We start from the raw sequence: 55081 nt of genomic DNA, 5'->3' as shown, positions 1-55081 counted from the left end.
ACCAGAAAGGCGGCCTGGGAAAACAGAAGCGCGGCCGAAAGCCGGTTGCTGCGGGCCAGCGCCAGGCTCAGAAGCGCAACGCAAACCACGGCGGCATCCAACGCCACCAGAGGCCAAGTGCCCATGACTGCAAAGGCGATGCCCCATCCGCAGGCCGTGACGCCCACGGCAAGCGATGCAAGGCCGTAGATCAGCCGGAACCGGTTCGAGTAGTTTTCCTTCGGTTTCACGGATGATCCGCCCAGTGAGATGAGCGGCCATGATCGCTGAAATTCGTTCAGAAATTGCAAAAGGCTTCCGGGTCGGCATTCTGCAACCCGCGGGTAGGATAAGGCGCCTTAAGCCAAAAGCCGGGAAAATCCTATTTGCCGTTTGGCCGCGGCCGCGTCTGGCCTTAATATACCGCGCTGAATCAGGAAACGGCGGCGACCATGCAGCAATATCTCGACCTTCTCGCGCATGTCATGGAAAACGGCAGCGACCGGGGTGACCGGACCGGCACCGGCACGCGCGGCGTGTTCGGCTACCAGATGCGGTTCGATCTCGAGGAAGGCTTCCCGGTGCTGACCACCAAGAAGCTGCATCTGCGGTCGATCATTCATGAACTCCTGTGGTTCCTGAAGGGCGAGACCAATATCGCCTACCTGCACGAGAACGGCGTCACGATCTGGGACGAGTGGGCGGACGAAAAGGGCGAACTCGGGCCGGTCTACGGCTATCAGTGGCGCTCGTGGCCGACCTATGACGGCCGTCATCTCGACCAGATCGCCGCCGTCGTCGAGAGCATCCGGCGCAATCCCAATTCGCGCCGCCACATCGTCTCCGCCTGGAACCCGGCGCTGGTCGACGAGATGGCGCTTCCGCCCTGCCATTGCCTGTTCCAGTTCTACGTGGCGAACGGCAGGTTGTCCTGCCAGCTCTACCAGCGTTCGGCGGATATCTTCCTCGGCGTGCCCTTCAACATCGCGTCCTACGCGCTGCTGACCATGATGGTCGCGCAGGTGACGGGGCTGCGGCCAGGCGATTTCGTGCACACGCTGGGTGACGCGCATATCTATTCGAACCATTTCGAGCAGGTGCGCACCCAGATGACGCGCCGCCCGAAGCCCTTGCCCTTCATGAAGATCAATCCCGAAGTGAAGGACATTTTCTCCTTCAAATTCGAGGACTTCGAGCTGGTCGGCTACGAAGCTGATTCAACCATCAAGGCGCCTATCGCCGTCTGATTTCTTTGAAAGCCTGTCCCGCATGAATGAACCTCGGATCGTGCTCGTCGTCGCCGTCGCCAGCAACGGTGTCATCGGCCGAGACGGCGACCTGCCGTGGCGGCTGCCGTCCGACCTCAAGCGCTTCAAGCAGCTGACCCTCGGAAAGCCTGTCGTCATGGGCCGCCGGACGTGGGATTCCATCGGCCGGCCGCTGCCGGGGCGCCCCAATATCGTCATCACCCGCGATCCGGCCTTTTCCGCGCCGGGCGCGCAGGTGGTCGCCTCGCTCGATGACGCGCTGGCCGCCGCGCGGCGGGAAGCGGAAACGCTCGGCGTGGACGAGATCTGCGTCATCGGCGGCGGGCAGATCTATGCGCAGGTCTTCGACCGTGCGGATATCCTGTATGTCACCCATGTCGAAGCGGATGTGGAAGGCGACACGCGCTTCCCGGATATCGACCCGGTTTCCTTCGAAAAGGTCGTGGAGGAGGAGATTCCCCGCGGCGAGAAGGACAGTCACGCCATGCGCTTCGTCACCTGGCGCCGGAAATCGGCCGTTTAAGCGGTAAAATCCATCGATCACGAACTATTTTGCCGCAAGGACACCCAAGCCGGGCGGGATTTGTTGAAAGGTGCCGGTGGGATACCTATAACGGGTTCACATCGCGTTGCGCGGCGAAACAATCCGCGACATGCGCCTATGGGGATTTATAGAAAGAGGTATTGATGCCCTGGAGCAATCAGAATGGCGGCGGCGGCCCTTGGGGCGGCGGCGGCGGTGGTGGAAACAATCAGGGGCCATGGGGGCAGGGACCGAACCGTCCTCGCGGCGGTGGCGGCAGTGGTAGCGGTGGTCCGCCCGATATCGAGGACATCATCCGGCGCGGTCAGGACAAGCTGAAGACCGTCATGCCCGGCGGTTTCAACGGCGGTGTCGTCGTGATCGCACTGCTTCTCGTCGGCGTCTTCTGGCTGATGAACTCCATCTATACCGTCCAGCCTGACGAGCGCGGCGTCGAACTGCGCTTCGGCAAGCCCAAGCAGGAAATTTCCATGCCGGGCCTGCACTTCCATCTCTGGCCCTTCGAGACGGTCGAGCTGGTCAAGATCACCGAACAGCAGCGCAATATCGGCCGCCGTTCGGCCGCGTCGAATTCCGACGCATCGGGCCTGATGCTCACCGGCGACCAGAACATCGTCAATGTGCAGTTCTCGGTGCTCTATACCGTCACGGATCCGCAGTCCTACCTCTTCAATCTTGAAAATCCGGCCGAAACGCTGCAGCAGGTCGCCGAAAGCGCCATGCGCGAAGTCGTCGGCCGCCGTCCGGCACAGGACATCTTCCGCGATAACCGCCAGGCGATCGCCGAAGGCGTAAAGACGACGATCCAGGCAACCATGGATGCCTATGGCGCCGGCATCTCGATCAACACGGTCGCCATCGAGGATGCGGCTCCGCCGCGCGAAGTGGCCGATGCCTTCGACGAAGTGCAGCGCGCCGAACAGGACGAGGACCGTTTCCTGGAAGAAGCCAACCAGTACGCCAACCAGAAGCTCGGTGCCGCACGCGGTCAGGCCGCGCAGATCCGCGAGGAGGCAGCCGCCTACAAGGATCGTGTCGTCAAGGAAGCCGAGGGTGAGGCGGCACGCTTCATCTCCATCTACGACCAGTACAAGATCGCGCCCGACGTGACGCGCAAGCGTCTCTTCCTTGAAACCATGGAAGGCGTGATGAAGAACTCCAAGAAGGTCATCATCGATGAAAAGCAGGGCGGACAGGGCGTCGTTCCCTTCCTTCCCCTTAACGAACTCGGTCGCACGACCGGTCAGCAGGCAGGAGGTTCGCAGTAATGGGTAACCGTTTGCCAGCCGTTTTGATCGCCCTCGGCGTTCTTCTCTTCATCGCCTATTCGTCGGTGTTCGTCGTCAACGAGCGCCAGCAGGCGATCGTCATCCGCTTCGGTCATATCCAGGACGTGAAGACCGAGCCGGGCCTCTACTTCAAGCTGCCCTTCGGCTTCATGGATGCCGACAGCGTCCAGTATATCCAGGATCAGGCCCTGCGCTTCGATCTCGACGATATCCGTGTCCAGGTCTCGGGCGGTAAGTTCTATGAGGTCGATGCCTTCGTGGTCTACAAGATCACGGATGCCCGTCGCTTCCGCGAAGCCGTCTCGGGTGACCGGGAATCGGCCGAGGCGCGTCTGAGCACCCGTCTCGATTCGGCTCTGCGCCGCGTCTACGGTCTGCGCGGCTTCGAATCGGCTCTTTCCGAAGAGCGTGCATCGATGATGCGCGAAGTTCGCGGAGAGCTGACTGCCGACGCCTCCAACCTCGGCCTCACCATCGAGGATGTCCGCATCCGCCGCACGGACCTTACGCAGGAAGTCTCCCAGCAGACCTACGAGCGCATGAAGGCCGAGCGTCTGGCGGAAGCCGAACTGATCCGCGCCCGCGGTAACGAAGCCGGCCAGCGTCGCCGCGCCATCGCCGATCGTCAGGTCGTCGAGTTCATTGCCGCCGCCCAGCGCGACTCGGAAATTCTCCGCGGTGAAGGCGACGGCGAACGTAACCGCGTCTTCGGCGAGGCCTTCTCCCAGGATCCGGCCTTCTTCGACTTCTACCGGTCGATGAGCGCCTACCGGGATTCGATGAGCTCGTCGGATACGACGCTCGTGCTGTCGCCGCAGTCGGAATTCTTCCGCTATTTCGAGGATGCGGCGGGCACGCGGCCGGCGGCCACGGGCACCGGTACGGGCACGACGAACGGCACGGCCACGACGCCGTCGACCGCAAACTGAGAACGCCATGTCCGATTTCCTGACGGGGATCGCGTTCTTCCTGATCATCGAGGGGCTGGTGTACGCACTGGCCCCTTCGGTTTTGAAACGCATGGCGGAACTGCTGCCGCAAATCCCGGAAAACCAGCTCAGGCTTTCAGGGCTGTTTGCCGTGGCGCTTGGCGTTTTGATGGTGTGGTTCCTCCGCAGCGCCTGAAAGCCGCCCTTGCGAGCGGCGGCGAAGACAGGCAAAAGTTCAGACAAATCATCGTGGCAGACTGATTTTTGCCGTATCCGCGGCGAACACTCGCCAGAGCCGACCAGACCCGAGAGGATGCCGAACATGGCCTTGAAGATGAAGTCCAGCGTTGCCAATGCGGCGCTCACGCTTGCGATGAGCTTTTCGCTGGCCGCCGGCCCGCTCGCAGCACCGGCAATGGCCCAGGCGCGCCAGGTCGGACCGGAATCGGTGGCCGACCTTGCGGAAGGCCTGCTGGACGCGGTGGTCAACATTTCGACCTCGCAGAACGTGAAGAACGAGGACAAGGCGCCGATGCCGCAGGTGCCGGAAGGCTCGCCCTTCCAGGACTTCTTCGATGAGTTCTTCAAGGGCGACGGCGGCGAGGGCTCCAACCAGGGACAGACTGTCAACTCGCTCGGCTCGGGTTTCGTCATCGATCCCGCAGGCTATATCGCCACCAACAATCACGTCATCGAAGGCGCCGACGATATCGAGGTGAATTTCGCCAACGGCTCCAAGCTGAAGGCCAAGCTCGTCGGAACCGATCCGAAGACCGATCTTGCGCTGCTGAAGGTCGAGCCGAAGGCTCCCTTGAAGGCCGTTCCGTTCGGTGATTCCCGCGTCATGCGCATCGGCGACTGGGTCATGGCCATCGGCAACCCCTTCGGGCTCGGTGGTTCGGTGACGGTCGGCATCATTTCCGCGCGCGGCCGCAACATCAATGCCGGCCCCTATGACAACTTCATCCAGACCGACGCGGCCATCAACCGCGGCAATTCGGGTGGCCCGCTGTTCAATATGAAGGGCGAGGTCATCGGCATCAACACGGCCATCATCTCGCCGTCGGGCGGCTCGATCGGTATCGGCTTCTCGGTTCCGACGGAGCTGGCGCAGAACATCTTCTCGCAGCTTCGCGAGTTCGGCGAGACCCGCCGCGGCTGGCTCGGCGTGCGTATCCAGCCCGTTACGGACGATATCGCCGAAAGCCTGGGCATGAGCGAGGCGAAGGGTGCGCTCGTTGCCGGCATCATCAAGGGCGGGCCCGTCGACAACGGCGTGATCCAGACCGGCGACGTCGTCGTCCGTTTCGACGGGAAGGACGTGCACGAAATGCGCGATCTGCCGCGCGTCGTCGCCGAAAGCCCCGTCGGCAAGGCCGTCGACGTGGTGCTCCTGCGCAACGGCAAGGAAATGACGGTGAAGGTCACGCTCGGCCGTCTCGAAGACGGCGAAAAGCAGGTGGATGCCGAGGACGATGCGGCAACGCCGGACGAGGGCACGACCGAAGAGGATACGACGACCGACGGCGAAGAGCTGGCCGAGCCGCAGAAGGCCGAGCTGGTGCTGGGCATGGGCATCGGCGATCTCGACGAAGCCGCCCGCAAGACCTTCAATATCGTGGAAAGCGTCAAGGGCGTTGTCATCACCGAGGTAGCCCCCGACACGGCGGCCGCCGAGCGTGGCATCGTGCCGGGCGACGTGATTGTCGAGATCGGTCAGGAGGCCGTGGCGACGGCCGAGGAGGTCAAGGCCCGCGTCGCCAAGCTCAAGTCGGAAGATCGCCGCAACGCGCTCCTGATGATCGCAGACCGCACCGGCGCGCTGCGCTACATCACAGTGCGCATCGACTGAAATGCGAGTCCCGCCAGGGACTTGGCGACGTCAATGCAAAGATTGATTCAGGCCGCTGGAGCATTGCTTCAGCGGCTTTTCTACGCCGTGACGAAGTCGCTCTTGCGGTAGCCCTGCAGGTAGAGCAGCGCGGTGAGGTCGCCGTGGTCGATGCGGATCTTCGCTTCGGCCGCCACGGCGGGCTTGGCGTGCAGCGCGACACCGGCACCGGAAAGGTGCAGCATGCCGAGGTCGTTTGCGCCATCTCCGACGGCCATCGCCTCTTCGGGGGAAATGCCGAGGCGGGCGGCGATCTCGTTGAGGGCGTCGACCTTGGCCTGCTTTCCGAGGATGGGTTCGGCGACCTCGCCGGTCAGCCTGCCATCGGCGTCGAGAAGAATATTGGCGCGGTTCTCGTGGAAGCCGAGCGTGGCCGCGATACGGCTGGTGAAGACGGTGAAACCGCCGGAGACGAGGGCGGTATAGTAGCCCTTCGCCTTCATGGTGGCGATCAGCTCGCGACCGCCCGGCGTCAGCGTGATGCGCTTTTCGATGACCTCGTCGACGACGGAGACCGGCAGGCCCTTGAGCAAGGCGACACGCTCGCGAAGCGCGGGTTCGAAGGCGATCTCGCCGTTCATGGCGCGAGCAGTGATGGTGGCGACCTTGTCTTTCAACCCGACCTCGGCGGCGAGCTCGTCGATGCATTCCTGGCCGATCATGGTGGAATCCATGTCGGCGATCAGTAGCTTCTTGCGCCGCGTTTCCGCCTCCTGCACGGCGAGGTCCACCGGCGCATCGCCGATGGTCGTGCGTAGCGCCGCGCTCGCGGCCTCGATGTCGCTGTCGTCGCGCAGGGCGATATCGCAGGCGATGCCGTCCGCCAGCCAGTAGAGACCGGAAGCCTTGACGGCATCCGCGGCCTTCTCGGCAAGCGATGGCGTCAGAACAGGATTTGACGGATTGGCGACAAGCGTGGCAACGAAAGCCATGATGAGAAACCTTGATCGAATGCAGGACGCGATCCTGATAACGGGCCCGACGGCGAGCGGCAAGTCCGCGTTGGCCATGCGCCTTGCCGCCGAACATGGCGGGGTCGTGGTCAACGCCGACAGCATGCAGGTCTACGACACGCTGAGCATCCTCACGGCACGGCCGCAGCCGCAGGATATGGAGGGCGTGGAGCATCGGCTTTACGGCCATGTGCCGGCCGCAGCCGCCTATTCCACGGGCGAATGGCTGCGCGAGGCGATCGCTCTTGTCACCGAACTGCGCGAAAGGCAGAGGCTGCCGGTCTTCGTCGGCGGTACCGGGCTTTATTTTCGCGCGCTGACCGGCGGTCTCTCGGATATGCCTGAAATCCCCGCTGATGTGCGGGAGCGGTTGCGCGCGCGGCTTGCCGCGGAAGGGTCCGAAGCGCTGCACCGGGTGCTCGGCGAGCGTGATCCCGAAACGGCCGCGCGTCTGATGCCCGGTGACGGCCAGCGCATCCTCCGCGCGCTGGAGGTGCTGGACGCGACGGGGCGCTCCATCTCCACATTCCAGGCAGGGTCGGGGCCGGCGGTGATCGATCCGGCGCGTGCGCGAAAGATCGTCGTCCTGCCGGACCGCGCCGTCCTTGCCGCCCGGATCAACCGGCGCTTCGGCGAGATGCTGAAGACCGGTGCGGTGGAGGAGGTGAAGGCGTTGATGGCGCTCGATCTTTCACCCGCCATGCCGGTCATGAAGGCGATCGGCGTGCCGCAGATCGCGGCCATGCTGGCGGGCGAGATGAGCGAGGCCGATGTCATCGAGCGCGGTGCGGCCGCGACACGGCAATATGCGAAGCGCCAGATGACGTGGTTCCGCAACCAGCTCGATGAGAGCTGGCAGCGAATCGACCCTAGCGCCTGATCAGGCTGCTGAGCGGCTTTTTCAGCAATTGCTCGCGGATGGAGCCTTCGCGGCGCGGTTCCTGCTGCTCGCCGAAGGCAGGGCGGGGCGGCTGGCGGTAGGGATCGGCTTCCGGGCGGCGCGGTTCTGCCGCAAGTTCGCGGCGAATGGAATCGAAGCGCTCGTTTGCCGGCGGCTGGTATGCGCTTGCGGCGCCGGGCAGCATGTCGGGCCGATAGGGTTCGTGGGCTGCCGGTTGCGGCGCCTTCTGTGCCGCGGCTTGCAGCGTATCGATATAGTCTTCCTCGTCCTCGTAGGGCGCGTCCTCGTATCCGCTTGTTGCGGCAGCGCTTGTATTGTGCGCCGCGAGATACGAAGACTGGAAGCCGGAAATATCAGGACCTGCGACCGAGCGCATACGTGCCACGATGGAGCGAAGATCGACGCTTTGCGGCGTTTCCTCAGTGTGTATGTTGCCCGTGCCGTTGGCCTTGGGCAGGCGGTTCATATCGACGCGGGTGAAGCGCATGCGCATCGGCACCGCCACCGCCTCGCCGAAGGCGATCGCCTCGCCATTGCCGATCGAGGAGATGAAGCTCGTCGTGGAGGACGACGAATTGGGGATGGCCGAGCGGATGATGTCCTGGTCGCGATCGTTGGCAAGCCGCATGGCGAAGATGGTGGAGCATTGCGACAGGATCGTCGGATCGAGCTCGCCCGGGCGCTGCGTGATGATGCCGAGCGAGACGCCGTATTTGCGGCCTTCCTTGGCGATGCGGGCGATGGCCTGGCGCGTCGGCGTGAAGCCGAGATTGGGATCGGCCGGCACGTAACGGTGCGCTTCCTCGCACACCACGAGCATGTGCACGCCGCCGTGGCTCCACAGGCCGATCTCGAAGGCCATACGGCAAAGAACCGATGCCACCGAGTTCACCACTTCCGAAGGGATGCCGGCGAGCTGAAAGGTCGTGACCGGCTGGCCGTCGCCGGGAATGCGAAAGATGCGGGCGATGGTATCGAGGATCGTGTCGGTGATCGTGTTCGAGGAGAACATGAAGTGGTAGCGCGGATCGTTGATCGCCGACATGATCTTGCTCTTGAGCGAGCGCAGGTGCGGCTTCTCCGCCCGTCCCTCGAGGCGGCCGATCCGTTCATCGACCAGCGCCAGAAGGTCGGCCACACGGAAAGGCACGGGCGTATCGGCGGTGATCGAGCTTTTTTCGCTGGTGCGGCGCATCAGGCCGCTTTCGGGCGAACCGCGGAACGCGCGCTTGGCCTCCGGGATCAGGTCGCGCAGGATGTCCATTTCCTCCGGCACGGGCGGGCGACCGCGGAAGATCACCTCGGCGAACTCCTCCAGCCGGAAAAGCCAGAACGGCAGGTCGAGCGTGTCCGTGTCGATGACCATGGCAAGATCGCCGAAGGCGGAGGCGAATTCGTTGTGCGGGTCGAGAATGAGCACGCGCAGCTGCGGATCGGCCTGGATCGCCTTGTGAAGCAGGAGGGTAACGGCGGTGGACTTGCCGACGCCCGTCGTTCCCACGATGGCGAAGTGTTTCTCCAGCATGGAAGGCACGTGGATGGTGGCGTCGATCTGGTCGTCCTGCGTCAGCTTGCCGATGGTGCAGACATCGTCCTTGCCGGTATCGTAGACCTTCGCCAGGTCCGCGGCGCGGATCCTGTGCGCGATGGCGCCGAGATAGGGATAGTCGCTGATGCCGGCCGAAAAGTCCTCGCGGCCATCGGCGCCCACGCGCACCTCGCCCATCAACTCCACTTCGACATGGAACGTCGTGTCGCGGTTTTCGGTCCAGTTCTGCTGGTCGGTGGCCATCGAATAGACGAGGGCGACGATGCGGTTGCGGCCGACGGAAATCGAGACGAGGCGGCCGACGGCCCAGAGCTCGGTGAGGGAGGTTTCCCCGCCTTCCGCCGTGGCGCAGATGGTGGCACGCGACCCGCTGCAGGCGACGACACGGCCCAGCATCCGGTTTCCGGCGGCCATCTCATCGCGGCGTTCCTGTTCGCCGGCGGTGATCGACGTCTGAAAATCGTTGTTCAGCAAATCCGGCGCTCCTTGCCTCCGATCCTTCACTTTAGGGAGTCCGGCTTAATAACCCGTTTCCGGTTGTGGCAGGTTTCAGCGGCTCCGGCGGCGCGGTTGTCCCTGATCGTGCCATCGGGATGGGGCAAAAGGCGTTGACGCGCATTCGATTTGCCGTTAACACTCCGCACCATGAAAAACTTCACGACGATCATTCTTGTGGTGGGAAGGCGCATGGGCAGGATGGTGTAACCATCCGGCGAAAGCACCCATGCGCGGTAAGCAGGCTCCTCCAGGGGCCTTTTTTTATGCCCGAAAATTCTATAAGCACCCCGACAATACGAAAGAAACGGACGGAAACATCCGATGAGCGGAACAGAAAACCAGATGACGGGCGCCGAAATTGTCTTGCAGGCCCTGAAAGACAACGGCGTCGAACATATCTTCGGCTATCCGGGCGGTGCCGTCTTGCCGATCTATGACGAGATCTTCCAGCAGGACGACATCGAGCACATTCTCGTGCGTCACGAGCAGGGCGCCGGCCACATGGCCGAAGGTTATGCCCGCTCCACCGGCAAGGTCGGCGTCATGCTCGTCACCTCCGGTCCCGGCGCGACCAATGCCGTCACGCCGCTGCAGGATGCGCTGATGGATTCGATCCCGCTCGTCTGCCTCACCGGCCAGGTTCCGACCACGCTCATTGGATCCGACGCCTTCCAGGAATGCGACACGGTCGGCATCACGCGCCCCTGCACCAAGCACAACTGGCTGGTCAAGGACGTCAACGACCTTGCCCGCATCATCCATGAGGCCTTCCGCATCGCGCAGTCCGGCCGTCCGGGCCCCGTCGTCGTCGATATCCCGAAGGACGTGCAGTTCGCGACCGGCACCTACACGCCGCCATCGGCAGCGCCCATCCAGAGGAGCTATCAGCCGAAGACGTCCGGCGACGCGCGCGCCATCGAAGCCGCGATCAGCCTGATGAAGGGTGCCCGCCGCCCCGTCATCTATTCCGGCGGTGGTGTCGTGAATTCCGGGCCGGAAGCCTCGCGCCTGCTGCGCGAACTGGTCGAGATCACCGGCTTCCCGATCACGTCGACGCTGATGGGCCTGGGCGCCTATCCGGCATCGGGCAAGAACTGGCTGGGCATGCTCGGCATGCACGGTTCCTACGAGGCGAACATGGCGATGCATGACTGCGATGTCATGGTCTGCATCGGCGCGCGTTTCGACGACCGCATCACCGGCCGCCTCAACGCGTTCTCGCCGAACTCGAAGAAGATCCATATCGACATCGACCCGTCCTCGATCAACAAGAACGTCCGTGTCGACGTACCGATCCTGGGCGATGTCGGCGCCGTTCTCGAGGACATGGTTCGCCAGTGGCGCGCCGGTTCGAAAACGTATGACAAGGCCATCCAGGCGGATTGGTGGACGTCAATTGCCAAGTGGCGTGCCCGCAACTCGTTTGCCTACAAGGCGAGCGATGACGTGATCATGCCGCAATATGCCATCCAGCGCCTTTACGAGCTGACCAAGGATCGCGATACCTACATCACGACGGAAGTCGGTCAGCACCAGATGTGGGCGGCGCAGTTCTACGGCTTTGAGCAGCCCAACCGCTGGATGACCTCGGGCGGCCTCGGCACGATGGGCTACGGCTTCCCGGCGGCGATCGGCGTGCAGGTCGCGCATCGCGACAGCCTCGTTATCGATATCGCGGGCGACGCCTCCATCCAGATGTGCATTCAGGAAATGAGCTGTGCGGTCCAGTATAACCTGCCCGTCAAGATCTTCATCCTGAACAACCAATACATGGGCATGGTGCGCCAGTGGCAGCAGCTGCTGCACGGCAACCGCCTGTCGAACTCCTATACGGAGGCGATGCCCGATTTCGTCAAGCTGGCGGAAGCCTATGGCGGCGTGGGCATCGCCTGCGACAAGCCCGGCGACCTGGATGCCGCTATCCAGGAAATGATCGACGTGAAGCGTCCGGTCATCTTCGATTGCCGCGTGGCCAACCTCGCGAACTGCTTCCCGATGATTCCGTCGGGCAAGGCGCATAATGAAATGCTGTTGCCCGACGAAGCCACGGACGAGGCGGTTGCCAACGCGATCGACGCCAAGGGCCGCCAGCTCGTTTGATGAAGAGGTAGATACCATGAACGCACACCTACAGCCCACCGGTTCCGCCTACTTCATCGCCGCCGAGACCCAGGTCGCGGAGAGCCATACGCTCTCCGTGCTTGTCGACAACGAGCCGGGCGTGCTTGCGCGCGTCATCGGCCTGTTTTCGGGCCGCGGCTACAATATCGAGAGCCTGACGGTTTCCGAGACCGAGCACGAGGCGCATCTGTCGCGCATCACCATCGTGACGCGCGGCACGCCCGGCGTGCTGGAGCAGATCAAGTCGCAGCTCGAGCGCATCGTGCCCGTCCACCGCGTGGTCGACCTCACCGTGCGCGCCAAGGCGATGGGCCAGGAACGGCCCATCGAGCGTGAGGTCGCGCTGGTGAAGGTCGGCGGCTCCGGCGAAATGCGGGCCGAAACCCTGCGCCTTGCCGATGCCTTCCACGCCAAGGTCGTCGACGCTACCGTCGATCACTTCATCCTGGAGATCACCGGCAAGTCATCCAAGGTCGACCAGTTCGTGGCCGTCATGAAGCCGCTCGGCCTCATCGAAGTGTGTCGCACGGGCATTGCCGCGATGAACCGCGGTTCGCAAGGCATGTAATCGCTGCCGTCCTTCGCTCAGGCGAGGTCTGGGATTTCAAGAAGCGAGAAAGGCTTTCCGGTCGAACGGAAAGCCTTTTTCATTTCAGATCATTTCCAGCGGCCGCTTGCGGGTCGGCGGAGGGAAGGCTTCGTCGAGCAGGCGCAAGTCTTCGGATGTGAGCCGGATCTCCGATGCTTTGAAATTCTCGCGCACGCGCTCCGGTGAGCCGGATTTCGGAATGGCGATCACGCCTGCCTTGGTCAGCAGGAAGGCGAGCGCGATCTGGGCGCTGCCGGCATTGTGAATGCGGCCGATTTCTTCCAGCACCGGATGGCAGATCAGGCGGCCCTCGTCCAGCGGCGAGTAGGCCATGATGGGAATGCCCTGGACCTGGCTCCAGCGCAGCAGGTCGTATTCGATGCCGCGGCGTGCGAGGTTGTAGAGCACCTGGTTTGCCATGGGGCGGGCCGGTTCGGCCACGCCGAGCAGTTCCTTCATGTCCTCTTCGTCGAAGTTCGACACGCCCCAGGCACCGATCTTGCCCTCCGTCTTCAGGCGCTCGAAGGCTTCGACGGTGTCGGCCAGCGGATACCGGCCGCGCCAATGCAGCAGGTAGAGATCGATGTGGTCGGTGCCGAGCCGCTCCAGGCTCGCCTCGCAGGCGGCGATCGTCCCGGCGCGGCTGGCATTGTGCGGCAGGACCTTGCTGACGAGAAACACCTCGTCGCGCCGGCCTTGGATGGCCTCACCGACCACGGTTTCGGCGCCGCCATCGGCATACATTTCCGCGGTGTCGATGACCGTCATGCCGAGATCGAGCCCGGCGCGAAGGCTCGCGGCCTCCTGCGCTGCCGATGCGCGGCTTTCACCCATATGCCATGTGCCGAGGCCAAGGGCCGGCACCTGTCGCCCGCCGGGAAGGGTCACTGCCGGTAGTTCCGCTTTCATCGTGGCCTCCATCTGCCGTGGGCATGCAATTGTCTGCATGACAAGAATTGGCTGGTCGTTGCAAGGAGATGGACTATCAATCGCAAAAAACAATCCGGATACCCAGAGTTCTGCCATGCAGATCGAAATCTTTCTTGCCCTTCTCGTCTTCGCCTTTACCACATCCATCACGCCGGGCCCGAACAACATGATGCTCTTTGCCTCGGGCGTAAACTTCGGTTTCGTGCGCACGATCCCGCATATGTGCGGCATCGGCCTGGGCTTTCTTTCGCTTCTGCTGGCGGTCGGCTTCGGGTTGGGCGCGCTCCTGGAGACGGTGCCGCTCGTCTATACGGCGCTGAAATTTGCTGGCGGAGCCTACCTGTTGTGGATCGCCTTCAAGATCGCGACCTCGCGCACCCTGGGGGAAGGCAAGGCCGGCGCGCGGCCGATGAGCCTGCTGGAAGCGGCCGCCTTTCAGTGGGTGAACCCCAAAGCGTGGGTGATGGCCGTTTCCGCCATGGCGACCTATACCAACGCGGCGAACTATACGACGAGCGTCCTGATCGTCGGCGTCGCCTTTGCTCTCGTGAATTTCCCGAGCGTTTCTACCTGGGCCGGCTTCGGCTCGGCGCTGCGGCAATGGCTGTCCCATCCGGTGCGGCTGAAATGGTTCAACATCTCGATGGCGCTGCTGCTCGTGGCGAGCCTCTGGCCGATGCTGCGATAAATGCGCTAGAAGTGGGCCTCGAAGCGGAGGAACTGCCGTGTCGCACGATCACGACCACGACGACCATCATCACCATCACGACAACCATTTCTCGCCGATGGAAGCCCGCGTTCGCGCGCTCGAGACCATTTTGACGCAGAAGGGGCTGATCGATCCCAAGGCCATCGATGCGATCGTCGAGACCTATGAAACGAAGATCGGCCCGCGCAATGGCGCGCGCGTCGTGGCGAAAGCCTGGGCGGAGCCGGATTTCGCCGACTGGCTGAAGCGCGATGCGACCGCGGCCATCGCCAGCCTCGGTTATACCGGCCGGCAGGGCGAACATATGCGGGCGGTCTTCAACGACGCAGAGACGCACAATCTCGTCGTCTGCACGCTTTGCTCCTGTTATCCGTGGTCGGTGCTCGGCCTGCCGCCCGTCTGGTACAAGGCGCCGGCCTATCGGTCGCGTGCGGTGATCGACCCACGTGGCGTGCTGGCGGAGTTCGGCGTGACCTTGCCAGAGGGCAGGAAGATCCGCGTGTGGGATTCGACGGCGGAACTCCGCTATCTCGTCGTGCCCGAGCGGCCGGCCGGAACGGACGGACTGGACCAGGAAGCGCTCGCCGATCTCGTGACGCGGGATGCCATGATCGGCACGGGGCTGGCGCTGGAACCGGAGGCCAGGGCATGAACGGACCGCACGATCTTGGCGGCCAGCATGGCTTCGGTGCGGTCGCGCCGGAGCCGAACGAACCTTATTTCCACGGCGATTGGGAAAAGCGGGCGCTCGGCGTGACACTCTCCTGCGGCGCCTTCGGCGCCTGGACCATCGATGAGAGCCGTCACGCGCGTGAAAACATCCCGCCCGACACCTACCTTTCGGCGAGCTACTACGAAATCTGGATTCGTGCGCTGGAGACGCTGCTTGCGCGTCACGGCTTTGTCAGTGCGGAGGAATTGTCGACCGGGCGCATGCTGGAGAAGGGCGCCACACCGAAGCGCGTTCTGACGGCGGACATGGTGCCGGCCGTTCTCGCCAAGGGCGGCCCCTGCGACCGGCCGGTGGCGACGATGCCCCGCTTTGCCGCCGGCGCGCGCGTGCGCACCCGCAATTTCAATCCGACGACGCATACCCGCCTGCCGCGCTATGCCCGTGGCAAGGTCGGCGTGGTCGAGGCCGTGCAGGGTTCCTTCGTCTTCCCCGACGACAATGCGCATGGCCGGGGCGAGAACCCTGAATGGGTCTATACCGTCGTCTTCGACGGCGGCGAGATCTGGGGCGAGGATGCGGCAGAGGGCCTCACGGTCTCCATCGATGCCTGGGAGAGCTATCTTGAGCCGGTGTGAGACGCTTGCCGATTCGCCCGGCCTGCCGGTTTCGCCCGAAGGCGAGCCGGTCTTCGCCGAGCCCTGGCAGGCGCAGGCCTTCGCCATGACGGTTCGCCTGCATGAACAGGGTGTTTTCACCTGGGCGCAATGGGCCGAGGCGCTGTCGCGCGAAGTGCACCGGCCTGGCCGTGCGGTCGACGGCGCCGACTATTTCGACTGCTGGGTTGCGGCCCTGTCGTCGCTCTTGTCGGAGCATGGCGTGGCGAGCGAGGCGGAGCAATCCGCCCTGTCCGACCGCTGGGCGCGCGCTGCCGAGGCGACGCCGCACGGTATGCCGATTCTGCTGGACAACGCCGGCTAGGCGCGATCCGCCACGAAGCGCGCGAGCCAGGGGCCGATGATGGTGACGAGGATGAGGCGCGCCGTCTGGAGCGTCATCACGAAGGCGATATCCACATTGCTGGAGGCCGCGATGACGGCGATGGAATCGAGGCCGCCGGGGCTGGTCGCCAGATAGGCCGTCAGCGGATCGATGCCGAGCAGCAGGATCAGCGATCCCGCCAGCAGGCCGGAAAAGCCGATCAGCGCGAGGATCGACAGTATCGTGGGCACCAGCGCGCGGCGGGCGTGCATCAGGATCGTGCGGCTGAAGCCCAGTCCGATGTTCCAGCCGAGCAGGGTGAAGGCGATGACGAGCAGCCAGTCCGGCAGTTCGATGGTGACGGTGCCCGAGGAATTCAGCACGGACGCCAGCGTGAAGGGCACGAGAAAGGCGCCGGCGGGAACGCGTAGCCGCTGACCGGCCAGGCCCGCGACGATGCCGATCGCCATCATGGCCACGAGGGGCAGCATCGGGACGGGCTCGAACCAGGCATGCGGCGGCACGGAGGCGCCGTCATGGCCGCCGAAATGGGCCACGAGCGTCGCAAAGCTCGCGACGAAGACGACGCGCAGATATTGCATGAAGGCGACGAGGCGGGCGTCCGCGCCATAGGCCTCTGCCATGATCATCATGGTGGAGGCCGCGCCGGCCGAGGAGCCCCAGATCGCCGTCGTGCCGGGCAGGATGCCGGTCCGGGTGATCAGCCAGCCGGACAGCGTGCTCATGCCGATGACCGATGTCACCACGAGCAGTATCAGCAGCCAGTTGTCGCGGAAGGTGCCGACGAAATCCTTGGACACCATGGTCGCGATCATCAGCGCCAGCACGACCTGAACGACAAAGAAGAAGAAGCGGGGCAGGCGGATCGTGCTGCCGGCAAGCGCGACCGCAATGCCTGCCAGCATCGGGCCGATGAGCAGGGCGGCCGGCAGGCCGGCGATTTCGAGTGGCACCGTCGTCAGCACGGAAAGGCCGGCGACGACGCCCCATTGCAGCCAGGGCGGCAAACGGCCGATGCCGGTCTCTGTGCGGGCGACGTCGTTCTGGTTTGGGGAAGGCACGTGACGGCTCCGGGAAGATCGGCCTTCCATACCGCGTGATGTCGAGGGAAGACAGGGCGAAATATAGGGACGGGCATTTTACAGCTGCTTGTGAACTGATCGGCGGGCCTCTTGCTTCACCGCTGCGAATCCTGCCAAGTCCCGGCATGGAATTCGCACCCCAACAGGATGAAGCGCTGAAGGCCGTCTCGCGATGGCTGAAGGACGGACGCCAGCCCTTGTTCCGGCTCTTCGGTTATGCCGGCACCGGCAAGACGACGCTCGCACGCCATTTTGCCGAGAATGTCGATGGCGAGGTGCTGTTCGCCGCGTTCACCGGCAAGGCCGCGCAGGTGCTGCGCTCCAAGGGCGCTTCCAATGCGAAGACGATCCATTCGCTGATCTATCGTCCGCGCGGCGAAGAAGAAGTGTCCGACGAGGAGACCGGCAAGACCTCGATTTCGCCGATGTTTTCGATCAACCGCCAGAGCCCCGTCGCCAAGGCGGCGCTGGTGGTCGTGGACGAGTGCTCCATGGTGGACGAGGCGCTCGGTCGCGACCTGATGAGCTTCGGCACGCCGATCCTCGTGCTCGGCGATCCCGGCCAGTTGCCGCCGGTGAGCGGCGGTGGCTACTTCACCAATCAGGAGCCGGATTACCTGCTGACGGACATCCATCGTCAGGCGCGCGACAATCCGATCATCCAGCTAGCCATGCAGGTGCGCGAGGGCAGCGATATCGATTACGGTGATTACGGCGCCGCCCGCGTCATCGGCCGCAATGAGGTCGATCAGACGCTCGTGCTGGATGCCGACCAGGTTCTCGTCGGCACCAACCGCACGCGCCGCCGTTACAACCAGCGGCTCCGCGAGCTCAAGGGTTTCACCACGGACTATCCGCAGTCCGGCGACAAGCTGGTATGCTTGCGCAATGACCCGGCCAAGGGGCTGCTGAACGGCTCGCTGTGGCAGGTGATGAGTTCGTCCAAGGAGACCGTGAAGCCGGGCATCAACCTGATGATCCGGCCCGAGGACGATGACATGGATCGCGGTGCCGCCAAGATCAAGCTTCTGAAAGCGGCCTTCGAGAACCTTGACGAGGAAATCCCGTGGTCGACGCGCAAGCGTTACGACGAATTCGATTTCGGCTATGCCCTGACCGTCCACAAGGCGCAGGGTTCGCAGTGGAACAATGTCGTGTTGTTCGATGAGAGCTTTGCGTTTCGCGATACGCGCGAGCGGTGGCTCTACACCGCCATTACGCGCGCCGCGGAAACGCTGACCATCGTTCGATAGAACCGCCTTTCATCCGCCCTAGTGGCCGACGATCCCGAGCATCACGGCCTTTGCAATCGCCTGAAAGCGGTTGTTGCCGTCGAACTTGCCGATGATGGTCTTTTCCATGACCTGGATTTCGCCGGGCTCCATGTCCAGGGCACGCGCGATCCGGCTGGTCGGATAGCCTTCCGCCATCAGCTCCAGGCAGCGCAGTTCCGCGGGTGTGAGATGCGCCGGCGGCGCATTGTCGTTCACTTCGATTTCCGCAGACGGCGTGAAGTCGAGCAGTTCGTTGATCTGCTGCATCTGCCGGCGGATCGTCGATTGCTGGGCGGCCAGTTCGCGCTTGCGGGCAAGCATCGCGGACTGGAAGACGAAGTCCGCCTCTTCCTGCGTCTGCGCGGCGGAAAGCTGCTCCAGAAGTTCCTGGATGACGGCGACGGGCATGCCGGTTTCGCGGCAGGTATTGACCACCGCCATCTGGTGAATCTCGCCCTGACCATAGACCCGCATGGGGCCGACGCGGGTGGCGGTCAATAGGCCTTTTTCCTCGTAGAAATGCAGCGTGCGGTGGGTCACGCCAAAGGCATTCGCCATGTCGGCGATCGCAAGGCGGCCTTCCGGCAGGTTGTCCGGCAGCGGCATGACCGGCAGGAAACGGATGGACTTGCGTTCGCCGCCCTGCGTTTCGGTTTTCTTCGACGCGCTGGCCATCATGATAGCCTTCCACATGAAAGAAGAGTGGTCATCGATTACCCCCGAATTGCCGGTGCGGGCCTGCTTTCGGTCAAGCCGCCCGCCCACGTGGCGCTAGTGTCCTGTGGCGTCCCGCCGTTTGGCCCGTGTGTGCATTGCCATTGCCGGAACCTGATTGTAAAAGCGCTCGCGATCGGCGACCCGCCGGACGCAATCCTGTCGACGCGCTTGTATACAACAATACCCGCAGCGCATGCGAATGCCTATCACTACATCTAGGGATGTATGGTTGCTACCGGCTGCACGGGGAGGCGGCAGCACCTTCACTGTGTGGAAGGCACGTCGTTTGGCGGCGCGATTTCGGCAACCACGCTCGGTGGCGTCGTCCTGCAGACGGTCGATTTTGCGCTCTGGGATATACCCGCCGAGAGCGAGGCGGTCCGGTGGATCAGGCATTCCATGAGGCCGCTGGCAATGCCCGTGCGCGCGGCGTGGCGATAGAGCGGGCCGTTCACGGAAAGGGCACGCGCCGTGAAATTCACCGCCTCGTAGGCCACGGCCTCGGCGCTGCCCAGCTGATCGCGGGAAAAATGCCGCGTATCGACCGTGACACCGGAGCTTTCGTGGAAGAGGCGGACATAGACGCCGTTTCCATCCGGCTGGGTCTCGACGCGGATGGCATAGGACAGGGGCGCCGGATCGTCCTCGCGCGATCCCGCAATACGCACGGTCCTGTGATAGCCCGCAGCCTTTTCGACGGCATCGGCCAGGACATGGCATTCGCTGCCGGCCGGCCAGCAGCGGAGAACGCGAAGGCGCGGGAGAGCCGTTGCCTGGCTGGGAAAGCGGTTCTGGACGGAGAGCGCGAACTGGGCGTCGCCGATCGCCGCATTGGTTGCGCCCGGATAGGCGGACGGGGCGAGAAAGACGAGCGGAAGCAGAGAAAAGAGCGCCAGATGGGACGAGACGGGCGCGGGAAGCCAGGAGCGCGGGGGCTTGGCGGGCGCAGCGCGGGGCCGGCGCGGCTGGATGTCGCGGTTCGCTTTTGGCGGTGTGTCTACGCCGGCGAGGCTGTATTCCGGCACATAGCTGCCGAGCGGCACCCGAATGCGTACGGGATCGGCCGCACCTTCCTTGTTGTAGTACTCCCCGAGGAGCTTGCGCAGCTTTCCCGCCTGCACGCGCACCAAGGGGTCGCTTCCCGCGTCGAAGCCGGGCGGGCGTCCGAAGACGTCGACGCCGATGCTGTAGCCCTTGAGGTGACTTGCCTTGCCGGAAAGATCCATCTCGACGATGTAGGCGAGGAACGAGCGCAGGCGCTCCGAGCGGGCGAACGTCTCGCTGGCGATGATGGCCGAAAGCGCCAGCCGAACGCGTTCGCACGCCGGCCTTTCGATCCCGCTCATCGTGTCGCCATAAAGGAGACCATCGGTGTTTCGACGTCCTTCCCGTTTCGCCGGGCCTGCTCTGCCGGGCGCTTCAGCATGCCCTAAAATTTAGGGGTACTTTAGCGGTGATTCCCGACGGGCGGCAAGGGGGCGAAGCAGACTGTATACAGGTGACTGACGACTGCCGGCAGCCGGGCGGTTGCGGGTGATTGCTCTTGTGGAAACAACCGGCTAGACCTTTCTTTCGAAAGGGAGTCCATGTCGCCATGCCTGCAAAACTGTCGGTCAATCTGAACGCAATCGCCATGCTGCGCAATCGCCGGGACTTGCCTTGGCCGAGCGTCACCGATCTCGGGCGGATCGCGCTCGATGCGGGGGCGAGCGGCCTGACGGTCCATCCCCGGCCCGACCAGCGGCATGTGCGTTTCAGCGATCTCGCGCCGATCCGCGCTTTGGTCGACGAGGCAGCTGCGGGCACGGAGTTCAACATCGAGGGTTTCCCGGAAGAAAACTTCATGCGGCTCGTGGAAGAGCATCGTCCCGAACAGGTGACGCTGGTGCCGGATGATCCTTCGCAGGCCACATCCGACCATGGCTGGGACTTTCGCAAGAGCCACAATCTCTTGGGCAATATCGTTGGCCGGCTCAAGAAGCTCGGCCTGCGCGTCTCGGTCTTCGCCGATGGTGATCCCGACCGTGAGGCGCTGACCATTGCACGGGAGATCGGCGCGGACCGGATCGAGCTCTATACCGGTCCTTACGGCGGCTGCTACGACAATCCGGCAGAGGGCGAGCGCATTCTGGAAACGCTCGGCGAGACCGCCGATATCGCCTTCGATCTGGGCCTCGGGGTCAATGCCGGCCACGACCTGACGGTCGCCAATCTGCCGCCGCTCGTTGCCCGCATACCGCGTCTCGCCGAGGTTTCGATCGGCCACGGCCTGACGGCCGATGCGCTGCAATACGGCATGGCCGAGACCGTGCGCCGCTTCTGCCGCGCCTGCGGGCAGGACGTGTGAGGCGATGCGGCGCGCCCGACGGCACGCCGCATCCTGACGGATCAGCCGAGGAGGGCTGCCTTGTTGGCGGCAACGAAATCCTCGAGCGTCGTGAGGGGGCGGCCGGACAGGGTTTCGGCGTCCTTCGTCACGATCGCGATCTTGCCTTCACGCGTGTTGGCGTCGAAGGAGACGATGGTGGGGATGAAGGCTTCGGGAAGCCCGGCCCCCTTCAGGCCCTCGGCAAGCTGCGCATCCGTGACGTGAACGACGTTGAGCGGCTTGCCCGTGGCGGCCGAGACGACGGCGGCGATTTCTTCCGCCGTACGGCTCTTCGGGCCGGTCAGCGTGTAGGTCGTGCTTTCCGTTCCGGCCTTCAGGATTGCGCCGGCGAGGGCCGCGGCGGTGTCGGCGCGCGTGATATGGGCGATCTTGCCCTGGCCGGTCGACGTGTACCAGGAGCCGGTCTGCAGCGCGTGCGGCAGCGACATGAAGAGATTTTCCGCATACCAGCCGTCGCGCAGGATCGTATAGGGGATGCCCGTCGCCTTGATGGCTTTTTCGGTGCCGAGATGATCGGGCGCGAAGGTGACGAGCGAATCGTCGGGCTGCGGCATGGACGTGTAGAGGATGTGCTTCGCGCCGGCCTTCTTCGCGGCGGCGACGGCGGCCTCGTGCTGGGCGAGGCGCCGGCCCGGCTTGTCGAGCGCATCGGTGGAGATGATCAGCACCTTGCCGGCGCCCGCGAATGCCGCGTCGAGCGAGGCCGGATCGTCGAAGTCGGCGGCGCGGACGGTCACGCCCCGCGCGGCATAGTCACCCAGCTTGGCGGTATCGCGGCTGGTCGCGATAATGTTTGCGGCAGCGACCTTGCCGGAGGCCAGGAGTGCGTCGAGCACCAGCCGGCCGAGATGGCCCGATGCGCCGGTGATGAGGATCGTGTCTGACATGGACTTGCCTTTCTCGATGTCTTGGGGGAGGCAAAGCGCCTTTGGACCCGATGGAATAAGGTCTCAAATTGAGACTATCTCTAATTTGGTCATGTGATAGAATAAGTAAAGGAGGCAGTTTTTTCTGCCGTGGTTACCTGGAGGGAACCGGCCATGAACAAGATGATCGACCGCGCCGAGGGCGAGCGCGTCATTCTCATCGACGGCGTCGCCATGTCGATGAACGACTGTCCCGTGCGGGACGTGCTGGACAGCGTGGGCGGCAAATGGACATCGCTGATGATCCTCGGCCTTGCCGACGGTCCGCGTCGTTTCTCGCAGCTTCGCCGCTTCATTCCCGACATCTCGCAGCGCATGCTCACCCAGACGCTGCGCGATCTTCAGCGCGACGGCTATATCACGCGCACCGTCTATCCCACGCAGCCGCCGAGCGTGGAATATGCGCTCACGCCGCTCGGGCAGTCCTTTCTTGCACTTCTGCGGTCCCTGGTGCACTGGTCGACGGAAAATCACGACGCGATCCGTGCCGCGCGGGCGGTCTACGACGCTGAACAGGACTGAGGGCCCGGCGGGGAAGCATGAAGCCACTGGATATCGGGATTGCCGGAGCGGGACCTGCGGGGCTTGCCGCTGCACTTTTTCTGGCGCGCGCCGGCCATCGGGTCGAGATCATCGAACGTTTCGCCCAGCCGTCGCCCGTGGGCTCTGGCCTGCTGATGCAACCGACCGGGCTGACCGTGCTCGATGCACTCGGCCTGTCCTCGACGATCCACGGCCTCGGCAACCGGATCGAGCGGCTGCATGGCGCGGATGCGCGCAGCGGCCGAACGGTCCTCGACGTTCGTTACGACGCGCTTTCCGGCGGGCGCTACGGGCTTGCCGTGCATCGCGCCGCGCTGTTTTCGACCCTGCACGAAGCTGTCGTGGCGGAGCGGATTGCGGTGCGCACGGGCATTTCGCTCGCCAAGGCGGAGACGCGGCAGGCGCGCACGGTCCTGCATGATGTCGATGGCGAGATCGTCGGGGATTACGACCTGGTGGTCGATGCGACGGGCGCGCGTTCGCAGCTCGTGGCCGCGTCCGTCGTCGCGCCTGCGATCCGTGAACTGCCGTGGGGTGCCTTCTGGGCGACGCTCGACTGCGACGGCATCGACCATGATCCTCGCGCGCTGACACAGCGCTACGATGCGGCGAAGGTGATGATCGGTGTGCTGCCGGTCGGCCGGGCACATCCGGCGGAAGGCCGCAAGGTCGCCTTCTTCTGGAGCCTCAAGATCGCCGACGCCGATGCCATAAAGCAGGCCGGGCTTGCGCGCTGGAAGGCTGGGATCGCCAACTACTGGCCGGAAACGGCGCCATTCCTCGACCAGATCGCCGACTGGGACCAGCTGACGCTGGCGCGCTATGCCCATCGCACGGCGCTTCCGCCGCATGCCGACGGCATCGTCTTCATCGGCGACAGCGCGCATTCCACCAGCCCGCAGCTCGGGCAGGGCGCGAACATGGCGCTGCTCGACGCCGCAGCGCTCGCCCATGCGCTGTCATCGGCCGCCAGCGTCGAGGAGGCGCTTGCCGCCTACGCCGCCGCGCGGCGCAATCATGTGCGGCTCTTTCAGCTGCTGTCCTACGTCTTCACGCCGTTCTACCAGTCGGATTCGCGCGCGATCGCGTGGTTGCGCGACCGGCTGGTCGCGACGGTCGCAAAAATCCCGCCGGCGCCGCAGCTGCTGGCATCCATCGTCTCGGGCACGCTTGCCGACCCGTTTGCCCGCGCCGGCTTGCAGGAATGCCGCTGGCTGGAGGCGGCGCTGCGGGAGGCGTAGGCGGTCAGGCCGCCCGGCTGGCGGCGGGAGAGCCAAGCGCGAAATCGACGGCGGCCTTCGCGTGGATGGCGGTCGAATCGAAACCGGGCAGCGGCAGGGCATCGGGATCGAGTAGCATGCAGATTTCCGTGCAGCCGAGGATGACGCAGTCTGCGCCCTGAAGACGGGCTGCCTCGATCAGCGCGATCATGCGCGCATGGGAGCTTTCCAGCACCTTGCCCTGGCACAATTCGTCGAAGATCACGTCATGGACCAGCGTGCGTCCCGCCGCGTCGGGAACCATGACGTCGAGGCCCGCCATCTTCATACGGTCGGCGTAGAAGCCGTGCTCCATCGTGTAGCGGGTCGCGAGCAGGAGCGGGCGGCGCTTGCCGGCGGCAAGAATGCTGCGCGCCGTTTCGTCGATGATGTTGAGAAGCGGGGCCTTCACCGCGCTCTGGACCGCATCGGCCACGAGATGCATCGTGTTCGTGCAGATCAGCACGCAGTCCGCGCCTGCCTTCTCCAGCCCTGCGGCTACTGCACCGAGGCGCGCGCCAGCGGCGTCCCAGCGTCCAGCCTTCTGCAAATCGACGATGGACTGGAAATCGACCGAGTGCACGATGACATCCGCGGAATGCAGGCCACCGCGCCGCGCGCGGACGGCCTCGTTAATCATGCGGTAATAGACCGCGGTGCTTTCGAAGCTCATGCCGCCGATAAGGCCGATCGTTTTCATCGTCACTTCCCCGTGATTTTCCTGTTGCGTCTATAATGATGCCGATGCCGTGGCGATTGTTTGCAAAGTTGCGACGATTTTCCCGAATTCTCGCTTGTGTTGTGTTGTCCGACGCATGGAATGCGCTAATAATTCGCGCCGATGCCGTACATGTCGAGGAATCTGCGCGTGCTTGATGACCGTGACCGGAAATTGCTGGCGTTGCTTCAGGAGGATGCGGGTGCATCCGTGGCGGTGCTGGCCGAGAAGGTGAACCTTTCGCTCTCGGCCTGTGCCCGGCGCATCCAGCGGCTTGAGGAGAGCGGCCATATCGCCGGGCGGGTCGCGCTGCTGGACCGCGAGAAGATGGGGGTGCCGACGACGGTCTTCGCCCTGATCAAGACGGCGCATCACGCCGATGACTGGATCGAGCTGTTCTCGCGGGCGATCGCCGATATCCCGGAAGTGGTCGAGGCGCACCGGCTGACTGGCAACTACGATTATATCCTTAAGGTCGTGCTGCCACGCGTCGAGCACTATGACGTCGTCTACAAGCGCATCGTGCGGCGGGTCGAACTCTTCGACGTCTCGGCCTCCATCTCCATGGAGGTCCTGAAATCCGGAGTCAGGCTGCCGGTCGACCACGCGGAGTAGACCAAAGAAAAAGGCCGGTCGAGACCGGCCTTTCCCATCTGTCAATTCAATCGCTGATCAGGCTGCAGCGAGCTGATCGGCCGACATCTTGCCGGACTTGCGGTCGCGGACCAGCTCGAAGCTGACCTTCTGACCTTCGTCCAGGGCGACGAGGCCCGCGCGCTGTACAGCGGAGATGTGGACGAAAACGTCCGGTTCACCGCTGTCCTGCTGAATGAAGCCGTAGCCCTTGGTCGTGTTGAACCACTTTACAGTGCCAGTTGCCATGACGAAACCTTTCCTAGCCGTCAAATCAATCTTCGGCCGCCGGAGGGCGGCCTTGGGTGGTCGAATTTGAAGGGGAAGTTCGTGAAGCTGCAGGCAAAGCCGGCAAAAGCAGAAGACAACGTTCAAATCTCGATGCGGGAGAAATAAGTGCTTCGCCGCAAGCGGTCAAGACGCGCCGTCGCGCATGTCGTCATTCGTTTGGGGTCGGAAATGCGCTTGCGAAGGACGCAGGCCCCGCCATTGACGGGGCCTGGCCACAATCAGGCGGGGCGCCGCTTGTCGATGCGGTGCTGGTTCAGGAAGGCCGCGATGGCGGTTTCGCCATAGAGCCGGCGTTGCTCGACGCTGACGGCGGCAAGGCGGGCAGCGTCGCCGAACGTGACGATTTCGGTGTCGGACGCCGCCGGGTCGTGGGCGAAGGCCGTTGTCACGATATCGACCAGCGTGCGCGGGAGGATATCGGTGCACTCACGCATGTTTTCGAAAACGAGGCCGATCGGGAGGAGCTGGTCCTCATAGATCACGGTGGGTTCGGCGCGTCCATCTTCCCAGGAATCGAAGGCTTCCAGGGCATCGCCGAACAGTTGTTGCAGGGTTATGGGAGCATGTCCTTCGTGCAGGTCGGGCAGGAAATTCATCATTCGCTGTCTCCTTGGCATAAGGGCTTTTAGCTTCTTACTCCTGACTGAGCACCTGAGGCGTGGCGTGCCGATACATAGGCGCATCGGTCTGCTGCACCGCAGGCCTCACAAATCTTAACAAGCGGAAATCGATTGGGAAGCGAAAAATATTGTGCATCGCCGATGTTGCGAGCGAACAACCGGGAATTCTGTTTCTAAACAGCAGGATAGCGGGAAGAATATTTTTCGCGCCGTTGTGCGTTGCGGCGCATTTTGTGTGTCGCAGCGCATGAAAGGACGCGACTCTCTGCTTATCCATCCGTGACTCATCTCTTTATCGCACAAAAGGCGATTGACCGGCGCCGCCCGGATCGCTAGAAGATGCGAACCGTACCGTACGGTACGCATTATATGTGGTGGCAGACGTGCAGGCGACAGAACAGGGCAGGGCAGGTGCAGCCGCCGCGGGACTGACGGAACGTCAGGGCGCGGTGCTGGAGCGTGCGCTCGGCCTGCTCGTCGAGGGTGGCGAGCGGGCGCTGACGACCGCCGGTGTCGCCCGCGCGGCAAACTGTTCCAAGGAAAGCCTCTACAAGTGGTTCGGCGATCGCGACGGGCTGATCGCGGCGATGATCGCCTATCAGGCCGGCAAGGTGCGCACGGTGGAGGCGAGCGCGGGCGCGCTGACGGCCGAGACGCTGCGCGCGCACCTCGTCGCCTTCGCCGTCGATCTCATCGATGTCCTGTCGGGCGATGTGTCGCTGGCGCTGAACCGGCTTGCCATCGGCCAGGCGAGCCGCGAGGGCGCCGGGCTCGGCCGGCTCTTGCAGGAGCGCGGCCGGCGCCAGATCGGCAAGCGCGCCGCAGCGCTGCTGGAAGCCGGACGCAAGGCGAAGCTGCTTGCATTCGACCGGGCCGACGAGGCATACGGCACGCTCTACGGCCTCATCGTCTCCGACATGCATCTGCGCATGTTGCTGGGCGAGGATGCCGCAGCCCTCAGAAAAGAATTCTCGCCACGCGCGGAGAAGGCGGTCGATGCCTTCCTGACGCTTCATGGCGCGAAACGGTAAAGCCGGCAGGAAACCGCCGGTCCAGTTCAAACAGACAAGCAAGGGAAGGAACCATCGATGCGCGTCTATTACGATCGTGATGCCGATCTCAACCTCATCAAGGCGAAGAACGTCGCCATCGTCGGCTACGGCTCGCAGGGCCGTGCTCACGCCCTCAACCTGAAGGATTCCGGCGCCAAGAACGTCGTGATCGCGCTCAAGGCCGGCTCGCCGACCGTCAAAAAGGCCGAAGCCGACGGCTTCAAGGTCATGACCGTTGCAGAAGCCGCCAAGTGGGCCGACCTTCTCATGATGGCGACGCCGGACGAGCTCCAGGCCGACATCTACAAGGCCGACATCGCCGGCAACATCCGCGACGGCGCTGCCATCGCCTTCGCCCACGGCCTCAATGTGCATTTCGGCCTCATCGAGCCGAAGGCTTCGCTCGACGTCGTCATGATCGCGCCGAAGGGCCCGGGCCACACGGTTCGCGGCGAATACCAGAAGGGCGGCGGCGTTCCCTGCCTCGTTGCCGTTCACCAGAACGCCTCCGGCAATGCGCTCGACCTCGCTCTCTCCTACGCCTGCGGCGTCGGCGGCGGCCGTTCGGGCATCATCGAGACCAACTTCAAGGAAGAGTGCGAAACCGACCTCTTCGGCGAACAGGTCGTTCTGTGCGGCGGTCTCGTCGAGCTCATCCGCGCCGGCTTCGAAACGCTGGTCGAAGGCGGCTATGCGCCGGAAATGGCCTATTTCGAGTGCCTGCATGAAGTGAAGCTCATCGTCGACCTGATCTATGAAGGCGGCATCGCCAACATGAACTACTCGATCTCGAACACGGCCGAGTGGGGCGAATACGTCACGGGCCCGCGCATCATCACGGAAGAGACCAAGGCCGAGATGAAGCGCGTCCTCAAGGACATCCAGACTGGCAAGTTCACCTCGGACTGGATGCAGGAATGGAAGGCCGGCGCCGCCCGCTTCAAGGGCATCCGTCGCAACAACGACGCCCACCAGATCGAGGAAGTCGGCGCCAAGCTGCGCGGCATGATGCCCTGGATCGGCAAGAACAAGCTGGTCGACAAGGCCGTCAACTAAACACTTGGCTCCAGCCAAGTAATCGTCCGGCACCCTGCGCCGGGCGATCGACCGGGCGGTCTTCCGCCCGGTCTTTTATTTCAGCGCCATCAAATTAATGCGATGCATGCATTTTATATATTGCGCCGCAGCAAGTAATGCGCTTGCAAAAAACCTCCTTCAGGAACAAAATACCTCAGTGTTTCGTTCGGCTATCAGGAGGATGGTGCGATGACCACGATTATCCAATACTTCGCCTGGTTCGATCTTTTTATCCTGGGCAGTATAGCGATGCTTGTTCTGCTCAGTCTCTACGGTGACCGGACGACTTGAACGCCAAGGCGTGGGCCGCAGTATTTTAGCGGTGCTTGCCGGCGGCGATGCCAGGCATGGTTTCGGGCCATGAACGTCTTTTGGTGCTAAAAATTAGGTCAGTATTATTGACATAAATGCGGCGCCATGATGAGGTGCGTTCAAACAACAAGCCCGAGGAAACACCATGTTCAAATGGGAACAGGCCTTCGCGACCCGCGCGTCGCGCATGAAGGCGTCCGAAATCCGCGAATTGCTGAAGCTCCTGGAGCGGCCCGACATTATTTCCTTCGCGGGCGGCATTCCGGATCCGGCCTTGTTTCCCAAGGAGGCCTTCGCCGCTGCCTATGCGGATGTGCTGGCGGGCGAGAACGCGGCGGCCGGCCTGCAATATTCCGTCAGCGAGGGCTACAAGCCGCTGCGTGACTGGCTGGCCGGCGAGATGGGCAAGATCGGCATTCCCTGCACGGCCGAGAATGTCTTCATCGTCTCCGGCTCGCAGCAGGGGCTGGATTACCTCGGCAAGCTTTTCCTGTCGCCGAAGGACACGGCACTGGTCACCTGGCCGACCTATCTCGGCGCGCTCCAGGCCTTCAACGCCTATGAGCCGACCTACGACCGGCTGAACCTTTCGGGCAATCGCACGCCGGACGCCTACCGCGCCACGGCGGCGGAGGCCGGCGGCCGCGTCAAGTTCGCTTACCTCTCCGCCGACTTTGCCAATCCCACGGGCGAGACCGTCGATCGCGCCGGCCGCGAAAGGCTGCTGTCGCTCGCGGAGGAACTGGATATCCCCGTCATCGAGGACGCCGCCTACCAGTCGCTGCGCTATGACGGAGAGGTCGTGCCGCCGATCCTGGCGCTGGAAATCGCCGAGAAGGGCGATATCGATGCCACGCGCACCATCTATTGCGGCAGCTTTTCCAAGACGCTCGCGCCGGGCCTGCGTGTCGGTTACATCGTCGCCGCCGCACCCGTCATCCGCAAGCTGGTGCTGATGAAGCAGGCGGCCGACCTGCATTCCTCGACGATCAACCAGATGGCCATCGCCCATGTCGCCGAGCGCGGCTTCGACGCGCAGGTCGCGAAGATTCGCACCGCCTACAGCGCGCGCCGTGACGCCATGCTGGCCGCGCTCCAGAAATACATGCCGGAAGGCGTGAGCTGGACCAAGCCGGAAGGCGGCATGTTCATCTGGGTCACGCTGCCGGCAGGCATGGACGGCGCGACGCTGCTCGCACGCTCCATCGAGACCGAAAAGGTCGCCTTCGTGCCCGGACAGGCGTTCCACGCCGATGGCAGCGGCGCCAATACGCTGCGTCTCAGTTTCTCCTGCGCCGATGCCGCGACGATCGAGGAGGGCATCTCCCGCCTCGGCCGCCTGCTGAACGCGGAACGCCTCGCGGCGTGATCACGACCTTCGCCGCGCTGCTCTGCTTGCAAGCGTGCCGGATTTGCTGAGGGGAGGCAGTCTCTCTTATCACCTTCTCCCTGCGGGGAGAAGGTGGCCCGAAGGGTCGGATGACGGGGCTGCGGTTAAAGGTTGTGCTACCCCCCTCATCCGCCTGCCGGCACCTTCTCCCCGCGGGGGAGAAGGGAAGGATGCCAGCCTCAGCCGAGCTTTCATGGGTGGGTTTCTGGAGCTGAATCCAGCAAGGCCAAAGCCGACTCGAACACCAGATCCGGGAGCACTTCGAATGTGTAGGGCGCATGCACGCGCTCCCATTTCTGGTGATAATCCCGTCCCCACGGCCCGATGTTCACGGTCGGGAAGGATAGCAGTCCGGCGGGCACAGAGTCCGTGAAGGCCGCCGACGGGGTGTTGGCGGCGAGGATGACGGTTTCGCCGGCGTCCGGACGATGGCCGAAGAAACTCATGTCGGAAATGCCGGCGAAGATCTGCTTGAACTTGATCGACGTGCCGTGTCGCCTCGCGGCGTCTGCCATCACGGCCTGCAAGCGGGTCTGCATGGTGCGGCCGGCGCCTCCCGCCTGTTCCAGATGCACCAGCGGATAATGCAGGCTGCCGAAGCCGATGATGACAGCGGGGCCCTCGATGCCCGCCTCGGCTACCGCCGCCGCCACGATCTCGCGGCTCACCTTCAGGGGATCGTTGCCGCCGGAGAGCGAGTGGTCGAGTGCTTCCAGGCGTTCCAGCGCGTCGCCGCCCCGCGCTTTCAGTTGCGTCATAAGCTCCGCATAGGTCAGCACCACGCCCTGCGTCTTGGTGACCGGACCGCCCCGGAAACGGGCGTGATGCGCATCCTGCGTTTCAAGTGCGGAATGAAGCGCTCCTGTCACGACCAGGCGGAAATCGTCCAGAATGTCGGCGGCGCGGCGGCGGTGGGTCAGCCAGTTGAAGGAGAGCCAGACACGATCCGGTGTCGTCACCTCGTAGCCGTCCCTCACATCGCGCGCCTCAAGGCAGACCGGCGGCGGCGCGCGCTCGCCGAAGGCCTCGTCGCTGAGCTCCGGCACGGTATCCATGGCGCGCACGATGTCCGCGCCGATGCGGGAGGCACTCGTGCCGTCGAAGGGATAGCCCGCATGGGTCGGACGGCCGATGACGAAGGCGAAGGGCGCGAACTTGCCGATGGAACCGAGATAGATCGCTCGGCCCTCTTCGCCATCGCGCTCGCAACTGGAGGCATCAAGGTTTATGCCGGCGACGATGTCGAGATCGAAGCGGCGGGCGATGTCGGGCAGGTCATCGCGCAGGCTGCGCATGCCGCGCGAGCGGTTTTCCTCGTCCGGCGTGGCGACGAAGAGGATATTGCCCTGCGGCGCTTCTTCCATTGCCACGAAGCGCTCGAGCGCGGCGATGCCGGCGGCAAGACCACTCTTCATATCGAGCAGCCCGCGCCCGGCGATGAAGTCGCCGCTTTCGAAATCCGCGAGCGCTTTTTCTTCGGCACGGTTGCGTGGACGGCCGCGCAGTTCGGCCATGAGCGCTTGGGTGAGGGGTTCGGGATCGCAGGCGAGCGCGGCCAGCGCGCCGTAGTTCGCGATGGAGACCGTATCGAAATGCCCGGCCAGCACGACGGTTCGCCGGCCGGCGCCGCGCGCCAGCGCCACGAGTGTACGGGTCATCGGTTCGCCATGGCTGTCGATGGTGAAAAGCTGCTCCGGATGGCGCGTGAAATAGGGCGTCTCGGCCAGATGCGCGCGCAGGTGCTCTGAAAACGCTGCCTCGTCGGGCGAGCCCGTCACACTCGGCCAGCGCGTCATCTGCAACGAAAGAGCCCTGGCGCGCCGGGCAGCCGTTTGAACCGCGGTCTCTGTCGTCATCGGAACGCCTGTCGTCAGCGTTGTCATGATGAGAACGCTAGCCGAGGATGACGGCAGGCAAAACGCCAAATCCCTGTATGAATTGTATGAATTTCTGGCATTCTGTCATGAGAGATTGTCATTTCGTCAGGTTTCCCATGGATACGATCGATCAGAAGCTTCTCGCACTGTTGCGCAAGGATGGCCGTGCGTCGTTGTCGGCGCTGGCGACAGCGCTCAATGTGTCGCGCGGTACGGTGCAGAACCGCATCGAGCGGCTGACGCGTGCGAGCGTCATTTCCGGCTTCACGGTGCGGGTTTCGGAGGCGGATGATCCCCACGCCGTGCGCGCGGTCACGATGATCGAGATCACCGGGCAGAAGACGCTTGCCGTCATCAAGGCATTGCGCGGCATCCCGGAGGTGCATGCCCTGCACACCACCAATGGTGCGTGGGACCTCGTCGCGGATCTTCGAGCGGACAACCTCGTCACCTTCGAGCGCGTGCTGCGCGGCATCCGGGCCATGGACGGGGTGTCGAAATCCGAAACGAGCCTGCTTCTGACGACGCTCTAGCCTTTTGCCGCCCGGTCACGGCTCCGGGCCGAGCGGTTGTGCACGGACCGAAAAGACGCTTTCCATTGCCGGGCAGGCGGTTACACTCCGCCGGCATTGCCGAAAGGACCCCATGTCGCTCCGCCTCGCCACCTTCAATATCGAGAATCTTCTCACACGCTTCGATTACACCGGTTTCCGCAACCAGGTCCGGCAGGATCGCGTCCTGCGGCTGTTCGATATCCGCAACGAGGCCGAATACCAGCGGCTGGAAGAGGCGCGTACCATCGCGCTCACCGACGATGCGCGCCAGCACTCTGCCCTGGCGATCGCGGATGCGGATGCCGATATCCTGTGCCTGCAGGAAATGGACAACATGGCGGCGTTGCAGGCCTTCGAATACGGCTATCTGTTCCGCATGGTGGGCAATGGCTACCGGCAGAAATACCTCATCGAGGGCAATGACAGCCGCGGCATCGACGTCTGTGTGCTGATGCGCGAGGAGACGCGTGACGGGCAGCGGATCGAATGCGTCGATATCCGCAGCCATGCCGGCGTGACCTATCGCGATTTCGATCTGCACACGGCCGATCCTGCCGCTGGCTTCAATCCCGATGACAGGGTCTTCAAGCGCGATTGCCTGGAACTGGACCTGCGCATCGGCGGGCGTCCGCTGACGCTTTACGTCGTGCATTTCAAGTCGATGGGGCCGGGGCGCGACGGCATGGATGGCCGGCAATCGACCATGCCGGTCAGGATCGCCGAGGCGCGGGCCGTGCGCCGCATCATCGAGAATCGCTTCGGCGTCGGGAAGACCGCCGACAAGGCGTTCGCCATCTGCGGCGACATGAACGATTATCAGGAAAAGCTCGCCATCGAAGGCGACCGGCGCAGCGGCTACCGCTTCATCCCGCAAAAGGAACCGCTGAGCGCGCTCGACACGTTCACCACGGATGGGTTTGCGGTGAACCCCATGTTGCGCCGTCCTGTCGATGACCGCTGGACGCTCTATCACAGCCGGGGGCCGGAGGAGCGCCACCTCTGCCAGCTCGATTATATCTGGCTTTCGCCATCGCTTGCCGAGCGCAACGCCCATCGCGTGCCGGAGATCATTCGCGCCGGCCAGCCGTTCCGTACGCTGTTTCCGCCGGGGCAGGAGGTGGAGCGTTATCCGCGCGTGGGCTGGGACCGCCCGAAGGCGTCGGATCACTGCCCCGTCGTCATGACGCTCGATGTCTGACGAGCAGCGACATCATTTCCGCTTGCCCGCGGTTGGAAGCTCGGGCAGGTTTGGGTGCATGTGTTCAGGCAAAAAATGAACAGGGAGAATGCCTTGTCCCGTCGCTACGCCCTTTACGACGTCTTCACCGATACACGCCTTGCCGGCAATCCGCTGGCGGTCGTCTTCGACGCCGACGATCTGGACGACGGCACGATGCAGCGCATAGCCGGCGAGTTCAACCTTTCCGAAACGGTGTTCGTCAAGGCGGCGGAGAACCCGGCGCATACGGCGCGCCTGCGCATCTTCACGCCGGGCCGCGAACTGCCGTTCGCCGGCCATCCGACGGTGGGGGCAGCCATCGCCATCGCCGAATCGGCCGGTGACGCTGCCGGGCAACGCGATCAGGTCTGCGTGCTGGAGGAGAATGTCGGGCCGGTGCGCTGTGCGGTGCGGCTCGGCGGCGGCAAGGCGGCCTTCGCCGAATTCGACCTGCCGCGCAAATCCGCGCAGCTCGACGCCACGTTCGACCGGCAGGCGCTTGCCGATGCGTTCAGCCTCAAGCCGGGGCAGATCGGCTTCGAGAACCATGTGCCGTCGCTCTGGAGCGCGGGTGTGGCCTTCGTCATGATCCCCGTGCACGATCTTGCTGCGGCTGGAGCCGTGGAGTTTGATCCTGTGCTCTGGGAGCGTTGCGTTCCCTTCGCGGAAGGGCGGCTTGCTGCCGCCTATCTCTATTGCCGCGGCGGCGTGAACCACAATGCGAAATTCCACACGCGCATGTTCGCGCCCGACATGGGAATTGCAGAGGATCCGGCCACGGGCGCGGCCGTCGCGGCGATGTCGGGGGCGATCCACTTCTTCGACGGGCTGATGGACGGTCATCATCCCTACCTGATCGAGCAGGGCGTCGAGATGGGCCGCCCCTCGCATATCCACCTGCATCTCGATGTGGCCGGCGGAACGATCGCCGGCGCGCGCATCGGCGGCGAGGCCGTTCGTATCGCTTCGGGAGTGCTGGATTTGTGAAGGTTTTTTGCGCTGCGGAAGAAATTTGCCCACGGACGCAGATTTTTTCCGATGCGGTATGGACAAGGTCGGAGAACGTCTTTATACGCCCCGTCAGACCGCTGGAGCGGTCAAGTGGGTGATTAGCTCAGTTGGTAGAGCAGCTGACTCTTAATCAGCGGGTCCACGGTTCGAGCCCGTGATCACCCACCAAATCAATTACTTAGCGCATTTCTACCAACGCGCTTCCTTACAAAATGACCATGTCCGAGGCGCCTTTGTCGTTTGTGCGTATTCGGCCCGCTCGGCAGGGAGGACGTTCCCCGATTTGGTTGGTAAAGCTGTCCCTAACGCTGCGACAATTGTGTGTCTGAACAAGACGGAATCGCGGGCCGATTTTTGCTGCGGCAGCGGAATTTACCATGCGACCGGACATTTCCCTCTGGTTGTGCCTTTCTGCTTGCCTGAAAGGGGAAGGCGAACAATCTGACGTTCTGGCATCGCGCCGATGAACGGTCAGGATTGTGTTTCATGCCGAACGAGCTTCGATCTCTTCAGTATCTGCGAGCCGTCGCCGCGCTGTTGGTCGTGATGGTTCATTTCCAAGCGCCGCTGGCGCGCCTCGGTTATCACGGATGGTCCCCGCGGGCGCTCGGCTCCGGCGTGGACATCTTCTTCGTCATCTCCGGCGTGGTCATGTGGCTGTCGACGGTGGACAAGAACCTGACGCCGGGTGATTTCCTGCTGAAGCGGGCGTTGCGCATCGTGCCGATGTATATGCTCATCACGCTGTTCATCGCGGTCATCATGTTCGCGTTTCCCTGGGCCGTGAGCAACGGGCACTTCGATGGTGCGCATGTCGCAGCGTCGCTGCTGTTTATTCCCTGGGAGCACCCCGATCTGAAAGGGCATCTCTATCCGGTTTTCGTGCCCGGCTGGACGATCAACGCCGAGATGTTCTTCTACCTCCTGTTCAGCGTGGTGCTTCTGCTGGCGGTGCGCCTGCGGATCGTTGCGGTTGCTCTTGTCTTCGGGATACTTGTGCTCACAGGAGCAGTCCTGCATCCGACCGGGTCGCTCTCGTTCTACACGGAGCCTTATCTGCTCGAATTCCTGTTCGGTCTCGTGATCGCGGCCGGCTACAGGACCACCGGGCAGATCGGCGTTCTGCCGTCGGCCCTGCTGGTTACGGGCGGTGTTGCCTGGCTGGTGCTGTCCGCCGTGTTCGAGCCATCTGTGCAGGATGTCGACCGCGTGTTCACCTGGGGTATTCCCGCCGCCATGATCGTCTGCGGCAGCATGTATCTCGAGCGCGCGGGCGCGCTGCGGCACAGCCGGATCATGCATTTTCTCGGGAACGCGTCCTATTCGATCTACATGACCCACACGATCGTGCTGTCGGCCTGCGGTCTCGTGCTGTCGCGCCTCCCGCTGACGCCGGTTGCCCAGCAACTGGTCTATCGCCCCTTCGCCATGGCTGCGGTGGTGGCGGCGGGCTGTCTGACCTATCTTGTGGTCGAAAAGCCCATGACAAAGGGTCTCCGCGCACTTGTGGGCCTGCGGCAGCGACGCCAGCAGATCGCCTAGCGCCTTTGTGCCGAATGCCGGCAAATGCCCTTGCCTCGCAGGCCTCGTTCGCCATATTGCCTCCCGAACCGAATGGAGGACCAGGCATGACGGATATCAAGCGACCGGAAGAGGTGGTGGCGTATTGGTGCGATACGCTGACGGCCGAGAACTGGTGGAACTCCACGCCGGAACTCGATGCATGGGTCCACGGGCAATTCGCCGCCACGCATCTGGCGCTCTCGCGGGGTGTCGGGCCGCAATGGCGGGCGAGCCCCGAGGCGCGGCTGGCCGCCATCATCGTGCTCGACCAGTTTCCGCGCAACATGTACCGCGCATCGCCCATGGCCTTCGCGACCGACTGGCTGGCGCTCAGGGAAGCGCGGCTGGCCCTTGAGGCGGGGGCGGACCAAGCGGTGGATTACGGGCGCCGCCACTTTTTCTACATGCCCTTCGAACATTCCGAATCGCTGGCCGATCAGGACCGCTCGGTGCAGCTGTTCGAGGCTCATGGCGATGCCATGTATCTCGATTACGCCATCCGCCATCGCGACGTGATCGCCGAGTTCGGCCGCTTTCCCCATCGCAATGCCTATCTCGGCCGCGTCTCGACGCCGCAGGAGGAAATCTATCTCGCCCAGCCCGACTCGGGCTTCTAGGCGCCGGGCGGCCCCATTTAAAATGGCCGCATTCATGGCTAGAAGGGTGTTCGTTCGCGCGTCCGCGAAGTCGCCTGTTTCCGTTCAGTGAGGATGGCCCGTTGCCGATCTCCCGTCTCCTGTCCATTCTTCTTGCGGTTTTCCTGTTGGCCGTTTCCCCGGCCGGCGCCCAGACGGCCCCGACGGTCGCGACGGATGTGGGCACGCAGCTGGACCAGGCGAATGCCGGCCTCACCACCGCCGGCAAGCAGCTCGACGATATCCGCAAGCAGGTCGATGCCTACGAGACCGACGATAACCGCCTTGTCGACCTCAAGGTCGAGGCGGAGACGCTCAACCGGTCCATTCTGGCGATCTCCGTGGCGCTGCGCCCGCGGCTCGACGCCATCAAGGCACGGCAGACGGAGCTCGGCGATCCGCCGGCGGACGGCGAGCCCGCCGAATCGGCTGTCGTGGTGGAGGAGCGCAAGAAGCTCTCAGCCGAACGCAACCAGATCAACGCATTGACCGGGGAGGCCGAAAATCTCTCCATAGAGGCGACGAAGCTTTCCAACCGGATTACCGAAATCCGTCGGCAGCTGTTCAGCGAGGCGCTGCTGAAGCGCACGGAAATAACGCCCGACCTGTTCAGCGATGCCGCCACTGCCATCGATGCAGAGGCGCGCACGTTGCAGCGGACGGTGACGGCCTGGCTCCAGTTCGTCTGGAAGTTCAAGCGGTTGCAGCTGCTTGCCGCGGTTTCGCTCTCGCTGATGGCGGCCCTCGTGCTGCTCACGGGCAGTTACCGGCTGTTTTCGCCCTACATCACGCGCGTCGCCCAGCAGGAAAAGCCGCACTATATCACGCGGCTTTCCGTCGCCTTCTGGTCCACGGTCCTGCCGACGGCGGCTGCGGGTGCTTTCGCCGGCACGAGCTATTTCTTCATGGATGCGTTCAAGGTCCTTCGGCCTGATACCGCTCCAATGCTTGCCGTGGCGCTCGCCGTCATGGTCGGCATCTTCTTCGTGGGCCAGCTTGCCAATGCCGTGCTGTCGCCAGGCGACGGGAACTGGCGTCTGGTGCGGGTTTCCGATCACGGCGCACGTCTGCTTTGGCTGCTGATCTTCAGCATGGTCATTGTCAACGGCGCGGACTATTTCCTCGGCACGATCAGCGAAACGCTGGGCTCCCCGGTCATCCTGACCGTGGTCAAGAGCTTCTTCGCCTCCATCATTATCGGCTTGCTGCTTCTCGTGACGGCGTTTGTCCAACCCGTCCTGCGGCGCGGGGAAGCGCCGGAGTCGCAAGGTCATCAGTGGCCGCGCTCGGTCTTCGTGCTGCTTGTCCTGACCGGCCTCGGCCTCATCCTGGCGTCGCTGCTCGGCTATGTCGGCCTGGCGCGCTTCGTGGCGGCGCAGATCGTCGTGACGGGCGCAATCCTCGTGACGATGTATATCGGCTTCCTGTCCGGCCGCGCCGTATCCGCGAACAATGCCTTTGGCGCGACGGCGGTCGGCAAGCGGCTGGAGGAGCGCTTCGGCCTGAGCCCGATCGTGCTCGACCAGATCGGGCTGGTATCCGGCTTGAGCATCTACCTGCTGATCATCGTCCTTTTCGTGCCGATGATCTTCCTGCAGTGGGGCTTCCAGATCGCCGACATCGAGTCCTGGGCGTACCGTATCTTCACGGAAATCCGCATCGGCAGCATCACGATCTCGCTGGTCGGTATCCTTGCAGGGATCGTGCTCTTCGCGCTCGGTTTCATCGTCACGCGCTGGTTCCAGAAGTGGGTGGACGGCAACGTGCTGGCGCGAAGCCAGGTGGATGCGGGCGTGCGCAATTCCGTGCGCACCGCGGTCGGCTATGCGGGCGTCGCGCTTGCCGGGCTGATCGGCATATCGGCGGCAGGGATCAACCTGTCGAGCCTCGCGCTCGTCGCCGGTGCCCTCTCGCTCGGTATCGGTTTCGGTCTCCAGAACATCGTCTCGAACTTCGTCTCCGGCCTCATCCTGCTGGCCGAACGCCCCTTCAAGGTCGGCGACTGGGTGGTGGCGGGAACGACGGAGGGCTTCGTGCGGCGCATCTCGGTGCGCGCCACGGAGATCGAGACGTTCCAGCGCCAGACCGTGATCGTTCCCAATTCGGTGCTGATCAACGGGCAGGTCGGCAACTGGACGCATCGCAACAAGCTCGGCCGGATCGATATTGCTCTCAGCGTTCACGCCGGCAACGATCCCCGCCGGGTGCAGGAGGTCATCGCCGATGTCGTGCGCGGCCAGCAGGGGCTGTTGCGAAACCCCGAGCCGGTCGTCGTTTTCCAGGCCTTTTCCGCCGCGACGCTCGATTTCGAGATCCGCGCCTTCCTTGCCGATATCCTCAACGGCACCGCCGTGAAATCCGAACTGCGTGCCGCTATCCTCGAGCGTTTCCGCGCTGATGACATCGCCATGTCCGGCCCCGCTGCCGCCGAGGTGCCGATCAAGATCTCGCCGGAGGGGGCTCTCCTTCTTTCGACACTTCTCGAACAGGCGACCGACAAGCTCGCGAAACCGGCCGCCGCGCGCAACCGCAAGCCCGCGCAGGATCCGCCCGACGCCTGATTTGCGGCACATGAATGCCGCATTCACGCTGCATTCAGCCGTCCCCTCATAAAACACATGCAAATCCCGCCGGGGAGCGATAGTGTTCTCCAGGGCGTGTGAAGAGGGGCGGCGCGTTGCGCCGGGCAAAGATGAAGCGAATGATCATGATGCTGCTTGTGTCGGCCGCAATGACCGCGCAAGCCGAGGCCGCCTCCGTGACGAACAAGGATGCCGAGACGCAGGTGCTCGTGGTCGTCGAGGACGGCAGCCGCGCGGAGATCGCGCTGGAGCCGGGTGCGACGGAAACCATCTGCCCGGCCGGCTGTTTCCTCACCATGCCGAATGGCGACCGCATCGCACTCGGCGGCGGAGAAGAGGTCGAAATCAAAGGCGGCGAGGCGCTGGTCAAATAGGCCGGACCGTGGTTTCCCATGACGGGAATTTAACGCTTTCTCAAAGGGATGCATCTACGCCTTAACGTGGGGAAAATCTACGTAAGAAGGCAGATCATGGGGTTCATCGGCATTTCCGGGATGCAGTATTCCGGCGCGTCTCTCTCGCATCATCGCATCATCGTTGCCGAGGATTCCAACGTCTTCACATCCATGATCTCGAAACGGCTCAAGGAGCTGTTCGATATCGACGTGGAGATCTGCCGCAGCTTCGAGGAGCTGGAGCTTGCCTACGACAAGTCCAGCGAGAAGATCACGCTGGCGATCTCCAACATCAACCTGCCGGGCGCGGAGAATGGCGAGGCGCTGAATTACCTCGTCGACCTCTCCATACCCACCATCGTCTTCACCGGCACCTTCCAGCAGACGACACGCGACCAGCTCCTGTCCAAGGAGATCGTCGACTACATCCTGAAGGACAACATCTTCGCCGTGGACATGCTGGCCGAGTCCGTCTGCCGCTTCCTGACCAATCACAATCACCACGTGCTGATCGTCGACGACAGCGCCACGGCCCGTGCCCTGCTGTCGACGCGGCTCAAAAGGTACAACTTCCGCGTCAGTGTGGCGGAGAACGGCGCGGCGGCGCTCGCGCTCCTCAAGGCGAACCCCGATATCGGGCTGATGATCACCGATTACAACATGCCCGACATCGACGGCTTCGAGCTGACGCGGCGAATCCGCAGCTCCATTGGCTCGCACCAGCTGCGTATCATCGGCATCTCGTCATCGACGGACAGGCTGCTTTCCGCGCGGTTTCTCAAGGCCGGCGGCAACGATTTCATCATGCGGCCCTTTATCGACGAGGAGTTCTACTGCCGCGTCAACCAGAACCTCGACACGCTGGCGCAGATCAGGAGCGCGCAGTTCAAGATGGCCGGCTAAGTCTGTATTTTGCCGACGTTTTACCTCACGTAACGTGAGATATTTCCGGCCGGATTAACGACTTGGTAAAGCGTGTGGGTTGTAATGCCGGCAGACGAATATGTCATCGGGGTAGGGGAAGCGTGGACGTGGATTCGAATCCGCAACGAGGACCGGCATTTCTGCGTCATTCCGGCCAGAAGGTGCTGCTCGTGGAGGATTCGCGCATGTTCTCCACGGCGCTCAAGTACCGGCTCGAAAAGGAGCTCGGCCTGGATGTTACCCACTGCTCCAGCATGGCGGCGGTGCGGACCATCTTCCAAGGCGACGCGCCGGAATTCGCGCTTGCCGTTCTCGATCTCAACCTGCCCGACGCGCCGAATTGCGAAGCACTCGACTACGTGATCTCGAAGGGCATCGCCCCGCTCGTCTTCACCGGCTCGTTCAGCGATGCGACCCGCGACCAGATCCTGGCCAAGAACGTGCTGGACTATGTCGTGAAGGATAATCCGGCGGCGATCCAGCAGCTCGTGCTTGCGGTGGATCGCATCCTGACCAGCGGCAAGACGCAGGTCCTCGTGGTCGATTCCGATCCGGAAAGCCTTGAGAAGCAGGTCAGCCTCATCGCCAAGCAGCGTTTCCAGATCATTGCCGTCGAAACGGGTGCCGCCGCGCTCGATGTGCTCGATTCCCATGGCGGGATCGACATGGTCGTCTGCGACATCGCACTCTCAGACATGAGCGGCTTCGATCTACTCAGCGAAATCCGCAAGCGCCATGGCGACGACGCGGTGCGCGTGGTGGGGCTTGCCCAGTCCGAAGATCGCATGGTTGCTGCCCGTTTCCTGCGGGCCGGCGGCGACGAATATATCCAGAAGCCCTTCCTCATCGAGGAATTCAACAGCCGCATCTTCCATGTCGCGGCGATCCAGAAGCGGGTGCAGTCGCTGCACCGCATCGCTGCGCGCGACTACCTGACGGACATCTATAACCGCCGCTATTTCTTTGAGGCCGGGCCGCGCCTCGTTGAGCAGGCGCTTCGGCGCGGGGAGCTGATGTCGATCGCCATTCTCGACATCGACCACTTCAAGCGGCTGAACGATACCTATGGCCACGAGGTCGGCGACGTCGTGCTGAAGGCCATCGCGCGGCGCCTGAAGCATCGCGTGAGCGACCGGCATCTGCTGGCCCGTCTCGGCGGCGAGGAATTCGGCCTCATCTTCAATGGCCTGGGTCTCGACGAGGCCCTGGACTACTGCGAGCGCCTGCGCGAGGAAATTGCGGCCCAGCCGATCGATGCAGATGGCGAGCCGTTGACGATTACCGTGTCCGTCGGCCTTGCGGTCATTTCCGACCGGGAAACCTTCGACAACTACCTGAATGCCGCCGACCAGTTCCTTTACATGGCCAAGCATGCCGGCCGTAACCGGGTGTTCTCCGAACTGTCGCTGATGAAGGCGCTGGCAAGCTGATCCCCGCCGCAGGGGCGGGGACCTCCTCCATTTCAGGATCGTCCGATCAGCGTGCGATGGCCGAGAGCGTCAGCTTGCGTTCGGCGCGCTCCTGCTGGGGCGAGCGGTTGTAGAGCTCGCGGTAGCACTTGGAGAAGTGCGAGGCCGAGACGAAGCCGCAGGCGACGGCGACTTCCACCACCGGCATGGAGGACTGCACCAGCAGGTGGCGGGCACGGTCGAGCCGGATTTCCAGATAGTAGCGGGCCGGCGAGCGCCCCATTTCCTGGCGGAAAAGGCGCTCGATCTGGCGGCGCGACAGGTCCGCGCCATCGGCGATTTCCAAGAGCGAAAGCGGCTCGGAGAGGTTCTTTTCCATCAGTTCGATGATCGACAGCACCTTGGCGTTCTGCACGCCCAGGCGGGCGCGCAGCGGCAGGCGCTGGCGGTCGTGCGGGCCGCGCACGCGGTCCGTGAGGGCCTGTTCGCAGACGCGGTTGACGAGGTTTTCGCCGAAATCCTGGTCGATCAGATTGAGCATCATGTCGAGCGAAGCCGTGCCGCCGGCGCAGGTGTAGATGTTGCCGTCGATTTCATAGAGGTCGGCATAGACATCGGCCTGCGGGAACGCTTCGGCAAAACCCGGCAGGTTTTCCCAGTGGATGGCGCAGCGCTTGCCCGAAAGCAGGCCGGCCTGTGCCAGCACGTGGGCACCGGTACAGAGCGAGCCCACGGCGATGCCGCGATTGTAGACCTCGCGCAGCCAGGCATTGACCGACTTGTTGGAGAAGTCCTCGACATAGATACCGGAGCAGACCAGCACCATGGAGGGGCGGTTTTCTCCGCCGAGATGCTTGCGCTCGTCGGCAAGCGAGGAGTTCACCTCGATGCCGATGCCGCTGGACGACAGCACCTGCTGCCCGTCCGTGGAGGCGAGGCGCCACGTATAGGCCTCGTATCCGAGCATGCGGTTGGCGATGCGCAACGTCTCGATTGCCGCCGAGAAGGGCAGCATGGAGAAGTTGGGCACGAGAAAGAAAACGAGAGAGCGCTTCTTGACGTCTTGCTTGTTCATCGGCGTGTCCATGCTGGTGAGGCGGAATGTCGCAATCGTCGCAGGCAAGCCGGCCGTCGCGCTAGTATTTTTGCGACAGGAAAAAGGATGGTTGCGACCGGGACGTATGCCGTATCGCTGAGATGTCAGCGTCTTCCGGCGAAATTATGACAAAAGCCTAGCGGTTGCGTATTTGCGACGTCGCTTGCACCATGGCCGGATTGCGACGGCGGTGCTTCGTCAAGGCCTACAGTTTGACAAGACCGCCCGGCGCAGCGAGAAGCAGCCATCGAAAGAGAGGCGACAAATGCTGCCAGATGGATATTCGGATGTGCCGGCGGGTAAGCTCGCAGCGGTGGTGACGCATCTCGAAATGCGCAAGCCGCCGCAACCCGGGCATGACCCTGAACAACCCGGCATAACGCTTGCCCATGTCGAGATGCCTGATACCGCGTGGTATCGCGATCTCTACGCGCGCGTCGGCACCGATTGGCTTTGGGATTCCCGCCTCAGAATGGCGGAAGCGGACCTCTCAGCGATTCTGACCGATCCCGACGTCGAGGTCTATGCGGTGATGAAGGATGGCCGCGCGGAGGGCCTGCTGGAACTGGATTTCCGCGAGGAGGGGGCCTGCGAACTCGCCTTCTTCGGTCTCACGCCCGCGATGGTCGGGAACGGTACGGGGCGCTGGTTGATGAACCGGGCAATTGCGCGCGCGTGGTCGCGAAACGGGGATGCACCGATCGGGCGTTTCTGGGTGCACACCTGCACGCTCGATTCGCCGCAGGCGCTGAATTTCTACATCCGCTCGGGTTTCGTGCCGGTGAGGCGGCAGGTCGAGGTCTTCGACGATCCGCGCCTGACCGGCGTGCTGCCGGAAACCGCGGCGCCCCAGGTGCCGATCCTGCGGGCCTGATGCAAAACCGCCGGCTTGACGTTGTCTGTCAGAGCCGGCGGCCTAGGCTTGGTCGATATGCGGCGTACAGCCGTTACAGTCTGCCGTCATCGTGTCGACTTGGGCGCTGTGTTGGTTGCCGCGCGGAAGCCAATGTCCTTGCGCAGGTCATAGGGCATGCTTTCCATCTCACGCTCCTGCCGGCTGCGTTCCCATGCGGAGACGATCCGCCCGGAGAGTTCGCGGACGAGATGAGCAAGGCTGTGGCCGAGCCGGGCGCCCGTTGCGCGCCGTTCCTGCCGATGTTCAATTACGAGTGTCATGTTAGGTTCCTTTCGTGCTTGGGAGTTCCGAAAGGTCGCGACCATGGTCAGACTGTGCCGCAACCCAATGCATCAATCAAACGAATATATTTGATCCGATTGATCAGCGTTCTTCATGGTCTGACGTTGGCGGCCACTGGATATCCTGCTTGAGGTAGTCCGGCAGCTGGGCCAGTTCCCAAGCCGCATGATGGGCGGAGAGGCGCCGGCGGCGGGCCTGGATTTTCTCGCTCACGAACCGCTGTATGGCGTAGGTGAAGCCATTTCCACGGGCACGAACGGCAATATCGCCGCCGAATATGGGAGATTTTTCGCTTTTCATGGCGTTTTTTCCTCATGTTCGTTTGTTTGCCCGTTGACTATCCGCCTCACTCGGTTTTCAATCAAACGAAATGAAATGAGCTTTCACTTCATTTTTTCTGATCCATGGAGATTGGCCATGAACCTGTTGATGCGTCAGACGCTGCCGCTGCTCGAGCTGGATATCCTGAGAACGTTCGTGGCGATTGCCGAGACCGGCAACTTCACGACAGCCGCCGAGACCGTGCATCGCACGCCCTCCGCCGTCTCCATGCAGATCAAGAAACTGGAGGAGATGCTGGGTTGCTCGCTGTTTCGCCGCGATGCCCGTTCGGTCGTGCTCACCCATCAGGGCGAGGTGCTCCTGTCCTATGCGCGCCGGCTGATCGCGCTCAGCAATGAAGCGGTCTCACGCTTCATGATGCCCGAAATGAACGGCGTCGTGCGCCTTGGCGCGCCTGATGACGTGGGCGAGCTGATCCTGCCGGAAGTGCTCCGGCGCTTTGCCGAGACCTATCCGTCGATTGCCGTCAACGTATCGATCGAGACCAGCAGCACCCTGCGCCGTGCGGTCGCCGAGCGACGCCTGGATCTCGCGATCTTCAACGCGAATGAGGGCACGCTTCCGGTTCCCGGCGAAATCCTGCTGAAGGAACAACTGGTCTGGGCGGGAAAGAACTGCGGCAACGCCTATCTGAAAAATCCGCTTCCCGTCTCCGTCTGGGAAGAGGGCTGCGTCTGGCGCGCGCGAGCCCTGGAGGAGCTGAGCCGGTCGGGGCGCGATTTCCGGGTCGCCTATTTCTGCGCCCACAATATGGGCCAGCGCGCGGCCATTCGCGCCGATCTCGCCGTTGCACCGCTCGCGCGCTTCTTGGTCGGGGAGGACATGGTGGCACTAGGCGAGAAGGACGGCTTGCCGGACCTCGGCCACTATCTCATCGGTCTCGTCGTCAACGAGGAAGCGGAAGCGCCCGCGCAGGCTGTCGCGGACTATATCCGCTCCGCCTTTGCCCGCATGGAGCGGCGTCCCATGGACATGCTGCAAGTCGCCTGCTGATTTGGCAGGGCCGGGCGATCAGCCCGGCTTTCGCCTATTCGTAGGTGTAGGATGCGCACATATCCGCATCGCTCTCGGGCGGCTGCGGGGTCGAGAAGACCGCGAGAACGGTGCCGCTGCCGTCGCTCGTCTCCCAGGAGGCGACATAGGTGACGGGCGCGCCGCACAGCGTATTGCCGTTGAGCAGGACGGGATCGCGCGCCTCCGCGAGGCTGAAGACATGGGCCTCCACCGATTGGCCGTCCACCGTGAACCGGTCGGCCATCTGCTCCTCGAAGGTGAGCTGTTCGCCGTTTTCGAAGGTGATTCCGGTCTCGTCCAGCTCTATGTCGCCGGTGATGGAGACGGCCGTGTTGCTGACGGCCGCATAGGTCTCGGCGAAAGCGGGCGAGGCGAGCACGACGCAAAGGGCGGTGGCGGCGATGGCGGAACTGGTCATGGTGTTCTCATTCTTTTCGGCAGGCCATCGTAGGGCCGCTTTCGGACGAAGAAAAGACCGGCCGCTTCATTCGCGGTTGCGACGCCGACGGCGGCCGCCGCCTTCGCCGCCGCCATCGTCGGACAGCACCTTGCGTTCGGGCAGCGTCACGACCTTGGCGAGTTCGGGGAAGGGGTCGACCTTGTTGGGCATCGCCATGGCGTTGACGAAGAGCTGCTGGAAATGCGGCTCGAGCGCCGTCTCGATCTTCTCGATGCGGCTGACCTCGCGCTCGATTTCGCGGCGGTGGTCGCGGTTGAGCAGCGCCATCAGCGCGCCTGTGCCCGCCGCATTGCCGACCGCCTTCACCTCGTTGAGGTCGCAATCCGGGATGAGGCCCAGCACCATCGCGTATTTCGGATCGATGAACGAGCCGAAGGCGCCGGCGAAGCGGATCGTATCGACATGGTCGACACCTTGCTTTTCCATCAGCAGCTTGATGCCGGCATAGAGCGCCGATTTGGCGAGCTGGATGGCGCGGATGTCGTTCTGCGTCACCGTGATGCGCGGCTCGCCGTCATGTAGCAGGTAGGAGAAGGTGCGGCCGTTCTGCAGGATGCGCGGGCTTCTCTCCGCCATCGTGCCATCGACGACGCCATCCTCGGATATGAGGCCGGTGAGATACATTTCCGCCACGACTTCGATGATCGCCGAACCGCAGATGCCTGTTATGCCGACCTTTTCGGCTCCCTCGGCAAAGCCTTCCTCGTCGGACCACTTGTCGACGCCGATGACACGGAACTTCGGCTCCAGCGTGACGGGATCGATGCGTACGCGCTCGATGGCGCCCGGGGCGGCGCGTTGGCCGGAGGAGATTTCCGCGCCCTCGAAGGCCGGCCCGGTCGGCGAGGATGCGGCAACGACGCGCTGGCGATTGCCGAGCACGATTTCCGCGTTGGTGCCAACATCGACCAGCAGCATCATGCGATCCTGCCGGTAGGGGCCTTCGGCGAGCGTCGCACCCGCCGCATCCGCGCCGACATGGCCGGCGATGCAGGGCAGCGTGTAGAGCCGCGCGCCGCGGTTGACATCGATGTCGAGCTCGTGCGCCCAGTATTGCAGCGCGCCCGAAACCGCGAGCGCGAACGGCGCCTGGCCGAGTTCTGTCGGGTCGATGCCGAGGAACAGGTGGTGCATGATCGGGTTAGCGACGAAGACCATGTCGAGAATGTCGTGCCGGTCGACGTCGCCTTCCGCGCAGACCTTGCCGATCAGGCCATTGACGGCTTCGCGCACGGCCTTGGTCATGGCTTCGCGGCCGTCCGGGTTCATCATGACATAGGAAACGCGGCTCATCAGGTCTTCGCCGAAGCGGATCTGCGGGTTCGACGTACCCGAGGAGGCGACGATGCGACCGGACAGCAGCGAGACGAGATGCATGGCGATCGTCGTGGAGCCGATATCGCAGGCCACGCCGTAGGCCTCGTTCTTCAGGCCGGGCCACAGGCCGACGATAAACGGGCGCGAACTGTCCATATCGCGGTGGATGGCGGCGGTGACGCCCCAGCTGCCCTTGCGCAGGATCGACTGCACCTGCGGGATGAGATGGGGGGCGATCAGCAGGTCCTTCCAGCCCCAGTCCTTTTCCAGCATCACCTTCAGGCGGTCGAGATCGCCAAGCGGCTTGTGCATGTCGGGTTCGTCCACCTCGACATAGCAGAGCTGGACGGCGGCGTTGCGCTCGATCACCCGGTCGGTCGCGGCCTTGCGCACCACCTGCGCATTGATGACGGTGTCCTGCGGCACGTCCACGACGAGGTCGCCGAGGATGAGGGCGGAGCAGGAGAGGCGGCGTCCTTCGGGCAGGCCGCGGACCTTTTCGTAACGCTCCTCCTTCGGGCCCTTTTCCGAGATGTGGTCGAGCGAGGAGACGATCTTGTGCTTGGCGAAATTGCCTTCCTGCACCTCGATCTGACAGCGCCCGCAGGTCGCGCGCCCGCCGCACACGCTCTCGACGTAGACGCCGAGTTTGCGGGCGGCTTCGAGAACCGGGGTGCCGACAGGGAAGCGGCCGCGCTTGCCCGAAGGCATGAAGAGGACCAGCGGTTCTTTTGCCGAGGCTTCGGTCATGTTGATCTCGCTCTCACCTTCAATGCGCATCGGTTCGGTCTTTCTACGGCCGGCTGGGCCGCCTCATGTCTTCTTGCGGGAAAGGCGGCGCATATTGCTGCGCACGCGCTTGCCGTAGGGTTTCAGCGCGGCCTGCGAAACCGCACGGGCCGTGCTTTCCGGCGAGGCCCCCGTCATCATGGCGTTCACCAGAGCGAAATTGGCCGCCACGGCGCTTTCCGCCACGGCAGCCATCTTTTCCGTGACCATCCGGGTCATCTCGGCGGTGTTCTGCGTCGAGCCGGTCAGCGCCGCCATGCCCATCTCCTGGCAGCGCATGGCGATCACCAGAGGCGCCTCCAGCCACAGGCTGAAGGCGTCGTGGCGGAACTGGCGCCCGCCGGCCATTATTCGCGCGCCGCGCCCGCACCGGCGCGGGCTGCACGACCACCGCGGCGGCCGCCGGCAGGCGCAGGCGCTGCGGCGCCGGCGCCAGCCGAGGCACCGCCCTCGGCGGGCTTGTGATCGCGGTAGGTCATGATCCAGTTGGTGCAGTTGGGGTCCGTGCCGTTCAGCACGTTGGCGGCGCGCACGGCCTCCATTTCCTGCGGGCGGCAGGGGTTCATGATGGCGGACGTCATGCCGGCGCCGATGACCATGGGGATGAAGCCGGCATTGATGCCGTGACGGTGCGGCAGGCCGAAGGAGATGTTGGAGAGGCCGCAGGTCGTGTTGACCTTCAGCTCGTTGCGCAGGCGATAGAGCAGCTGGAAGACCTGGCGGCCGGCATCGCCCAGCGCGCCGATCGGCATGACGAGCGGGTCGACGACGATGTCGTGCGGCTTGATGCCGTGGTCCATGGCGCGCTCGACGATCTTCTTGGCGACGGCGAAGCGCACGTCCGGGTCCATGGAGATGCCGGTCTCGTCGTTGGAGATGGCAACCACCGGTACATCGTATTTCTTGACGAGCGGCAGGATGGCTTCCAGCTTTTCCTCCTCGCCCGTGACCGAGTTCACCAGCGGGCGGCCCTTTGCGACCTTGAGGCCGGCCTCGATGGCTGCCGTCACCGAACTGTCGATAGCAAGCGGGATATCGACGAGGCCCTGCACGATCTCCAGCGTCTGGACGAGAAGGCCCGGCTCGGTCTCGTTGGGGTTGACGGAGGTCACGCCGGCGTTGATGTCCAGCATCGTGGCGCCGGCCGCGACCTGTTCCAGCGCATCCTTGATGACGGTCTCGAAGTTGCCGGCCTGCATTTCCGCGGCCAGCTTCTTGCGACCGGTCGGGTTGATGCGCTCGCCGATAACGCAGAAGGGCTGGTCGAAACCGATGACGATTTCGCGGGTGGCCGAGGCGACGATGGTGCGTGTCATATAAGGTCCTCTGAGGCGGGGCGCCGATTGTGATCTAGCGCGCGATATCGGGTGTTACAATGCTGGTCGGCGACGCGCCGGCAGGCATCAATGCGGCTGCTGGGCGGCCTGCCCGGCGAGTTTCTGCTGGTCCTGCTCATGGCCGTCGCGGGCCATCTCGATGCGTTCGGCAACGAGCTGGTCGACAGGGTTCGGCTCGCGCTTCCAGGGCTTGCGCCCCTTCAGGACGCCGGAATCATGCACCATTTCCGCGACATATTCTTCCTGCCGGTACGCCATGACGTGAATGCCGGAAACGCCCTCAATCTCCTTCACCTCGTTGATGATGTCGATGCAGAGTTGCTTGCCCTCCTTCTTCTGGTCCTCCGCGCCTTCCAGGCGCTTGATGACGGAATCGGGAATGTGGATGCCCGGCACGTTGGAGCGGATCCACTTGGCGGTCTTGGCCGACGCCATGGGGCCGACGCCCACGAGGATGTAGCACTTCTCGTGCAGGCCGAGGTCGCGCACCTTCTTCATGTATTCGCGGAACATCGGCACGTCGAAGCAATACTGGCTCTGCACGAACTGCGCGCCGGCCTCGATCTTCTTGGCCAGGCGATAGGGGCGGAAGTCGTAGGGCGGGGCGAAGGGGTTGATCGCCGCGCCGAGGAAGACCTTCGGCGGCGTCGTCAGCTTGCGGCCGGACAGGAACTTGGAATTATCGCGCATGACGCGCACGGTTTCGAGCAGCGACATGCAGTCGAGATCGAAGACGGGCTTTGCTCCCGGCTGGTCGCCGGCCTGCACGCCGTCGCCGGTCAGGCACATGATGTTGCAGACCCCCATGGCGGCAGCACCGAGAACGTCGCCCTGTATGGCGATGCGGTTCTTGTCGCGGCAGGCGATCTGCATGATCGGCGCATAGCCCATGCGGGTCAAAAGCGCGCAGATGCCGACCGACGACATGTGGCAGTTGGCGCCCGACGCGTCGACCGCATTGATGCCGTCGACCCAGCCGTCGAAGATCGCGGCGCGTTCGTAGACGTCTTCCGGGTTCGCGCTGTCGGGCGGGTTCAGTTCCGTCGTCACGGCGAATTCTCCGCGCCTGAGCACCCGTTCCAGCCGGCCCAGCGAGGAGTGGCCGGGCAGGGGATCGAGCGGCAGGTGGGGGCCGAGCGGGTTTTCGTCGATATGCGCCATGCTCAGGCGTCCTTTCCGGCGGCGGCGGCCGCTTCACGGGCAGCGGCGGCTTCCGCGGTGACGCGCAGCCAGGACGAGGTCTCGCGCAGCGACTGGTTCACCGGCTTCTGCACGTTCATGATGGCGTCTCCCTTCACCATGTTCTGCGAGCCCTTCCAGGCCTGGACCCAAACGCATGGCATATCCGGCTCCACCTCGCAGTTGCCATTGGCGCGCACCCCGCCGCAGGGGCCGTTGCGCAGCTGCTTGGGACAGTTCATCGGGCAGGACATGCCCGTTGACGACAGTGCGCACTGGCCGCACATGCGACAGTCGAAGAGGAAGCCCTTCACGTGCTTTTCGACGAAGGTGACGGGACGCTCGACGCGCTGGTAGCCGAAGAGCTTCCAGAGGGGATGGAGAAGCAGGAAGGCTTCCGCGAAACGGTGGTAGAACCATTCGAAGAAACGGGAATGGCGCACCGCCCAGAGTCGGATCGTGTATTTGTGGCGCGACCGGCGGTTCGGCGAGACGCCTGATGGCGTGAAGGCGCCCGTGGTAGCCTTCTTTGCGGGCGCGGCGTTGCCCGGCTTCTGCGCGGCTTCGAGCTTCGGCTCTCCGAGTTTCGGATCAGCCATTGTCGCGCCCTCCGGCCTTGACGAGGGCGACCAGCCGCTCGCGGTCATAGGCGGCCTCGATCTCTGCGACGGCCTTGTCGGCCTCCGCCTCCAGATCGTCGGAAACGGGCTCCGGCGCGGCCTTGCGCCATTCGGCAAGGTAATCGTCGGTTTCCGCCGCGCCGGTGCGCATGGCGCACATGTCGATCGCCTCGGTGAAGCGCAGCGAGAGTTCCCGCTTGGCGCTGGCCCGGCCTCTCTTGATGATGACCTGGGCGGGGATATCGCGCCAGTAGACGATGATGCGGTCTGCCATGTCGAATTTCTCCCGGAGCATTGCCGCGCGTCTTCAGCCGGAATGCTCTACCCCCTCTGCCGCAACTGCGGGCGGAAAGCGCTCGGCGTCTTCCTCCCGTTGCTATGCTGACAATGCGTGCTGGCGTCGTCGCGGGCTCTACTCGCCACGACTGCCTCATGCTCAAAAACGACGTCGGATTCGACCTCGCCGGGAGGACCTACCAGATGCCGCGGGTCACGCCGTTCCAGAGCCAGGTCCAGATCGGCGGATGATACCATTGTCGCGATGGTGCCGCTATTTTCAAGGGCTTGAGGTTGCCCGTAACGGCTTCGTCCAGCGCCTGCACGACAAGGCCCGTGGCGGCGGCCGTCTGGAGGAGCGGATAGGTGTGCATCGTGTCGCGTTTGGAAGGTTCGATGCGCAGTTGGTGGAGCACGCTGCCGGTGTCGACGCCGGCATCCACCAGATGGATCGTCGTGCCGAAATTCGCCTCATCCGACCGCACGCGCGACCAGTATCCGCCTTGCAGGCCGCGATATTGCGGGTTGATGCCCGCATGAAGGTTCAAGACCGGGCAGGGTATGGCGGCGAGCGTTTCGGCCTTCAGCATGCGCGTGCTGACCAAAAGCAGTGCGGCCGGCCGGATCTCGGCGATCGCGGCCAGGAACGCCGGGCCGTTGGCGGAGGGAACGGCCACGCGGCGAATTGCCGGATCGGGCGACGGGTCGGCGCCGAAGGTTTTAAGGATTTCGGCGTTGCGTTTTGTGGTGAAGCGCTTGCCGTATTTGGAGACGACCATGGTCGCGACCTGCCCCAAGGCCTGGATCCAACCGAGTTTTTTGGCGCGGCGGCGGATAAACAGCGCTTTCGACTCGGGCTCTTCCTCGATCACCACAAGGTTCGGGAAGGCCGCTTTGACGGCATTGACGACGATTTCCGGGTTGGGTCCGGGCTGAATCAGCATTGCCACCGTTTCCGTCCGTACTGCCTGCTGCGTCATGTCGATGCCTCGCCTATTTCCGGCGGGCATGATCGGATCCCACTCTTAGAAAGGCGTAACCGAGGGGGCGGGATTTGCGGGCAGGGCTAAGAATTGGTTAGCGGGCGCCGAGCAGGGCGCCGGTCAGGTCGCCGTAGCCGGTGAAGCGGTACTCGTAGGTGAGCCCGAGATAGTCGGCCGCCTCTTTCGCTTTCTGCTGCAGGGCCTCGTCCTCGACCTGCGAGAGATAGACGAGTTTGGTGTAGTTGCCGAAATACATGTCCTTCAGCTGCGGATGCCGGTCAAGACCGAGCGGCTCGATGACGAAGGCGCGGAACTGGCGGGCGAGGAAGTCGGTGAGGAAGAACGCGGTCACGTCGTCATCCGTCGCGGCGAAGGCCTCGTTGCCGGCGAAGAAGGAATAACAGTGCGGTCCTGCGATCCGCTCGACGCCGAGCTTTTCGCAAACCCGGTCGAGCAGCCCGCCGGTGCCGCAATCGGCATAGCCCACGAAGACACGGGAGAAGCCTTCGGCGCGCGCTTCTTCGACCGCTTTTTCGACGCCGGGCGCAATCTTTTCGGGATGGGCGTGCCAAATGGCGGGCAGGCAGACGAGGTCGATGTGATCGAGGCCGTTTGCATCGCGGATCGCGATGATCTCGCGCGCGATCGCCCCGCACGCGATCACGCGAACTTTTTCGCGTCTCGTGCGTTTAGGCGCCGGACTTCCGAGCCGAAGTTCTGCGTCAACCACATCCATCGAGAGGGACTCCCACCATGACTGGCACAAATCTGACCAAGATCAGCATCGTTTTCGCCGCGCTTCTGGCGCTCAGCGCCTGCGGCAACACCATTCGCGGCATGGGCAAGGATACGGCCAACGCCGTGGATGCGACGCAGGACGCCGGCCGCAGCGTCGAGCGCGCTGCCCAGTAATTTCGTGATCGGGCGGCGCGCTTTCAAGGCGCCGCCTGATCTGAGCCTGTCAGCCGGCAAGCATGTTGTGCTTGCGCTTCATGAATTCCTTGGCGGTTTCCACGGCCACGGCTGCATCTCGGCAGTAGGCGTCGGCGCCGACGGCCTTGCCGAATTCCTCGTTGAGCGGCGCACCGCCGACCAGGACGACGTAATCGTCGCGCAGGCCCTTTTCCTTCATCGTGTCGATGACGACCTTCATATAGGGCATGGTGGTCGTGAGCAGGGCGGACATGCCGAGGATATCGGGCTGTTCGCGCTCGATGGCTTCCAGATAGTTTTCGACCGGGTTGTTGATGCCGAGGTCGATCACGTCGAAGCCCGCGCCTTCCATCATCATGCCGACGAGGTTCTTGCCGATGTCGTGGATGTCGCCCTTGACGGTGCCGATGACCATCTTGCCCTGCTTGGGCGCGCCGGTGGCGGCAAGCAGCGGACGCAGGATCGCCATGCCGGCCTTCATGGCGTTCGCCGACAGAAGAACTTCCGGCACGAAGAGAATGCCGTCGCGGAAGTCGACGCCGACGATGCGCATGCCTTCGACGAGGGCCTGGGTGAGCACGTCGTAGGGTGCCCAGCCGCGCTCCAGCAGGATATTGGTGCCCTCTTCGATTTCCTCCTTCAGGCCGTCGTAGAGGTCGTCGTGCATCTGCTGCACAAGCTCTTCGTCGGAGAGATCGGCGAGAATGATTTCGTCGTCAGACATTGTGTTTCCTCGTCTCCATTGGCGCTGCGGTCGGCAGGCTCCTCACCCTAGAAATATCCGTCCTCGTGTCGCGATCCGATTTCGAAAACGACGTCGCATACAGTGAAAAGCGACCCGACGAAAACATGCCGCGATCTTACGCTGCAAAACGGTGAATTGACAGCGCAAACAAGAGAATGCCGCTACGATCCCGGCGGCGTCCGCATTATGATCGCGCCAAAGCCGGTATCCAGCGTGCGCCATTGCTTGGCGCTTTGAGACCCGCCCCGATCCGGCGGCTTGCTAGCATAGTAAAAGAGGCGCTTTCGGGCGCGGGAAGAAAGGGAAGACGGATCATGAGCGAGGGCATTGAGCAGGTGGCAGGCGAGGGCACCCAGGAGGGTGGCGGGCGTCGCTCGCGGGAGGGGCGCGGCGCGGCCGCACGGCGCGCGTCGCGCACCGGTGGCGGTCCGGGCCCGTCGCTGCCCTATATCACCCGCAAGATCAGGGAATACGAAGTCCTCGACGAGGAAGGCCTGCAGCTCATCGAAGCCAATGCG

The 55081-nt window shown here is 63.6% G+C and carries 59 protein-coding genes and 1 tRNA gene (2 of these 60 only partly in view); 35 read left to right on the top strand and 25 right to left on the bottom strand.

Features of this window, described 5'->3' with window-relative positions:
• On the bottom strand, window positions 1–230 hold the 5' portion of the coding sequence (locus K6301_RS08980; protein WP_247216247.1) for a putative bifunctional diguanylate cyclase/phosphodiesterase. It extends 1102 nt beyond the left edge of the window; only the first 230 of its 1332 coding nucleotides appear in the window; it begins with the start codon at window positions 228–230; its stop codon lies beyond the left edge, outside the window.
• Between the two features lie 201 nt (window positions 231–431).
• On the opposite strand from K6301_RS08980, the gene K6301_RS08975 reads away from it, so the two are divergent.
• The 6 genes from K6301_RS08975 (at window position 432) to K6301_RS08950 (ending at window position 5861) form a co-directional block, all read left to right on the top strand.
• A complete protein-coding gene (locus K6301_RS08975) occupies window positions 432–1226 on the top strand; it encodes a thymidylate synthase (RefSeq protein WP_247216245.1) in 795 nt (264 codons plus the stop codon).
• Between the two features lie 22 nt (window positions 1227–1248).
• Window positions 1249–1770, top strand: coding sequence for a dihydrofolate reductase (locus K6301_RS08970; RefSeq protein WP_247216242.1), 522 nt, complete (start codon window positions 1249–1251; stop codon window positions 1768–1770).
• Between the two features lie 164 nt (window positions 1771–1934).
• Entirely contained in the window at window positions 1935–3059 is a 1125-nt protein-coding gene (gene hflK, locus K6301_RS08965; RefSeq protein WP_247216240.1) for an FtsH protease activity modulator HflK, read from the top strand.
• Window positions 3059–4009: a protease modulator HflC gene (gene hflC / locus K6301_RS08960; protein WP_247216238.1), complete on the top strand. Its 951-nt coding sequence runs from the start codon at window positions 3059–3061 to the stop codon at window positions 4007–4009. The genes hflK and hflC overlap by 1 nt, the downstream gene beginning before the upstream one ends.
• Before the next feature lie 7 nt (window positions 4010–4016).
• Window positions 4017–4205: a DUF2065 domain-containing protein gene (locus K6301_RS08955; protein ID WP_134649513.1), complete on the top strand. Its 189-nt coding sequence runs from the start codon at window positions 4017–4019 to the stop codon at window positions 4203–4205.
• Between the two features lie 219 nt (window positions 4206–4424).
• Window positions 4425–5861: a DegQ family serine endoprotease gene (locus tag K6301_RS08950; RefSeq protein ID WP_247220550.1), complete on the top strand. Its 1437-nt coding sequence runs from the start codon at window positions 4425–4427 to the stop codon at window positions 5859–5861.
• Window positions 5862–5941: 80 nt separating this feature from the next.
• On the opposite strand, the gene serB is transcribed toward K6301_RS08950, so the two are convergent.
• Entirely contained in the window at window positions 5942–6832 is an 891-nt protein-coding gene (serB, locus tag K6301_RS08945) for a phosphoserine phosphatase SerB (RefSeq protein WP_247216236.1), read from the bottom strand.
• Between serB and miaA the strand changes: the two genes are divergently transcribed.
• Entirely contained in the window at window positions 6831–7733 is a 903-nt protein-coding gene (gene miaA / locus K6301_RS08940) for a tRNA (adenosine(37)-N6)-dimethylallyltransferase MiaA (RefSeq protein WP_247216234.1), read from the top strand. The two genes, serB and miaA, sit on opposite strands and share 2 nt — an antisense overlap.
• On the opposite strand, the gene K6301_RS08935 is transcribed toward miaA, so the two are convergent.
• The gene (locus K6301_RS08935; RefSeq protein ID WP_425475390.1) at window positions 7723–9717 is read right to left on the bottom strand and encodes an ATP-binding protein; all 1995 of its coding nucleotides are present in this window, start codon (window positions 9715–9717) and stop codon (window positions 7723–7725) included. The genes miaA and K6301_RS08935 overlap by 11 nt on opposite strands.
• A gap of 405 nt (window positions 9718–10122) precedes the next feature.
• Here K6301_RS08935 and K6301_RS08930 point away from each other — a divergent pair, with 405 nt between their 5' ends.
• Together K6301_RS08930 and ilvN are read left to right on the top strand one after the other, a co-directional pair.
• On the top strand, window positions 10123–11901 hold the full coding sequence (locus K6301_RS08930) for an acetolactate synthase 3 large subunit (RefSeq protein ID WP_247216231.1): 1779 nt from the start codon (window positions 10123–10125) through the stop codon (window positions 11899–11901).
• A gap of 16 nt (window positions 11902–11917) precedes the next feature.
• On the top strand, window positions 11918–12490 hold the full coding sequence (gene ilvN, locus K6301_RS08925) for an acetolactate synthase small subunit (RefSeq protein ID WP_134649507.1): 573 nt from the start codon (window positions 11918–11920) through the stop codon (window positions 12488–12490).
• 84 nt (window positions 12491–12574) lie between these two features.
• On the opposite strand, the gene K6301_RS08920 is transcribed toward ilvN, so the two are convergent.
• Entirely contained in the window at window positions 12575–13420 is an 846-nt protein-coding gene (locus K6301_RS08920; RefSeq protein WP_247216229.1) for an aldo/keto reductase, read from the bottom strand.
• A 115-nt stretch (window positions 13421–13535) separates the two neighbouring features.
• On the opposite strand from K6301_RS08920, the gene K6301_RS08915 reads away from it, so the two are divergent.
• The 4 genes from K6301_RS08915 to K6301_RS08900 all read left to right on the top strand — a co-directional run bounded on the left by K6301_RS08915 (window position 13536) and on the right by K6301_RS08900 (window position 15801).
• Window positions 13536–14129 (top strand): LysE family translocator, encoded by a 594-nt coding sequence (locus tag K6301_RS08915; protein ID WP_134649505.1) that lies wholly within the window; start codon window positions 13536–13538, stop codon window positions 14127–14129.
• A 97-nt stretch (window positions 14130–14226) separates the two neighbouring features.
• Window positions 14227–14802, top strand: a complete 576-nt coding sequence (nthA, locus tag K6301_RS08910; protein ID WP_247220547.1) for a nitrile hydratase subunit alpha — start codon at window positions 14227–14229, stop codon at window positions 14800–14802.
• Window positions 14799–15458: a nitrile hydratase subunit beta gene (gene nthB / locus K6301_RS08905; protein WP_247216226.1), complete on the top strand. Its 660-nt coding sequence runs from the start codon at window positions 14799–14801 to the stop codon at window positions 15456–15458. Before nthA ends, nthB begins: the two co-directional genes overlap by 4 nt.
• A complete protein-coding gene (locus tag K6301_RS08900; RefSeq protein WP_247216224.1) occupies window positions 15445–15801 on the top strand; it encodes a nitrile hydratase accessory protein in 357 nt (118 codons plus the stop codon). The genes nthB and K6301_RS08900 overlap by 14 nt, the downstream gene beginning before the upstream one ends.
• Here K6301_RS08900 and K6301_RS08895 read toward each other — a convergent pair.
• A complete protein-coding gene (locus K6301_RS08895; protein WP_247216222.1) occupies window positions 15798–16883 on the bottom strand; it encodes an AbrB family transcriptional regulator in 1086 nt (361 codons plus the stop codon). The genes K6301_RS08900 and K6301_RS08895 overlap by 4 nt on opposite strands.
• A 146-nt stretch (window positions 16884–17029) precedes the next feature.
• On the opposite strand from K6301_RS08895, the gene K6301_RS08890 reads away from it, so the two are divergent.
• Window positions 17030–18157, top strand: a complete 1128-nt coding sequence (locus tag K6301_RS08890; RefSeq protein WP_134649501.1) for an ATP-dependent DNA helicase — start codon at window positions 17030–17032, stop codon at window positions 18155–18157.
• A gap of 18 nt (window positions 18158–18175) precedes the next feature.
• Here K6301_RS08890 and K6301_RS08885 read toward each other — a convergent pair whose 3' ends face one another.
• Window positions 18176–18853, bottom strand: a complete 678-nt coding sequence (locus K6301_RS08885; RefSeq protein ID WP_370340651.1) for a MerR family transcriptional regulator — start codon at window positions 18851–18853, stop codon at window positions 18176–18178.
• A gap of 305 nt (window positions 18854–19158) precedes the next feature.
• Window positions 19159–20241, bottom strand: a complete 1083-nt coding sequence (locus K6301_RS08880; protein ID WP_247216217.1) for a hypothetical protein — start codon at window positions 20239–20241, stop codon at window positions 19159–19161.
• A gap of 248 nt (window positions 20242–20489) precedes the next feature.
• On the opposite strand from K6301_RS08880, the gene K6301_RS08875 reads away from it, so the two are divergent.
• Entirely contained in the window at window positions 20490–21242 is a 753-nt protein-coding gene (locus tag K6301_RS08875; RefSeq protein ID WP_247216215.1) for a pyridoxine 5'-phosphate synthase, read from the top strand.
• A 41-nt stretch (window positions 21243–21283) separates the two neighbouring features.
• Here K6301_RS08875 and K6301_RS08870 read toward each other — a convergent pair whose 3' ends face one another.
• On the bottom strand, window positions 21284–22171 hold the full coding sequence (locus K6301_RS08870; protein ID WP_247216214.1) for an SDR family oxidoreductase: 888 nt from the start codon (window positions 22169–22171) through the stop codon (window positions 21284–21286).
• A gap of 153 nt (window positions 22172–22324) precedes the next feature.
• Between K6301_RS08870 and K6301_RS08865 the strand changes: the two genes are divergently transcribed.
• Complete coding sequence (locus K6301_RS08865; protein WP_134649496.1) at window positions 22325–22732, top strand: winged helix-turn-helix transcriptional regulator; 408 nt, start codon at window positions 22325–22327, stop codon at window positions 22730–22732.
• Between the two features lie 17 nt (window positions 22733–22749).
• Window positions 22750–23994 carry an FAD-dependent oxidoreductase gene (locus K6301_RS08860; protein WP_247216212.1) on the top strand — a complete coding sequence of 415 codons (1245 nt, stop codon included), beginning with the start codon at window positions 22750–22752 and terminating at the stop codon, window positions 23992–23994.
• A 4-nt stretch (window positions 23995–23998) separates the two neighbouring features.
• Here the strand turns inward: K6301_RS08860 and K6301_RS08855 are convergent, their stop codons facing one another.
• Window positions 23999–24712, bottom strand: coding sequence for an aspartate/glutamate racemase family protein (locus K6301_RS08855; protein ID WP_247216211.1), 714 nt, complete (start codon window positions 24710–24712; stop codon window positions 23999–24001).
• Between the two features lie 168 nt (window positions 24713–24880).
• Between K6301_RS08855 and K6301_RS08850 the strand changes: the two genes are divergently transcribed.
• Window positions 24881–25345, top strand: a complete 465-nt coding sequence (locus K6301_RS08850) for an Lrp/AsnC family transcriptional regulator (RefSeq protein WP_247216210.1) — start codon at window positions 24881–24883, stop codon at window positions 25343–25345.
• Between the two features lie 57 nt (window positions 25346–25402).
• Here K6301_RS08850 and K6301_RS08845 read toward each other — a convergent pair whose 3' ends face one another.
• Both K6301_RS08845 and K6301_RS08840 read right to left on the bottom strand, forming a co-directional pair.
• Window positions 25403–25612, bottom strand: coding sequence for a cold-shock protein (locus K6301_RS08845; protein WP_134649492.1), 210 nt, complete (start codon window positions 25610–25612; stop codon window positions 25403–25405).
• Between the two features lie 260 nt (window positions 25613–25872).
• Entirely contained in the window at window positions 25873–26253 is a 381-nt protein-coding gene (locus tag K6301_RS08840) for a BRA0787 family protein (protein WP_247216209.1), read from the bottom strand.
• A gap of 404 nt (window positions 26254–26657) precedes the next feature.
• Here K6301_RS08840 and K6301_RS08835 point away from each other — a divergent pair, with 404 nt between their 5' ends.
• The 3 genes from K6301_RS08835 to K6301_RS08825 all read left to right on the top strand — a co-directional run bounded on the left by K6301_RS08835 (window position 26658) and on the right by K6301_RS08825 (window position 30084).
• Window positions 26658–27305, top strand: a complete 648-nt coding sequence (locus tag K6301_RS08835) for a TetR/AcrR family transcriptional regulator (protein WP_230640024.1) — start codon at window positions 26658–26660, stop codon at window positions 27303–27305.
• A 57-nt stretch (window positions 27306–27362) separates the two neighbouring features.
• Entirely contained in the window at window positions 27363–28382 is a 1020-nt protein-coding gene (ilvC, locus tag K6301_RS08830) for a ketol-acid reductoisomerase (protein WP_247216208.1), read from the top strand.
• Window positions 28383–28860: 478 nt separating this feature from the next.
• Entirely contained in the window at window positions 28861–30084 is a 1224-nt protein-coding gene (locus K6301_RS08825) for an aminotransferase-like domain-containing protein (protein WP_247216207.1), read from the top strand.
• Between the two features lie 212 nt (window positions 30085–30296).
• Here K6301_RS08825 and K6301_RS08820 read toward each other — a convergent pair whose 3' ends face one another.
• Window positions 30297–31961: a M20/M25/M40 family metallo-hydrolase gene (locus K6301_RS08820; RefSeq protein WP_247216206.1), complete on the bottom strand. Its 1665-nt coding sequence runs from the start codon at window positions 31959–31961 to the stop codon at window positions 30297–30299.
• Window positions 31962–32098: 137 nt separating this feature from the next.
• Here K6301_RS08820 and K6301_RS08815 point away from each other — a divergent pair, with 137 nt between their 5' ends.
• The 10 genes from K6301_RS08815 (at window position 32099) to K6301_RS08770 (ending at window position 42295) form a co-directional block, all read left to right on the top strand.
• Window positions 32099–32515: an Lrp/AsnC family transcriptional regulator gene (locus K6301_RS08815; RefSeq protein WP_247216205.1), complete on the top strand. Its 417-nt coding sequence runs from the start codon at window positions 32099–32101 to the stop codon at window positions 32513–32515.
• Between the two features lie 112 nt (window positions 32516–32627).
• Window positions 32628–33734 (top strand): endonuclease/exonuclease/phosphatase family protein, encoded by a 1107-nt coding sequence (locus K6301_RS08810; protein WP_247216204.1) that lies wholly within the window; start codon window positions 32628–32630, stop codon window positions 33732–33734.
• Window positions 33735–33827: 93 nt separating this feature from the next.
• Window positions 33828–34742 carry a PhzF family phenazine biosynthesis protein gene (locus tag K6301_RS08805; protein ID WP_247216202.1) on the top strand — a complete coding sequence of 305 codons (915 nt, stop codon included), beginning with the start codon at window positions 33828–33830 and terminating at the stop codon, window positions 34740–34742.
• A 116-nt stretch (window positions 34743–34858) separates the two neighbouring features.
• Window positions 34859–34934 (top strand) — tRNA-Lys (locus K6301_RS08800).
• Window positions 34935–35252: 318 nt separating this feature from the next.
• Complete coding sequence (locus K6301_RS08795) at window positions 35253–36308, top strand: acyltransferase family protein (RefSeq protein ID WP_247216201.1); 1056 nt, start codon at window positions 35253–35255, stop codon at window positions 36306–36308.
• An 86-nt stretch (window positions 36309–36394) separates the two neighbouring features.
• Window positions 36395–36946, top strand: a complete 552-nt coding sequence (locus K6301_RS08790) for a DUF924 family protein (RefSeq protein ID WP_247216199.1) — start codon at window positions 36395–36397, stop codon at window positions 36944–36946.
• A 101-nt stretch (window positions 36947–37047) separates the two neighbouring features.
• On the top strand, window positions 37048–39525 hold the full coding sequence (locus tag K6301_RS08785) for a mechanosensitive ion channel family protein (protein ID WP_247216197.1): 2478 nt from the start codon (window positions 37048–37050) through the stop codon (window positions 39523–39525).
• A gap of 140 nt (window positions 39526–39665) precedes the next feature.
• Entirely contained in the window at window positions 39666–39920 is a 255-nt protein-coding gene (locus tag K6301_RS08780; protein ID WP_425475329.1) for a hypothetical protein, read from the top strand.
• A 96-nt stretch (window positions 39921–40016) separates the two neighbouring features.
• A complete protein-coding gene (locus K6301_RS08775; RefSeq protein ID WP_160869376.1) occupies window positions 40017–40844 on the top strand; it encodes a response regulator in 828 nt (275 codons plus the stop codon).
• A 128-nt stretch (window positions 40845–40972) separates the two neighbouring features.
• Entirely contained in the window at window positions 40973–42295 is a 1323-nt protein-coding gene (locus tag K6301_RS08770) for a GGDEF domain-containing response regulator (protein WP_247216193.1), read from the top strand.
• 46 nt (window positions 42296–42341) lie between these two features.
• On the opposite strand, the gene K6301_RS08765 is transcribed toward K6301_RS08770, so the two are convergent.
• Window positions 42342–43349, bottom strand: a complete 1008-nt coding sequence (locus tag K6301_RS08765) for a GlxA family transcriptional regulator (RefSeq protein WP_134649479.1) — start codon at window positions 43347–43349, stop codon at window positions 42342–42344.
• Window positions 43350–43635: 286 nt separating this feature from the next.
• On the opposite strand from K6301_RS08765, the gene K6301_RS08760 reads away from it, so the two are divergent.
• Complete coding sequence (locus tag K6301_RS08760; protein ID WP_247216191.1) at window positions 43636–44244, top strand: GNAT family N-acetyltransferase; 609 nt, start codon at window positions 43636–43638, stop codon at window positions 44242–44244.
• 86 nt (window positions 44245–44330) lie between these two features.
• Here K6301_RS08760 and K6301_RS08755 read toward each other — a convergent pair whose 3' ends face one another.
• Entirely contained in the window at window positions 44331–44546 is a 216-nt protein-coding gene (locus K6301_RS08755) for a hypothetical protein (RefSeq protein WP_247216189.1), read from the bottom strand.
• Window positions 44547–44649: 103 nt separating this feature from the next.
• On the bottom strand, window positions 44650–44868 hold the full coding sequence (locus K6301_RS08750; protein WP_247216188.1) for a hypothetical protein: 219 nt from the start codon (window positions 44866–44868) through the stop codon (window positions 44650–44652).
• 117 nt (window positions 44869–44985) lie between these two features.
• On the opposite strand from K6301_RS08750, the gene K6301_RS08745 reads away from it, so the two are divergent.
• Entirely contained in the window at window positions 44986–45903 is a 918-nt protein-coding gene (locus tag K6301_RS08745) for a LysR family transcriptional regulator (RefSeq protein WP_247216186.1), read from the top strand.
• A gap of 34 nt (window positions 45904–45937) precedes the next feature.
• On the opposite strand, the gene K6301_RS08740 is transcribed toward K6301_RS08745, so the two are convergent.
• The 9 genes from K6301_RS08740 to K6301_RS08700 form a co-directional block, all read right to left on the bottom strand.
• Window positions 45938–46342, bottom strand: a complete 405-nt coding sequence (locus tag K6301_RS08740) for a hypothetical protein (protein WP_247216184.1) — start codon at window positions 46340–46342, stop codon at window positions 45938–45940.
• Between the two features lie 66 nt (window positions 46343–46408).
• The gene (locus K6301_RS08735; RefSeq protein ID WP_247216182.1) at window positions 46409–48481 is read right to left on the bottom strand and encodes an ASKHA domain-containing protein; all 2073 of its coding nucleotides are present in this window, start codon (window positions 48479–48481) and stop codon (window positions 46409–46411) included.
• A gap of 33 nt (window positions 48482–48514) precedes the next feature.
• Entirely contained in the window at window positions 48515–48838 is a 324-nt protein-coding gene (locus K6301_RS08730) for a hypothetical protein (protein WP_247216180.1), read from the bottom strand.
• A complete protein-coding gene (locus tag K6301_RS08725) occupies window positions 48838–49806 on the bottom strand; it encodes a methyltetrahydrofolate cobalamin methyltransferase (RefSeq protein ID WP_134649471.1) in 969 nt (322 codons plus the stop codon). Before K6301_RS08725 ends, K6301_RS08730 begins: the two co-directional genes overlap by 1 nt.
• A gap of 87 nt (window positions 49807–49893) precedes the next feature.
• Complete coding sequence (locus K6301_RS08720) at window positions 49894–50988, bottom strand: methylenetetrahydrofolate reductase (RefSeq protein ID WP_247216178.1); 1095 nt, start codon at window positions 50986–50988, stop codon at window positions 49894–49896.
• Window positions 50989–50990: 2 nt separating this feature from the next.
• Complete coding sequence (locus K6301_RS08715) at window positions 50991–51605, bottom strand: methylenetetrahydrofolate reductase C-terminal domain-containing protein (RefSeq protein WP_247216177.1); 615 nt, start codon at window positions 51603–51605, stop codon at window positions 50991–50993.
• Window positions 51598–51900 (bottom strand): virulence factor, encoded by a 303-nt coding sequence (locus K6301_RS08710; RefSeq protein ID WP_134649468.1) that lies wholly within the window; start codon window positions 51898–51900, stop codon window positions 51598–51600. The genes K6301_RS08715 and K6301_RS08710 overlap by 8 nt, the downstream gene beginning before the upstream one ends.
• A 199-nt stretch (window positions 51901–52099) precedes the next feature.
• Entirely contained in the window at window positions 52100–52846 is a 747-nt protein-coding gene (locus K6301_RS08705) for a formyl transferase (RefSeq protein WP_247216175.1), read from the bottom strand.
• Between the two features lie 133 nt (window positions 52847–52979).
• A complete protein-coding gene (locus tag K6301_RS08700) occupies window positions 52980–53621 on the bottom strand; it encodes a DUF1638 domain-containing protein (protein ID WP_247216173.1) in 642 nt (213 codons plus the stop codon).
• Between the two features lie 17 nt (window positions 53622–53638).
• Here K6301_RS08700 and K6301_RS08695 point away from each other — a divergent pair, with 17 nt between their 5' ends.
• Complete coding sequence (locus tag K6301_RS08695; protein WP_247216171.1) at window positions 53639–53797, top strand: entericidin domain-containing protein; 159 nt, start codon at window positions 53639–53641, stop codon at window positions 53795–53797.
• 49 nt (window positions 53798–53846) lie between these two features.
• On the opposite strand, the gene K6301_RS08690 is transcribed toward K6301_RS08695, so the two are convergent.
• Window positions 53847–54542 (bottom strand): corrinoid protein, encoded by a 696-nt coding sequence (locus K6301_RS08690; RefSeq protein ID WP_064330367.1) that lies wholly within the window; start codon window positions 54540–54542, stop codon window positions 53847–53849.
• Between the two features lie 335 nt (window positions 54543–54877).
• On the opposite strand from K6301_RS08690, the gene K6301_RS08685 reads away from it, so the two are divergent.
• On the top strand, window positions 54878–55081 hold the beginning of the coding sequence (locus K6301_RS08685) for a trimethylamine methyltransferase family protein (RefSeq protein ID WP_247216169.1). 1380 nt of this gene lie beyond the right edge of the window; only the first 204 of its 1584 coding nucleotides appear in the window; the start codon lies at window positions 54878–54880; its stop codon lies off the right edge, out of view.

The sequence above is a fragment of the Shinella oryzae genome (assembly GCF_023038235.1).
Taxonomy (GTDB): domain Bacteria; phylum Pseudomonadota; class Alphaproteobacteria; order Rhizobiales; family Rhizobiaceae; genus Shinella; species Shinella sumterensis.
This window is presented reverse-complemented; position numbering and strand designations above follow the sequence as displayed.

Bases quoted from the DNA above. Each gene is read 5' to 3' on its own strand.
- hflK (WP_247216240.1), top strand. From the start codon at position 1,935: ATGCCCTGGAGCAATCAGAATGGCGGCGGCGGCCCTTGGGGCGGCGGC.
- K6301_RS08825 (WP_247216207.1), top strand. From the start codon at position 28,861: ATGTTCAAATGGGAACAGGCCTTCGCGACCCGCGCGTCGCGCATGAAG.
- ilvC (WP_247216208.1), top strand. From the start codon at position 27,363: ATGCGCGTCTATTACGATCGTGATGCCGATCTCAACCTCATCAAGGCG.
- K6301_RS08705 (WP_247216175.1), bottom strand. From the start codon at position 52,846: ATGCTGATTCAGCCCGGACCCAACCCGGAAATCGTCGTCAATGCCGTC.
- K6301_RS08730 (WP_247216180.1), bottom strand. From the start codon at position 48,838: ATGGCCGGCGGGCGCCAGTTCCGCCACGACGCCTTCAGCCTGTGGCTG.
- K6301_RS08840 (WP_247216209.1), bottom strand. From the start codon at position 26,253: ATGATGAATTTCCTGCCCGACCTGCACGAAGGACATGCTCCCATAACC.
- K6301_RS08690 (WP_064330367.1), bottom strand. From the start codon at position 54,542: ATGTCTGACGACGAAATCATTCTCGCCGATCTCTCCGACGAAGAGCTT.
- K6301_RS08870 (WP_247216214.1), bottom strand. From the start codon at position 22,171: ATGTCAGACACGATCCTCATCACCGGCGCATCGGGCCATCTCGGCCGG.
- K6301_RS08930 (WP_247216231.1), top strand. From the start codon at position 10,123: ATGAGCGGAACAGAAAACCAGATGACGGGCGCCGAAATTGTCTTGCAG.
- K6301_RS08725 (WP_134649471.1), bottom strand. From the start codon at position 49,806: ATGACACGCACCATCGTCGCCTCGGCCACCCGCGAAATCGTCATCGGT.
- K6301_RS08845 (WP_134649492.1), bottom strand. From the start codon at position 25,612: ATGGCAACTGGCACTGTAAAGTGGTTCAACACGACCAAGGGCTACGGC.
- K6301_RS08815 (WP_247216205.1), top strand. From the start codon at position 32,099: ATGGATACGATCGATCAGAAGCTTCTCGCACTGTTGCGCAAGGATGGC.
- K6301_RS08890 (WP_134649501.1), top strand. From the start codon at position 17,030: ATGGAATTCGCACCCCAACAGGATGAAGCGCTGAAGGCCGTCTCGCGA.
- K6301_RS08755 (WP_247216189.1), bottom strand. From the start codon at position 44,546: ATGACACTCGTAATTGAACATCGGCAGGAACGGCGCGCAACGGGCGCC.
- K6301_RS08775 (WP_160869376.1), top strand. From the start codon at position 40,017: ATGGGGTTCATCGGCATTTCCGGGATGCAGTATTCCGGCGCGTCTCTC.
- K6301_RS08860 (WP_247216212.1), top strand. From the start codon at position 22,750: ATGAAGCCACTGGATATCGGGATTGCCGGAGCGGGACCTGCGGGGCTT.
- K6301_RS08715 (WP_247216177.1), bottom strand. From the start codon at position 51,605: ATGGCTGATCCGAAACTCGGAGAGCCGAAGCTCGAAGCCGCGCAGAAG.
- K6301_RS08765 (WP_134649479.1), bottom strand. From the start codon at position 43,349: ATGAACAAGCAAGACGTCAAGAAGCGCTCTCTCGTTTTCTTTCTCGTG.
- K6301_RS08920 (WP_247216229.1), bottom strand. From the start codon at position 13,420: ATGAAAGCGGAACTACCGGCAGTGACCCTTCCCGGCGGGCGACAGGTG.
- K6301_RS08975 (WP_247216245.1), top strand. From the start codon at position 432: ATGCAGCAATATCTCGACCTTCTCGCGCATGTCATGGAAAACGGCAGC.
- K6301_RS08935 (WP_425475390.1), bottom strand. From the start codon at position 9,717: ATGGCCGCCGGAAACCGGATGCTGGGCCGTGTCGTCGCCTGCAGCGGG.
- K6301_RS08950 (WP_247220550.1), top strand. From the start codon at position 4,425: ATGGCCCAGGCGCGCCAGGTCGGACCGGAATCGGTGGCCGACCTTGCG.
- K6301_RS08735 (WP_247216182.1), bottom strand. From the start codon at position 48,481: ATGCGCATTGAAGGTGAGAGCGAGATCAACATGACCGAAGCCTCGGCA.
- K6301_RS08710 (WP_134649468.1), bottom strand. From the start codon at position 51,900: ATGGCAGACCGCATCATCGTCTACTGGCGCGATATCCCCGCCCAGGTC.
- K6301_RS08820 (WP_247216206.1), bottom strand. From the start codon at position 31,961: ATGACGACAGAGACCGCGGTTCAAACGGCTGCCCGGCGCGCCAGGGCT.
- K6301_RS08875 (WP_247216215.1), top strand. From the start codon at position 20,490: ATGCCTGCAAAACTGTCGGTCAATCTGAACGCAATCGCCATGCTGCGC.
- ilvN (WP_134649507.1), top strand. From the start codon at position 11,918: ATGAACGCACACCTACAGCCCACCGGTTCCGCCTACTTCATCGCCGCC.
- K6301_RS08750 (WP_247216188.1), bottom strand. From the start codon at position 44,868: ATGAAAAGCGAAAAATCTCCCATATTCGGCGGCGATATTGCCGTTCGT.
- K6301_RS08885 (WP_370340651.1), bottom strand. From the start codon at position 18,853: ATGGCCAGCGCGTCGAAGAAAACCGAAACGCAGGGCGGCGAACGCAAG.
- K6301_RS08810 (WP_247216204.1), top strand. From the start codon at position 32,628: ATGTCGCTCCGCCTCGCCACCTTCAATATCGAGAATCTTCTCACACGC.
- K6301_RS08720 (WP_247216178.1), bottom strand. From the start codon at position 50,988: ATGGCGCATATCGACGAAAACCCGCTCGGCCCCCACCTGCCGCTCGAT.
- K6301_RS08695 (WP_247216171.1), top strand. From the start codon at position 53,639: ATGACTGGCACAAATCTGACCAAGATCAGCATCGTTTTCGCCGCGCTT.
- K6301_RS08700 (WP_247216173.1), bottom strand. From the start codon at position 53,621: ATGGATGTGGTTGACGCAGAACTTCGGCTCGGAAGTCCGGCGCCTAAA.
- nthA (WP_247220547.1), top strand. From the start codon at position 14,227: ATGGAAGCCCGCGTTCGCGCGCTCGAGACCATTTTGACGCAGAAGGGG.
- K6301_RS08790 (WP_247216199.1), top strand. From the start codon at position 36,395: ATGACGGATATCAAGCGACCGGAAGAGGTGGTGGCGTATTGGTGCGAT.
- K6301_RS08795 (WP_247216201.1), top strand. From the start codon at position 35,253: ATGCCGAACGAGCTTCGATCTCTTCAGTATCTGCGAGCCGTCGCCGCG.
- K6301_RS08915 (WP_134649505.1), top strand. From the start codon at position 13,536: ATGCAGATCGAAATCTTTCTTGCCCTTCTCGTCTTCGCCTTTACCACA.
- K6301_RS08760 (WP_247216191.1), top strand. From the start codon at position 43,636: ATGCTGCCAGATGGATATTCGGATGTGCCGGCGGGTAAGCTCGCAGCG.
- serB (WP_247216236.1), bottom strand. From the start codon at position 6,832: ATGGCTTTCGTTGCCACGCTTGTCGCCAATCCGTCAAATCCTGTTCTG.
- K6301_RS08880 (WP_247216217.1), bottom strand. From the start codon at position 20,241: ATGAGCGGGATCGAAAGGCCGGCGTGCGAACGCGTTCGGCTGGCGCTT.
- K6301_RS08855 (WP_247216211.1), bottom strand. From the start codon at position 24,712: ATGAAAACGATCGGCCTTATCGGCGGCATGAGCTTCGAAAGCACCGCG.
- K6301_RS08865 (WP_134649496.1), top strand. From the start codon at position 22,325: ATGAACAAGATGATCGACCGCGCCGAGGGCGAGCGCGTCATTCTCATC.
- K6301_RS08780 (WP_425475329.1), top strand. From the start codon at position 39,666: ATGATCATGATGCTGCTTGTGTCGGCCGCAATGACCGCGCAAGCCGAG.
- nthB (WP_247216226.1), top strand. From the start codon at position 14,799: ATGAACGGACCGCACGATCTTGGCGGCCAGCATGGCTTCGGTGCGGTC.
- miaA (WP_247216234.1), top strand. From the start codon at position 6,831: ATGATGAGAAACCTTGATCGAATGCAGGACGCGATCCTGATAACGGGC.
- K6301_RS08955 (WP_134649513.1), top strand. From the start codon at position 4,017: ATGTCCGATTTCCTGACGGGGATCGCGTTCTTCCTGATCATCGAGGGG.
- K6301_RS08740 (WP_247216184.1), bottom strand. From the start codon at position 46,342: ATGACCAGTTCCGCCATCGCCGCCACCGCCCTTTGCGTCGTGCTCGCC.
- K6301_RS08970 (WP_247216242.1), top strand. From the start codon at position 1,249: ATGAATGAACCTCGGATCGTGCTCGTCGTCGCCGTCGCCAGCAACGGT.
- K6301_RS08745 (WP_247216186.1), top strand. From the start codon at position 44,986: ATGAACCTGTTGATGCGTCAGACGCTGCCGCTGCTCGAGCTGGATATC.
- hflC (WP_247216238.1), top strand. From the start codon at position 3,059: ATGGGTAACCGTTTGCCAGCCGTTTTGATCGCCCTCGGCGTTCTTCTC.